This window comes from Ruminiclostridium josui JCM 17888 (genome assembly GCF_000526495.1).
Lineage (GTDB): Bacteria > Bacillota > Clostridia > Acetivibrionales > DSM-1351 > Ruminiclostridium > Ruminiclostridium josui.
The window spans coordinates 173,015-230,685 of record NZ_JAGE01000001.1 but is presented as its reverse complement, the minus strand read 5'-3'; the positions used below and the strand labels follow the sequence as shown (position 1 = coordinate 230,685).

The window sequence follows — 57,671 nt, the reverse complement described above, 5'->3', positions numbered from 1 at the left end:
TAAGGGATATAGGTTGTCAAATTTCTATAAAAAGGAATGATATTCAGGTAAACTCTGGAGCAAGGTTAGATGCAATTGAAGTAGTACGGACGCTGCCTTACCCTGGATTCCCAACGGATATGCAGGCACAGCTGATGGCATTGCTTTCAATATGTAAAGGTACCAGCATTGTAATAGAGACAATATTTGAAAGCAGGTACAAACATGTTGACGAACTCTTAAAGATGGGTGCAAATATCAGAATTGACAGTCGTGTGGCTGTTATAAAAGGGGTTGAAGGTCTTAACGGTGCGCAGGTTGCCGCAAGAGATTTACGCGGAGGTGCGGCTTTAATTCTTGCTGGGTTAGCAGCAAAAGGGGAAACTATAGTTTCAGGCCTTGAGCATATTGACAGAGGCTACTACAAAATAGAAGATAAACTGTCTTCTTTAGGTGCAAAAATTATAAGGGTATAAAGCAAATGAATAATAGTCAAAAGAAAAATTTAAAAACTACAAAAGATAAAAAGAAAAAAAAATACAGATTTAGAATAAGAAGGCTAAAAAAGTTATTAACATTTGTTTTGATTGTGACGGCAGTTGTTTTATTTGCCCGTTCTTCACTTTTTATTGTAGATAACATAAAGGTTACTGGAAATAAAAAATACCAGGCAAATGAAATAATTCTGCGTTCAGGTCTTGTTACAGGTCAGAATGTGTTTAAAATGCTTGGAGAGAAACCAAAGAATCTGCTTACTCTAAAATTTGGAGACAAGGAAAAAGCAGTTTCAATGTCTATGCCGTATATTAGCTCTATCAGTATAAGACCTTCCTTACCCAAGTCAATAAAAATAAAGGTGACGGAGAGAACGCCTTTTTGCATATTTGATAACAAAGGGACAAGCCTGTTGATTGATAAACAGGGCTATGCGTTGGAAGTTCTTACAAATCAAAACGAAATAAAGAAATATTTCAAAATAATAGGTAATTCGTTGGATAGCTTTAAACTTGGACAAGAGTTAAAATTTAAGAATAAAGATACACTAAATGACTTAATGAATTTTTGTAATGCACTTACTAAAAGTGATAAGGATTCTAAAATGAAACTGTACCAAAAGCTGACAGCAGTTAATTTGTCAGACCCTGGTGCAGTAACAGCTGTATTTGAAAACAGAGTTACCGTGAAGTTTGGTGACATGGATGATTTGGATTACAAAATAGGTTTCTTCAGACAGTTATTTGTTAATAATATTACTGCCAAGCAAAAGGGAACATTGGATTTCACAACAGGAAACCATCCATTCTTTGCTCCGGCTGAATAATTAAAATACATACACTGCGGCTCATGGAGGTTAATATGATACCGATATTAGGATTAATTCTGGGAATAATTGCAGGAATGCTTATACCAATAACAATACCATCAGAGTATTTTACATATGTAGCGGTTGCCATACTTGCTGCATTAGACTCTGTTTTTGGCGGAATAGTTGCCTCAATAAACAAAAAATTTGAGATGAGAATATTCCTTATCAGGATTTTTTGGTAATGCGTTACTTGCTGCCGGTCTTGCTTATATCGGGGACAAACTGGGTATACAAATTTACTTTGCAGCCATTTTTGCCTTCGGTAACAGACTTTTCTTAAACTTTGCTTTAATTAGAAGATATCTATTGAATAAAGTGTTTAAAAAAGATAATATAGTAAAAGAGGATATTTTAGATTAAAATGTTGCTTAAAGTACTAAAGATACACTTTTTAGGGGGTCAGTTCGGTGTCGAATATCATTGTAGGAATTGACATAGGTACTTCCAAAGTAAGTACGGTAATTGGAAAAATTAATAGCATGGGCGAGGTAGAGGTCTTAGGTAAAGGAACTGATCCTTGTACTGGAGTTAAAAAAGGAATCATTATAGATATTGAGGCGGTTTCGTCATCTATCAGAAATTCTGTAAAAATGGCTGAAGCTCAGGCAGAAATCAAAGTTGTAACTGCATACGTAAATATATCAGGACTTCATGTGGATATTAAAAATCACAAGAATTTTACTGTTGTTGTCAGCGATAATAAAGAAATTTCAAGAAACGATGTAGAAAAACTTCTTTACTCTGCAGGTACTATAGATATACCTGAAGGCAGTGAGATAATTGATGTTGTTCCCAGACAATACATAGTAGACGGTTATGACGGTATAACCGACCCTGTAGGTATGAAGGGAACAAAGCTTGAGGGAGATTTTGATGTAGTCATAGGAAAGGTAATATCAATACAGAATATTGTAAGAAGTATGGAAAAAGCAGGTCTAAAAGTTGATGGCATAATACCAGAAGGGTTTTCTGCAGGAGAATGCATTTTAGCTCCAGATGAAAAGGAAATGGGAGTTGTGCTTATTGATGTTGGAGGAGGTTCAACAGAGATAAGCGTTTTCAAAAATGAGATGCTGGTTATGAATAAGTGTATTCCTGTTGGAGGAGATCATATAACAAATGACTTATCTATAGCTCTTAAGATTACATATTCCGAAGCAGAAAAGATAAAGAGACAGCTTCAACTGGCTTCCACAACTCTTATTAAGTTTGATCAGGATATAACCGTAAACGATATCAGTGAGAGCTTTAAAAAGAATATTAAGGTTTCAGATATTATAGAAGTAATTGAAGCAAGAGTTTATGAGATATTTAGCATTTGCTCTGATCTGATTTCAAAAAACTGTCCCGGAAATTACGGTGCAGGAGTGGTACTTTCCGGTAACGGTATAGCTGCATTGGATGGAGCGGTACAGATTGCAAATGAACTATTTAATACGCCTGTACGGGTAGCATCGCCAAAAGTTAGAAGTTTATCTAGTCTGCAATATTGTACTGCTGCAGGTATAGTCAGTTATATAGGAAAACAGGAAAGAGAAGCAAGTACCACAAGTTCTATCAGTAAAAAAACTGATTTAAAGCCTGTAAAAAAAGCTAAGCAAAGTTCATTTGTAAAAAAGGCTTTAAATGCATTAAAAGAATTTTTTTATTAGGTAATAAAATCAAAACTTGCCTAATTTGTTTTTATAATATATAGTATTGTTATGTGTTTTTCTACGTTATATATGCAATAAGACAATTTATTCCGTTGAATTTAATAGATATACACATCCAGTTTTATTACAAATGCTAAAGGGGGATTTAAATTGCTAGATTTCGAGATTGACATGGACCATTTTGCCCAAATTAAAGTTGTTGGCTGCGGCGGCGGTGGTAACAATGCCGTTAACAGGATGATAGCAGCCGGATTAAGAGGCGTGGATTTTATAGCGATTAATACTGATAAGCAGGCATTATTTTTATCAAAAGCCAATACAAAGATTCAGATAGGTGATAAGCTTACTAAGGGCCTTGGTGCTGGAGCAAATCCTGAAATAGGAGAAAAAGCAGCTAATGAGAGCAGAGATGAGATTGCTCAAGCCATAAAGGGTGCCGACATGGTTTTTGTTACTGCCGGTATGGGCGGTGGAACTGGGACTGGTGCAGCTCCTGTTGTAGCTCAGCTTGCAAGAGAAATGGGTATTCTTACTGTAGCAGTTGTTACAAAACCTTTTATGTTTGAAAGCAGAACCCGTATGCAGCACGCTGAAAGAGGTATAGAAAACCTTAAAAATTCAGTTGATTCTTTGGTAACAATTCCAAATGATAGGCTCCTACAAGTTGTTGAGAAGAGAACAACAATGGTAGAGGCTTTTAAAATGGCTGATGATGTATTACGGCAGGGTGTACAGGGTATTTCTGATTTGATTGCAGTTCCCGGATTGGTAAATCTTGACTTTGCCGATGTAAAAACAATAATGCTTAGTTCAGGTTTGGCTCACATGGGTGTTGGAAGAGCATCCGGTGAAAGCAGGGCAGAAGATGCAGCAAAACAAGCAATTCAAAGTCCTCTGCTTGAAACATCAATTGAGGGAGCAAGGAGAGTTCTTGTAAATATTACAGGAGGACCTGATTTGGGACTGTTTGAAGTAAATACTGCTGCCGAACTGGTTCAGAAATCTGCTGACCCCGAAGCAAATATAATTTTTGGAGCTGTTATTGATGACAATCTCAAGGATGAACTTATGATAACAGTTATTGCAACTGGTTTTGAAACTAGTCCTATACTAAAGAAGACTGAGAAGCCTGCTGAAAAGGCAGTTAAAAATCCAGTGCAAGCAAATGCTTCAACACCTGTTGAAGGAGGAAGTTATGGTTCGACTTCCCAAGAGAAAAATTCTTCTGGTTCAATGTCTCTTGATAATGAACTTGATATACCCACTTTTCTTAGAAGAAACAGATTTAAATAATTACAATATAAATTCGATTAATTTATCGCATTTACAGCCCGTTGGAAGTTCCAACGGGCTTTTTGCATTTTCAGAGATTTTGAAAACCTATTTTGTCAAATGAAAATTCTTTTTCTACATTTCTTTTTGACAAACTTTTGTTAATTAACTATGTATAATGAACATAAAAACATAAAGGCTTGAATAATAATTTAATAGATATAATTTCCGTACAGGTCTTTTAGTAATTGTGAGGTATTAAAGTGGAAATTTATTTGGATGTTCTTATACTTGAAAATTTAGTTATTAACTATCTTATACTATATGTTACTGCAAAGTTTTCCAAATACAGAACTAGTACTTTGCGATTATTCTCTGGAGCAATAATAGGCGCCTTATATGTTGGCATAATAATTATTGAACCAGATATAAAGGTATTCTATACAACATTGGCAAAGATACTTTTATCATTTTTTATAATTGCTGTAACCTTTTCTCCCAGAAAGATTATGACATTTATTAAAACACTGGTAATTTTTTACATATCAACTTTTATATTTGCCGGTGCGGCCCTTGCTTTCTTGTTTTTTAACAATCAGGGAGGTTTTGTGAAAAACGGTATTGTTTATGTATTTGGACAATCAAAATGGAGTTTGATGTTTTTTTCACTTGTTACGGTGGGTATAATCATAAAAATATTTATGGAAGTAATTCAAAGTAAATTTACCAGAGAAAATCTACTAATACCTGTTAAGATTGCCTTTGATAACAGAAAGATAGGGTTTCCAGCTTTGGTGGATACAGGCAACTCGTTAAAGGATCCATTAACAAATAATCCTGTAATGGTTGTGGAGTTTAATGCTCTTGAAGAACTACTGCCCATAGAGATAAAGGATATATTTAAAAATTCAAAAGAAGATGATTTAAGCTGTGTAACTACAACAATTTCAACTTCGAAATGGTTTTCAAGATTCAGATTGATACCCTTTAGCTCACTGGGAAAGGAAAATGGAATGCTTATAGGGTTTAAACCTGATTTTATTGAAATTGGTGAGGAAGAAGAAAAAAGGGATGTAAAAAATGTGATTGTAGGTATATACAACAGGTCCCTGTCAAGGAATGAAAAGTACAAGGCACTGCTTGGCCCGGAACTGGTTGCGTAGGCTAAATTACTATATACATATTTGAAAGGGGACAGCTAAATGAATTTAGTATCCAGGTGTAAGATGTACTTACTAATTAAGTACGAAACGCTATTAAGGAAATTTAAGATTGGGAGCGTATTTCCAATACATTACATAGGAGGCAGTGAGGCCTTACCGCCTCCTCTTACCTTAGACGAGGAGACATACCTCCTTAATAAACTTGAGCAAAGTGATTATGGCGTTAAAAGTATTTTAATTGAGAGAAATCTCAGGCTAGTTGTTTATATTGCAAGAAAATTTGAAAACACGGGCGTAGGAGTAGAAGATTTGATTTCCATAGGTACTATAGGTTTGATAAAGGCTATAAATACCTTCAATCCTTCAAAAAACATTAAGCTTGCAACATATGCTTCAAGATGTATTGAAAATGAAATACTCATGTATTTGAGAAGAAATAACAGGGTTAAGGCAGAAATATCTATTGACGAACCTTTAAATATTGATTGGGATGGTAATGAACTATTACTGTCGGATATACTTGGAACTGATAATGATATGATTCATAGAAGTATTGAGGATGAGGTTGATAAGGAGCTTCTTGCTGCAGCTATGAAAAAATTATCAGTAAGGGAAAAGAAAATCATGGAACTCCGATTTGGTCTTTCAAACGGTGTTGAAAAAACCCAAAAAGAAGTAGCGGATATGTTGGGGATATCACAATCATATATTTCGAGACTTGAAAAAAGAATTATCAGCAGACTGAAAAAAGAGATTAGCAGGATGACCTAGAGAGAAGCCGTTGAGCCCGCAAAAGCAAGATTGTCAAGGGTTTCAAGAAAAATATTTTGAATGCTGATTCAGTATAAAATAGACCTTCATGGCAATAATGATATTGCACAGTTATTATTGCTCTGGAGGTTTTTTATATGCTTATCAATAAAGTTGAAATATGTGGTGTTAATACATCTAAACTTCCTGTTCTTACAAATGAACAGAAAAAAGTATTGTTTGAAAGAATGCATAATGGTGATAATTCTGCTAGAGATGAGTTTATAAAAGGAAATCTCAGGCTTGTTTTGAGCGTTATTCAGAGATTTAATAATAGAGGAGAATACGTAGATGATTTGTTTCAGGTAGGTTGTATAGGTTTAATAAAAGCTATAGATAATTTTGATGTAAGTCAAAATGTAAAGTTTTCAACTTATGCAGTCCCAATGATAATCGGTGAAATCAGAAGATATCTAAGAGATAATAACTCCATAAGAGTTAGCCGTTCTTTGCGAGATATTGCATATAAAGCATTACAGGCAAAGGAGAGACTAACTACAAAAAATTCAAAAGAGCCTACAATCGCAGAACTGGCTCAGGAACTTCAACTTCCCAAAGAGGATATTGTTTTTGCATTGGATGCGATTCAAGACCCCATATCGTTATTTGAGTCTGTTTACCATGACGGAGGAGATGCTATTTATGTAATGGATCAGGTCAGTGATGACAAAAATATTGACGAGAACTGGCTTGAAACAATTTCCTTGAAAGAAGCCATGCGAAAACTAAATGACAGGGAAAAACTGATTCTTAATCTCAGGTTTTTTGAAGGAAGAACTCAAATGGAAGTTGCAGATGAAATTGGAATTTCGCAGGCACAGGTATCAAGACTTGAAAAGACTGCATTAATGCATATGAAAAAATACATTTAATAAATATGAAGAGTTAAATATTTCATATCAAAAAAATTAGGACATATAATTATTAATATATGTCCTAATTTTTTTAAAATTGCGGAGGTCAATACATGAGAAGAGCAAGTAGTTTGAAGGATAAGGAAGTTATAAACGTTTCTGATGGTACACGTCTGGGAATGGTTTCAGATGTGGAAATAAACCTCAATGACGGAAGAATAGAGGGGATAGTAGTACCTATACCGGGTAAATGGTTTGGCATGTTTGGTATGTTTGGAAAGGACAATGAATACATAATTCCATGGGAAAATGTAATTAAGGTTGGTGACGAAATAATACTTGTTGAAACCAATGAAAATATTGTAAGAAAGTTTTTAGAATGATAGTTACTGTATGTATACAAATATTATCAAATAAGGTAAAATGGAATAAGCATAAAAACACTTGCTTTTACAACAGGAGGATATAAACAAATGAAGTGTCCATTTTGCGGTTTTATAGAAGATAAGGTTATTGATTCCAGACCCACAGATGAAGGCTCTGCTATCAGAAGAAGACGTGAATGTACAAAATGTAATAGAAGATTTACTACATATGAAAAGGTTGAAAGTCTACCTTTGATGGTAATTAAAAAGGATAAGTCAAGACAGCCTTTTGATAGAGATAAACTGATGAATGGACTCTTGAGAGCATGTGAGAAAAGGCCCGTCTCTATAAATGATTTGGAGAAAATGGTAGAAAGCATTGAATCACAACTGCATAACTCACTTCAAAGAGAAGTAACTACAGAAGATATAGGTGAAATGGTTATGGCAAAGCTTAAAACTATGGATGAAGTTGCTTATGTGAGATTTGCGTCTGTTTATAGGCAATTCAAGGATATAAATACTTTTATGGACGAGCTTAGAAAACTCCTTAGAGATTAAAATAAGGAATAGATTGTATAAAAATACAACCCATTCATTTTTGATGGATGGGTTTTTTTGACTTTATTATAGTTTTATGTTAAAATTTATTTGATAGAATGATATCATTTCTTGTAATTTTTAGTATTTTGTCTTTTTAAATTTCTTAAAGTTATATTCAAATTTGATTTACATCTAAATTTCAAAAAAATTATAATGAGAGGATCTTTTATATGGTCTCAAAAGTAAAAAGCTGTGCCCTTTTGGGTATTGACGGCTGTATTGTTGACGTTGAAACGGATATAAGCAATGGTATACCCAGTTTTGACGTAGTAGGACTTGGCGATATGGCTGTAAGAGAATCCAGGGAAAGAGTCAGAGCCGCTATTAAGAATAGCGGGATAGATTTTCCCGTAAGGAGGATAACAATAAATTTGGCTCCTGCAAGTCTGAGGAAGGGAGGAGCAATGTATGACGTTTCCATTGCAATAGGAATACTTGTAGCGTCGGGTATAATAAAAAATACCGATTTAACGTCATACATGTTTTTAGGAGAACTATCTCTGGATGGAAGTATAAAACCAGTGGATGGAATCATTTCAATGGTTTGCTGTGCAGCTGCAAATGACATAAAGAATGTAATTGTACCTGAATCAAATTCCGATGAAGCAGCAGTGTTCAAAAGTGTAAACATCTTACCTGTAAAAAATCTTGATGACATTATAAAACATCTCAATGGTGATAAAATTATCCCATCCTATCTTATAGATGTGGATAGTATATTTATGCATAATACAAAAGACAGCTTGGATTTTAGTGATGTAAAGGGACAAGCAAGTCTAAAGAGGGCAATGGAGGTAGCCGCATGTGGTTCCCATAATATGCTTATGATAGGTTCCCCTGGCAGCGGAAAAACTATGCTGGCAAAAAGGCTGCCATCAATACTGCCTGATATGACATTCGATGAAGCAGTTCAAATAACAAAAATACACAGTATTTCAGGTCTTTTGCCTAGAAATGCTTCTTTAGTTACCCACAGACCTTTTAGAAATCCCCATCACACTATATCAGCTGTAAGTCTTGTAGGAGGTGGGAAACAGTGCAAACCGGGAGAGGTTAGCCTTGCCCACTATGGAGTTCTCTTTTTGGACGAGTTTCCCGAATTTGAAAAAGATGCTATCGAGGTGCTTAGGCAACCTTTAGAGGATGGAGAGATAACCATATCTAGAGTCAACGGAAGTATAACATACCCTGCAAGAACAACTCTTATTTGTGCAGCTAACCCATGTAAATGCGGTTATTATCTGGAACAGTCAAATAAATGCAGTTGCACACCCAAAATGGTTCAACAATACCTTGGCAAACTAAGTCAGCCGTTGCTGGATAGGATTGATATACACGCAGAAATACATCCTGTCAGATACGATGAGTTAAATAATGAAGTCAAGGAAGAAACATCTGCCGTTATACGTGAAAGAGTAAATCGGGCAAGGAGGATTCAGAATGACAGATATAAGGGGCAAGGAATATATTCAAATTCTGAATTAACGCCAGCACTAATCAGAAAATACTGTGAACTTGATAGAAGTACGACAAGCCTTCTTAAGATGGCATTTGAAAGACTTGGGCTGAGTGCTCGTACTTATGACAGAATTTTAAAAGTAGCAAGAACTATTGCAGATATGGATGCAAGTGAGAAAATAAATTCTGAACATATTGCCGAAGCTATACAATATCGCAGTATGGACAGAATAAAACTATAAGGAGATTTTATGAGAGATATTGAGTATTGGATTTGGTTATCATCCTTGGAAGGATTAAGTTCAAAAAAAGCATTTAGCTTATTGGAAAAATATAAAAGCCCCGAAATTATATATGGTCTTTCAGAAAATGACCTTAAAAATACAAAAGGATTAACTGAGAAAAATATAAAAGAGCTTTTGAATTCAGACAAAAGGCATAGAGTTGGTGCAATATATGAAGTGATGATGAGAACTAATATAAAAATGGTAAATATTTTTGAAGAAGTTTATCCTCAAAAACTAAAAAATATATATGATCCGCCTATAGCTTTATATTATAAGGGAAAACTTGAATCTGACAGTTTTTCTATTGCAGTAGTTGGTTCAAGAAGGCCTACCGTATATGGTACGAAAACCGCCGGTAGGTTGTCATATGACCTTTCAATGAGAGGTGTAACAATAGTAAGTGGTCTAGCAAGAGGAATTGACAGCATTGCTCATAAAGGTTGTCTGGACGCAGGAGGAAGAACCATAGCAGTTCTTGGTTCTGGGCTGGATATTATTTATCCTCAGGAAAATATAGGACTTTTTAATGATATAATAGCCTCCAAAGGATTAGTGATATCTGAGTACCCTCCGGGAATGCCTCCGCTGCAACATAACTTTCCTGCGCGAAACAGAATAATAAGCGGAATTTCAGGCGGAGTCCTTGTCATTGAGGCAGCAAAAAGAAGTGGTTCTCTAATTACAGCAGGGTTTGCCTTGGAGCAGGGGAAAGAAGTCTTTGCAGTTCCGGGAAATATCGACTGTGCCTACAGTATGGGCACAAACCAATTAATTAAAGAAGGAGCCAAACTGGTATTGAATGCCTCTGATATTCTGGAAGAATTTGAATATAGCGGGGTACAGAATTTTACATTTTTCCATGAAGATACCTTAAGTAAAACCAGTAAAAAATATCTAAATTTATTTAAGGGACTGACAACCGATGAAATAAAAATTTTAAAGATAATTTTAAATGGAGTACATAATATAGATGAAATTATTGAAACAAGTAATATTTCTGCAAAAGATGCAAACAATATACTATTTATGCTTGAAATGAAAGGGATAATTAGTCAAAACCCCGGTAAAATATTTGAGGTTATAATATAATCTGATACATAAAAAAGAGGAATAATTTTGAGTATTTAATGTAGAATTACTATTGTGAGGTTGACAGATTGAAAAAACCAGTTTAAATTAGTAGTTGTTTAATAATACAATATACAGAAAATGGATATTCGACACGGAGGAATAAAATGGCTGATAACCTGGTTATTGTGGAGTCTCCCGGAAAAGTTAAATCAATAAGTAAATTTTTAGGTAAGGGATATAAGGTAGAGGCTTCTGTCGGACATGTTAGGGATTTACCAAAAAGTCAGATGGGTGTTGATATTGATAATGATTTTGAGCCAAAGTATATCACTATAAGAGGCAAGGGAGACGTAATATCAAAATTGAAAAAAGAAGCCAAGGCAGCTAAAAAAGTGTTTCTTGCAACTGACCCTGACCGTGAAGGTGAGGCGATATCCTGGCACTTGGCCAAAATATTAAATATTGATGAACAACAGAAGTGTAGAGTTTCTTTTAATGAAATAACACAAAATGCCGTAAAGAATGCTATAAAGCAGCCAAGGACAATAGATATGGGCCTTGTTGATGCACAGCAGGCAAGAAGAGTGCTGGACAGAATAGTGGGCTATAAGATAAGTCCTCTGCTTTGGAAAAAAGTAAAAAAAGGCTTGAGTGCAGGAAGAGTACAATCTGTAGCTACAAAAATGATTTGCGACAGGGAAGAGGAAATAGAAAATTTTGAATCACAGGAATATTGGTCAATAACAGCGAAGCTTGCGAAACCAAAAGCAAGCCCCAATTTTGAAGCAAGATTCTATGGTATTGGCAAGGAAAAAATTGAATTAGCAAATGAGGAACAAGTTAATTCTATTTTAGATGAAATAAATAAAAGCGAATATATTGTTCGAAAAGTTAAAGAACAGGAAAAGAAAAGGGCAGCTGCAGCACCTTTTATTACCAGTACTTTACAGCAGGAAGCTTCCAGAAAACTTGGATTTACAACCAAGAGAACCATGATGGTTGCTCAGCAGCTATATGAAGGTATTGAAATAAAGGGACGTGGTTCTGTGGGTTTAATAACCTACATGAGAACAGACTCAACAAGGATATCAGCAGACGCACAGAATGAGGCAAGAGAGTATATTAAAACAAAGTATGGACAGGATTATATCCCTGAAAATCCAAAGATATATAAAAACAAATCAGCTTCTCAGGATGCCCATGAAGCAATACGTCCGACATATATGGATATGGCACCTGAAGTAATAAAAGAATTTCTTAGTGCAGAACAATACAAGCTCTACAAGCTTATATGGGACAGATTTATATCAAGTCAGATGTCATCTGCCATATATGATACTGTATCAGCTGATATTAGTGCAGGGAAATATACCTTTAAAGCAAATGGCTCAAAAGTAAAATTCCCGGGCTTTATGGTATTGTACATTGAAGGAAATGATACAGAGGGTAAGGAAGATGATGAGGAGCAGGATGGAAAGGAAAATAACCTACCTCAGTTGAACGAAGGAGATATTCTTGAATTAAAAAAGAATACTCCAAAACAGCATTTTACACAACCTCCCGCTAGGTATACCGAAGCCACCCTTGTAAGAGCCTTAGAAGAAAAAGGGATAGGAAGACCTAGTACTTATGCCCCAACAATCACAACTATATTATCCCGTGGTTATGTTTTGAAAGAGAAGAAGTTATTGGTACCAACAGAACTAGGAAAAATTGTAAATGACATAATGAAAAAACATTTTGAGAACATTGTTGATACAGAATTTACTGCTCAGATGGAAAGCGAACTAGATGATGTTGAGGATGGTAATAAAGAATGGAAGGCCGTAATGAGGGAGTTTTATTCTTCATTTGCAGGAGTACTTAAAAAGGCTGAAGAATCAATAGGAGATGTTGAATTACCTGTAGAGGTATCGGATGTACAATGTGATAAGTGTGGAAGGTATATGGTTGTTAAGCATGGAAGGTTTGGCAAGTTCCTTGCTTGTCCGGGATTTCCAGAATGAAGAAATACAAAACCTATTGTAGAAGAAGCTGGAGTGGAGTGTCCTCTTTGCAAAGGAAAAGTACTCATCAAGAAGACTAAAAAAGGTAAAAAGTATATTGGTTGTGAGAGAAATCCGGAGTGTTCATTTATGAGTTGGGATATGCCTAGTCCGAATAAGGAAACATGTCCTTCTTGCGGAGCATTTATGCTGCAAAAGTCTTCCGGTAAAAAGAAGGTTCTTAAATGCAGCAACGAAAAGTGTGTAAGCAATATGGAAACATCAACACAAACTGGAAAATAAATTGAAATAGAACAATTTTCACATTGTATATTTGCATAAAAGTAATTATACTTATTATAGTTAATGTTAGTTAACCGAAGGTAATAAAAGTCTGCTTTCGGTTAATTTTATTTATTGACATAAATCAAAGGAGACTTTAGATGTGTAAGAAAGTAAATGTAATAGGAGCAGGACTTGCAGGATGTGAGGCGGCGTATCAGATAGCCAAAAGGGGTATTAATGTAACTCTTTATGAGATGAAGCCGGATAAAACTACTCCTGCTCACCATTCTGATAATTTTGCAGAGCTGGTGTGCAGTAACTCACTTCGGTCTGACCAAATGGAAAATGCAGTGGGCTTATTGAAAGAGGAACTTAGGATTATGGATTCTTTGATAATGAAAGCTGCTGACGAGACCAGAGTACCTGCTGGAGGAGCACTTGCTGTAGATAGAGAAGGATTTTCACAATATATAACTGAGGAAATAAAGAAGAATAGTAATATTGAAATAGTTAATAGAGAAATGGATACAGTACCTGATGAAAATATAACTATCATTGCAACAGGGCCTCTTACATCAGAACCAATGTTTAATTATATAAAAGGTATTACTGGTGAAGACTATCTTCACTTTTTTGACGCGGCAGCACCTATAGTTACTTATGATTCTATAAACATGGACAAGGCATTTAAAGCTGCAAGGTACGGAAAGGGCTCTGAAGATTATATAAATTGCCCAATGACCCGGGAAGAGTATGAAATCTTTTATGACGCCCTAGTAAATGCTGAAGCAGCTGAAGTAAAAGACTTTGAGAAGAATATGGTTTTTGAAGGCTGTATGCCTATAGAAAGTATGGCGCATAGGGGAAAAGATACTATGAGGTTCGGGCCTCTGAAACCGGTAGGGCTAATTGATGAAAGAACCAATATAAAGCCCTACGCTGTAGTACAGCTTAGACAGGACAATAAAAATGCAACTCTGTACAATATAGTTGGTTTTCAAACTCATTTAAAATGGCCTGAGCAGAAAAGGGTCTTCAGACTGATACCAGGACTGGAAAATGCAGAGTTTGTCAGATATGGAGTAATGCATAGAAATACCTATATCAACTCTCCTAAGCTTCTTGATAACACATATAGATTAAAGAGTAATGAAAATTTGTACTTTGCAGGGCAAATAACCGGAGTTGAAGGATATATAGAATCAACTTCATCAGGATTTGTAGCAGGAATAAATGCAGCTGCACAGTGTTTGGGAAAAGAAAGAATTATATTTCCGGCCAATACTGCAATTGGAGCATTAAGTAATTATATTTCTGATGTTAGTGTAAAAAATTTCCAACCGATGAATGTTAATTTTGGAATATTTAATGGAATAGATGATATAATTGTTTCTATAAGAGATAAGAAAAAACGTAATATGGAAATTGCAAAAAATTCTGTTAATTTTGTCAAAAAAGTAGAACTTTAAGTACATTATAATCTGGGGAATTAGTCCTAATATGCTATAATAATAAGCTTTATTTATTGTATTTTTAAATTTTATATGCTAGAATTTAGCTAATAAAAAAGTATTGGTTATATGCTATGAGTTGGGAGCGGGGTTATTATGATAGAAAAATTATACGCAAAGAACAATCTACTTGAAAAATCTATAAATGCCTCATGGGCCAGAAACGAGGTTATATCTCAAAACTTGGCTAATGTAGACACTCCGAATTATAAGAGAAAGGATGTTACTTTTGAGGAGTACCTGAATGAATCTCTTGACAGCAAAAGGCTTGAAGGGATTACAACTGATGAAAGGCATATACCTATAAAATCAAAGAATATTGATAAGATTAAGCCCGAAATTACTCAGGACAATTCAGATACCAGCATGCGTATTGATGGAAACAACGTAGATATAGACAGTGAAATGGCTTATCTAGCCAAGAATACCATTCAATATAATTCGCTGATCCAAATGATTAATAATAATTTTAGCAAGATTAAAAACGTAATTTCAGAGGGGAGACGCTGATTATGGGTATTTTTAGTGCATTGGATATAAGTGCTTCAGGGCTTACTGCACAAAGAGTACGAATGGATACCATTTCTCAGAATATTGCAAATGCAAATACTACAAGAACTGCTGAAGGTACTCCGTATAGAAGGAGAGAAGTAGTATTTGAAGAACGTTCTGATTCAAATTCATTTTCTCAAGTTTTAGAGAACGCATCAAACAAACTAAATGGTGGTAATGGAGTTAGGGTCAGCAGTATTGTGGAAGATCCTACGGAGTTCAAAAAGGTATACGATCCAGGGCATCCTGATGCTGATGCAGATGGATATGTTAACATGCCAAATGTAGATATTGTTACCGAAATGGTTAATATGATTTCAGCAACAAGATCCTATGAAGCTAATGTTACTTCGATAAATGCTACTAAATCTATGGCGTTGAAAGCGTTGGAGATTGGTAAATAATTATAGATATATAGATAAATAGATAACCGAAACACTTTAGTTTAAATTCTATGGTTGTAGTTGTAAATCAGGGGGGTTAAGGTATGGCAGTAGACAAGATTGGGGAAGTACAACGATTAATACCTGATAATTATAGTCTTAAAGGAATTAATGACGATAAAAATACACCTGAGGTAAGTTTTGGAGATTACTTGAAATCAGCACTTACAAAGGTGTCAGATCTAGAAAATCAATCTAATAAATTACAAGAAGATTTTGCTTTAGGCAAAACGGATAATATTCCCGAAGTTTTAATTGCTGGAGAAAAAGCTAATGTCGCTCTGCAGTTTACCATGCAAATAAGAAACAAGATTTTAGATGCATATTCTGAAATAATGAGGATGCAGATATAATCAGAAATTTATGTTAATTTTGCAGTATTATGTAAATTTATTTTTAGGTTTCTGTAAATGAAAACTAATGATGAAATAAATTAATGATGAGGTGGTAGTTTTGCCAGAAATTATAACTCGATTGCTTAAGCCGCTTCTTGACTTCTGGAAGGGATTAGATAAATCTCAAAAAACACGTATTTTTGTTATAACAGGCATTGTGGTAGTCTCTGTTGGGATAGGACTATTTTTAATTACAAGGCCTACTTATACTACAGTTATCCGTGATGCCAGTCCTGAAGATGTAGCTTCGATGCAGAAAATCTTGTCGGAGAAAGGAATTTCCTACAAGCTTACTGATGATAAATCGGGGATTATTGTAAACGAAAAAGACAGTGATGAAGCACATTTTGAATTAGTTTCTGCGGGATATCCTAAAAATGGACTTACTTTCGCTGATGCTCTCAGCAGTATAAAGATAAATACAACTGAAAGTGATAAAAAACACATCTGGCAGCAACTTGATGAATCAGATATAGCCAGACAGTTAAAACTTTTTCAAAATATTGAAGATGCAGATGTAACTATTGTAAGACCTGAAAAGACTCTTTTAATTGATGATAGCAATAGTAAGGATGCAAAGGCATCAGTTGTTATTACTCCTAAAGATGAAATAAGTGCCAAGCAGGCTGAAAGTATAGTAAAAATAGTTGCAAGTAGTGTTGAAGGGTTAGACCCTAAAAATGTAACTGTTGTAGACAATAAAGGAAATGTACTTAATACAGATAGTGATAGTGGGATAGATAAAACCTCTACTCAATATGACATGAAAAAGAAGTACAAAAATGACCTTGAAAAGAATTTAAGAGAAGTATTGGTTGATCAACTAGATAGTTTCGATACAGCAAAAGTAGTTGTAAATCCGGTTCTTGATTTTGATACCTTGACTCAGACCTCAAAGGAATTTTCAAATCCTAATGGTGCAGACTCAGGTGCTATTGTTAGTAGACAAGAGACAAAGGAAAATTTAAAAAACGGGGATACCGGAGGAACACCCGGTGTAAATTCAAACCCCGGCACAACGCCATCTTATCCGGCGGGTTCCGACGATTCTAAATCCTATAACAAATCAGATGTAACTGAGAATTTCCAATACAATGAAACAAATAAACAAAGTGAAAAGTCTTTAGGTGAACTTATTCCAGAAAGGTCTTCTGCTGCCATTACTTTATTATATGGTAACAGAGTTCCTGATGATTCAAAGCTTAATGACGAAATGATTACTCAAGTAAAGAATCTGGCTAGTATGGCAACAGGTATTCCAGTGGAAAACATTGCGGTATCTAAGCTGAAGATTCAAACGCCAGTAGTAGAAACACCTTCTACTGCAGATACATTAAAGAATCTTATTTCCAATTATGGTTTACTTGCATTATTGGTATTGATGGTTATAGCTTTTGTAATAATTGCTTTGCCAAAAAAATCAAAAGAGAAACTGGAGCCTGTTTTGGCAGTTGATGACGATACTGCAATGACTCCTTCAAAATTCGCATACAATGATATTAGACCTGATCCTGTCCCGGAAATTGATACGGAGGAAAGGTCGGAGGTTAAAAAGCAGATTGATAAGTTTGTTAAACAAAAGCCGGATGCTGTTGCACAGTTATTACGGAATTGGTTAACAGATGATTATGAATAGAAAAATGTATATGTGGGGTGAAAAGCTTGACTAAAGCAAGTGCAAAGACAGAATACAGTGGTAGGGAAAAAGCTGCGATGCTGCTGATTTCCCTTGGCCCTGAGAAGTCAGCTGAAATATTCAAGCATTTAAAAGAGGATGAGATAGAGCAGTTAACTTTGGAAATTGCCAACATTAGGGCTGTAACTCCTGATGAAAAGGAAAGAGTCCTTGAGGAGTTCTATCAAATATGTCTTGCACAGGAGTATATTGCCGAAGGTGGTATCGGATATGCAAAAGATATACTTGAGAAGGCTTTAGGCTCTCAAAAGGCTGTAGACATAATAAATAAACTTACAGTATCATTACAGGTTAGGCCTTTTGATTTTGTAAGAAAAACTGATCCGTCACAGTTGCTTAACTTTATTCAGGGGGAACATCCTCAGACAATAGCATTGATATTGGCATATTTAAAACCACATCAGGCTTCTGTAGTACTATCAGCCCTTCCACAGGACAAACAAGCAGATGTTGCGCGTAGAGTAGCTACTATGGACAGAACATCTCCTGACATAATAAAAGAAGTTGAAAGAATTCTTGAAAAAAAGCTTTCTTCTTTGGTTACAGAGGATTATACTGCTGCCGGTGGTGTTCAATCTATTGTTGATATCCTTAACACTGTTGATAGAGGAACAGAAAAATTCATTATGGAAACATTGGAAATCGAAGATACCGATCTTGCAGAAGAAATTAAGAGACGTATGTTCGTATTTGAAGATATTCTTACTCTTGACGGAAGATCAATTCAGAGATTCCTCAGAGAAGTTGATAATAACCAGTTGGCAGTTGCTCTTAAGGGTGCAACAGATGATGTACAGAAGCTTATATTTGCTAATATGTCAAAACGTCTAAGCGAAATGATTAGAGAAGATTTGGAATTTATGGGACCTGTAAGGCTCAAAGATGTTGAAGAAGCACAGCAGAAGATTGTTAATATTATTAGAAAGCTTGAGGATGCAGGCGAGATAGTTATTTCAAGAGGAGGAGGCGACGAAATAATTGTCTAATAAGATATATAAAAACAATCAAGTAAATGTTGGGGTTCCGTTTCAAATTAAATTTCCTGTAACATATCAGCCTCCCGTAAAGAATATAGGACCTAAAGCAGATTTGGAGCAGGATGAAGAAGAAGAGCAGGAACAAGTAGATTATAAAGCATTGGGCGAAGAAATTATTAATAAGGCCAAAGCAGAAGCAGATATGATAATAAAGGAAGCCTTGCTTGAAGCTAAGGATATTATAAAAAATGCATCTGTGGATGTAGAAAATCTTAAACAGCAGGTTTCTGAAGAAGCAAGGGCAGAGGGATATGAGACGGGATTGGCTCAAGCCAAACAGGAATATGAAGCACTTATTAAGGAAGCACAAGATATTAAGACCCAAGCTGGTATTGATTATAAGAAGATTTTAGATTCTCTAGAAGAGGATTCGGTAAATACAATTCTTGATATTGCAAAAAAAGTAATTAGCAAAGAACTGGAATGTAAGCAGAATATATTGCTCTTGGTTAAGGATGCTTTTGAAAAGTGTTCAAAAGATAGAAAGGCAATTCTTAAATTAAGCGAGCATGATTTTGATTTTGTTAATGAGAATAAAGATGAATTGGAATCAATGCTTGAAAGATCTGAAGAAATAGAAATTAAAAAAGACCTTTCATTAAAAGAAGGGGGCTGTATCATTGAGACTTCCTTCGGTAGCATAGATGCCAGTGTAGATACGAAATTGGAAAAAATAGAAAATGACTTTAAAGACATATTAAATGAATCAACAAATTAAGGTGCGTTGCAGCTTTCTTTATAGGAGGTCAAATGTCAGGCGTTAACCTAAAAAAATACAGTGAAGCATTAAAGTCAAAAGAATATATAGATTATATTGGTAAAGTTTCAAAGGTTGTAGGACTAACTATTGAATCGGATGGCCCGCAGGTGAGTATAGGGAATCTATGTAATATAAATATTCCTGGTGGCAATAAACTCAAAGCAGAGGTCGTAGGATTTAGGGATGAAAAGGTTTTGCTTATGCCCTTGGGTGAAATGGTGGGTATAGGGCCTGGAAGTACTGTTTCAGCCAATGGTGATACATTGAAGGTTGCAGTGGGACCTGAGTTAATAGGTAGAGTCTTGGATGGTCTGGGAAACCCCATAGACGATAAGGGAAGCTTGCAATCCAAACATTTTTATAAAACCGATAATAAGCCTCCAAACCCTTTAACAAGAAAAAGAATTTCAGAGCCTTTGCCTTTGGGAGTAAGAGCTATTGATGGACTTTTAACAATAGGTAAAGGGCAGAGAGTTGGTATTTTTGCCGGAAGTGGTGTTGGTAAGAGTACCTTGATGGGTATGGTTGCAAGAAATACAAAGGCTGATATAAATGTTATTGCCCTAATAGGAGAACGTGGTAGAGAAGTTAGGGAGTTTTTGGAAAGAGATTTAACAGAGGAAGGTCTTGCAAGATCAGTAGTAGTAGTTGCGACTTCAGATCAGCCTGCACTAATAAGGCTTAAAGGAGCCATGGTTGCCACTGCAATTGCTGAATACTTCAGAGATTGCGGTAAGGATGTACTACTTTTAATGGATTCATTAACAAGATATGCAATGGCACAAAGAGAAGTGGGACTTTCAATAGGGGAGCCTCCTGTGTCAAGGGGATATACACCATCTGTTTTCTCTGTATTCCCTAAGTTACTTGAGAGAGCTGGTACATCTGAGAAAGGCTCTATAACAGGATTGTACACTGTACTGGTAGATGGTGATGACCTTACAGAACCTGTCACAGATACTGCCAGAGGAATCCTTGATGGACATATAGTTCTGTCAAGAGCAATGGCAAACAAAAATCACTACCCTGCCATTGATGTTCTTGCAAGTGTCAGCAGGGTTATGAGTGATATTATTGATAAAGAGCATAAAAAATGTGCCAATGAAATAAAGAAAATAATGGCTGTTTATAGAGATGCAGAGGACTTAATTAATATAGGCGCATATGTAAAAGGAAGTAATGAGAGGATAGACTATGCAATTGAGAGCATTGATGATATAACTTCATTTCTTCAGCAGGAAACTGATGAAAAGGTAACTTTTGAGGATATACACTCACAAGTGCTTAGTTTACTGAAGTAGTAAAGGAGGCTGGGATTGATTGCAAAAGTTCGAATTTAGACTTGAATCAGTACGGAATCTTAAAATCCAAATGGAGGACAATGCTAAAAATAACCTGGCCTTAGCTTCAAGAGAGTTAGAGAAGCAAAAAGGATTTCTTAACAGTTTGAAAATGACCAGAGAATCTTCTATTAATGAACTTAATTCAAAGGTAGAGGAAGGAGTTTCCATAAGTCAAATAAAAGAATATAATAATTATTTGAACTTTTTGAAACAAAGAATAACCCAACAAAAAGAAAACGTAAACATTGCCCAGAATCAAGTCGATATAAAAAGAGAGAGTCTGGTCAAAGCAGTACAGGAAAGAAAAATACTGGATAAACTTAGAGAAAAGAAATATGGCGAGTTCTTGAAAGAACAGGCGAAAGCAGAACAACTAATAATTGACGAGCTTAACAGTTTTAAGTTCAAGGATGGTTCAGGAGAAGAAAATGCCGGAAAATATTAATATTACAGAACAAGATGAAAAAGTAGAGACACTTTTAAAAACGACAGATGTGTCAAAAATACCAGAGAAAAAGACTACTAGCACTCTTTTTTATATAATATCGATAATAACAGCTTTACTGCTAGTTGTTTTAATTATTGGAGGAGCACTGTTTATCGCTGTCAAATTTAATGTAAATGGTGTTGCAGACAGTATGGGAGACAGTATACGGGGAATACCTGTGCTAAATTGGGCTTTGCCGGAGAAACCTGACCCCGAGGACGAGAAGAATATGACTGAGGAGCAGGTAAGAAGCAAGTATAATGAGATTAAAGCTCAAAAAGAAGAATTGGAAAAGCAGGTTGAAGATTTAACAAAGCAGTTAGATAATACTAAAAATCAGGTAACTGCAAAGGATAGTAATACCTCATTGCTTCAGCAACAGATGAAGGCTCTAGAGACTGAAAAAAATAAATTACAAACCGAAAAGGACAGTCTTCAAAAGGATTACGATAAACTGTCAGAGGTTATTTCTAAAGGTGACACAACCGAATATAAGAACTATTTTAAGAAGGTTAACCCACAAAAGGCTGAAGAACTATATACAAGCATTTTACAAGAAGAAAAGATCAGTGCAGATGTAAAAAAATACTGTTCAATATATGAACAAATGGATGCCTCAGCAGTAGCTGCCATAATGGAACAGATGGGCAGCAGTAAAATGACACTGATAATTGATATTATGAAAAATCTCAAAAAGGACACTGCAGGTGAAATACTAACAGAAATGACTCCTACCTTTGCAGCAAAGGTGTCTGAACAATTGGCTAAGGAATACAAGGTTGGGGTTGCAGAAACAACTTCAAAAAAATAATTTTGGTAATAGGGTGAACGGAGAATTCCTACCCCATTACATAAATATAATAAGAAAAAGGAGGTGAGAAAATGATAACGACTAGTAGAGATTTACTAAAACTCAACTTGAATCAGAACAGCGGTAATGACATTTTGAATATAAAATCCAAAACGTCACAGAGTTCAGCTGGTACAGCTTTTAAATCAGTTCTTGATACCACTGTGAGCAATTATTCAAAACGTAATGATACCGCAGTAAACAACAATACAGTCCAGGACAATGACAGTAAATCAAAGTTTAAGTCATTTGCAGAAGTTCAGATGAGTAGAAAGCCTGTCTCCACAAAGTCAGTTGTACAAGCCGATTCCAATAAGGAATTATCAGATGTAAACACTGATGATGCTCAAGCAGTTGAAATGTATGATGAGCAGATTGTGGCTCTTGCACAAATGTTAGGGATTACCCCCGGACAATTGGCTGACCTGGCAAAACAACTTGGTTTCTCCTTGAAAGATCTCAAGGATATTGGTAAACTGGCTATTTTTATGCAAAAGGTATCAGATTTACTTGAGCTCAATGACAAGCAAAAGGACATTCTTCTAAAGCTGGCCACAGAAGTTACAAAACAGATAAAACCTGAGTCAGAAGTTGCTACTGAAAATAGTAATAACATTTCCTCTGGCAATGATAGTGATGACTTACAGGCAGGAAAAGTGTCTGTTGATTTGTCAAAGATGGCTTCAAATATTAAAGAGAAACTGGATACACTTATTGAAAATGGACAGAATAATCAGGGGCTAATCAGTGAGGAAGCAGCAAAAATAATTGCAGTAATGAAATCACAGTCGCAACCCGTAGAAACTGTTGTTTCTCAAAATATTGACACAGATGTTGTGGAGGAAATATCTCTTGAAGGTGACGGCAAAAAAGCTGATTCAAATAAAGTTGAAGCCGAAGCTAATGCAAAGGATATGTCCAGTGAGAATAATGATGAAAAATCAGAGTCAACCAAACCGCAGTTGGAACTGCAAATGCTGAATACTTCACCTCAAGCAGCAACAACAGATGAGCAGAATTTACAGCAAAACTTTCAGGTAGTTGGGGATATTAAAGCCGTTCTAAATAACAGTCAGGTAACTGCTGAAAAATCAGTTTTTTCAGTTCGGCAACCTATTAAAACCGTAGATGTTGTAAATCAGGTTATTGAGCAGGCTAAAGTGATTTTGGGGCAGGATAAATCAGAAATGGTTATTCAGCTAAAACCGGATCATTTAGGAAAGCTTGAACTAAAGGTTGTTACTGAGCAGGGTATTGTAGCTGCTAAATTTATAGCTGAAAGTCAGCAAGTAAAGGAAATTATTGAAACAAACATGCAGCTGCTGAAGGATTCACTGCAAAAACAAGGCATAGCAATAGACGGTGTAAGCGTTCAGATTGGACAGGATAATAGAAGTGAAAGCCGTAACCAGAGTTTGTCACAAGGCAAAAATAACGGTTCGCTAAACAGAATAAAACACGCTGAAGGTGGGACAGAGACAACTGTTGCCGGAGTAAGTCTTTTGGAGAATCTTCCAGAGAGGTTGGCACAGTATACAGATGAGCTCAATACAATTAACCTGACAGCATAGAAAGGAGGTACGATTATGGCACAAACCAGCGGAATAAATAACTCACTTACAATTGACCAGATAATTGAAAGTACCAAGAACAAGCAGGAAGCAGCCGCTAGAAAAACCGGTGGTGAACTTGGAAAAAATGATTTTCTTAATCTTCTGGTAACACAGTTAAGATACCAGGATCCATTGGAACCTGTAGACGACAAAGAGTTTATTGCCCAAATGGCTCAGTTCAGTTCTCTGGAGCAAATGCAGAATATGAACGGTTCTATGACTAAATCTCAGGCATTTACCCTGATAGGAAAAGTCGTTACGGCAACAACTACAGATGACAGAACACTTGAAGTTAGTTCTGTACAGGGTACTGTTACAAGCGTAAAAATGAAGGACGGAAAAACCTTTGTTGTAGTTAATAATAAGGATGTTGATGTAGATAGTATTATTCAGGTTGATGACGCACTTTACAATTCATATGAGAACCTGGCTGATTATTCAAATCTGATAGGTTTTAAAGTAAAAGGTGCGGTATACGATTCATCCAATGGCAATGTAATTTATCTCTCAGGAAATGTTAAGCAGATTCAGAGAGGACTTAATGAAGATTATGCGGTAATGGACGATGTAGATGTTGAAATTGCCGAAGTAACAGGCTCAACTGCTGTGGATCCGAATTATCTCAAGAACTATCTTGAAGAAAAGCTAAACGGAACAACCGAAGCAGATAAGCAGGTTAAGGTAACCATAAAGGATAGCGCTACAGGAGCAAAGGTACCTGTTACAGCGACACTGAAGAGCTACAGTATAGATGAAAACACAGGTAAGGTAACTGCAGTACTTGATAATATGTATATATCAGTGTACAGTGTATCAAATATACAGAAACCATAGGAAGATACATTGGGAGTAGCTAAGTGAAAGAAGGTGAGTTATGGTAATCAATAATAATTATTCAAACAGGATAATTAAACCGCCATTAACAACCGGGAAGGTTCAAACAGGGAATCCCAGAAATGTCAATAGTAATTCTGCAGGAGTTAACTTTGAGAATTTTCTTCAGCAGGCAATTGACAAGGGTTCCGGAGTTAAATTTTCAAAGCATGCTGAAATGAGAATGCAAGCCAGAAATATTGATCTTACCCAGACTCAAAAGGAAAAGATCAGTAATGCAGTTTCAAAAGCTCAGCTCAAAGGGATTAAGGACTCGCTGGTAATACTTGATGACATGGCATTTGTTGTTAATGTAAACAGCAAAACGGTTGTAACGGCAGTGAACAATAGTGAATTGAAAGAAAACGTATTTACAAACATTGATGGTGCAATTTTTGCATAGCACAATAAAACTCGGCTGGACCCTAACGGGAGGCTGAAAGAATGTTCCCGAACGACGGACGGAACAATAAGATACCTTAAATGAGGGGGTCAATAAATTATGATGAGATCTATGTTTTCTGGTGTTTCAGGACTAAAGGCACACCAGGCAAAAATGGACGTTATAGGTAATAACGTTGCAAATGTAAACACTTTAGGATTTAAAGCAGGAAGAGTAACCTTCCAGGAAATATTCAATCAGACATTGAGAGGTGCCGGAGCACCTGACGCTGCCACTGCAAGAGGAGGAACAAATCCTATGCAGATTGGTCTGGGTATTGCGGTTGGTTCAATTGATAACCAAATGACTGGCGGAAGTCCTCAAAGAACCGATAATCCTACTGATTTGTCTATTTCAGGAGATGGCTTCTTTATAGTAAAGGGCTCTGCTGCAGATACTTTTAAATTCACCAGGGCAGGGAATTTTGGCCTTGATAAGTTAGGAAATCTGGTGTCAGGGGATGGTATGAATGTATATGGATGGACTAAGTATGAAATATTAGGGGATGGTACGGTAAAGTTTGATACTGAGTCTGAAATAACTCCTATTAACCTTTACTCTGATATAACCAATGGTAACAAGAAGATTATAGCAGCTAAGGCTACTACTTATGCTGAATTTTCAGGAAACTTGAATTCAGCGTTACCTTTATTAGCAGATCCTGACGATGCAGATCCTCAATTTACAGTACCATTTACAATTTATGATTCATTGGGAAATGCACACGAACTTATGGTAAATTTCAAAAAGACAGGCAGTTTAACTGATATACCTGTGAAATTGCCGGATGGAACAGATGGAACGGAACCTGGTACAGAGTGGACATATACTATTAGTGACAGAGATGGCAATGTGGTATCAGCAGATGAAGGAAAACTAAAGTTTAATTCAAAAGGAAAACTTGTTGTAGGTGACGATGATGCACCTGAGCAAGCAATTCTTGAATTTGATCCAGGTGCCAATAGTGGTACTAATAAAATTAATATTACTCTTGATTTCAAAAAGTTAACTCAGTTTGCAGCTGATAGCTCCGTGAAACCATCTAATGTCAATGGATACACAACAGGAAACCTTGTTACTTTTAATATTGGTTCAGATGGTATGCTTACAGGTGTTTACAGCAACGGTCAGCAGCAGCCGCTGGGACTTATAGCACTTGCAGGATTTGATAATCCTGCCGGTTTGCAAAAGGTTGGAGGAAATCTGTTTATGCCTACAACTAACTCAGGTGACTTTACAAAAGGTGTACCGGCAGGTTCACAGGGAGTAGGTACATTGAGTCCAGGAACACTTGAAATGTCCAATGTAGACCTTTCAAGAGAGTTTACGGATATGATTATTACACAAAGAGGGTTCCAGGCAAACAGTAGAATAATAACTACCTCAGATGAAATGCTGCAGGAACTTGTAAACCTAAAGAGGTAACTTAATTAGTTAATTATTACTATAGACTAAGGCTTAAAGCCTAGTCTATAGTAATAAAATATCGGTTTTGGTCCTGTTTTGTAAATTTGTCGTTAATTGAAAAGTTAAATTCCACTGTAAATTTTAATTCCACAATGAAGAGTAAATTCCACTAAATCAAGTCTTTGAACTATATTCTTTGTGCCTGAAATATAGTATAATAAGCATACAGAAAATTGCTCTGAAGAAAAAATTGCATGGCAAACAGCCGACTGGAGGATTTTTTGTAAAACTAAATTCCACTCGGAATAGAGTTGATATTGAGGTTTCTATCCGCAGTTTTAACTCTTGGTTTGTGTTTCTATTTCAGCAGTTTTGGTTTTAGGATGATATCGTCGCAGGATATCTCTCTTAGTCCGAATGCATTTAATGCATGTTTTTCCAGTAGCAATTGAGCCAGTTCTAATGGGGTTCTACCATTTAGACTGGCTCTTGCTGTACTGTTAATATGATTTGCAAGTCTTGTTACATCCCATTGCGTCAGTTTATCAAAGGATGAGCCTTTGGGAAGAACAGAACGTATATATTCGTGGTTCTTTTCTATACCTGGTTTTTGCCACGAAGCCATAGGATCACAAAAAAATATGGATGTGCGTATGGTATTATCAATCCCACATTCCAGTCCTTCTGGGTTTGAAAATTCCGTACCTCTGTCTGTTAAAATAACTGGAAATGTGTTGTAGAAGCCGATAGGAGACATTTTTTCTTCCAGATGGTCAAATGTTTTTTTAACAGAAGTTGCTGTCTTATCTGGCAATAGATAAATTAACATCAATTTGCAGCTGCGAAAGAATAATGTAAGTAGTACTTTTCGGCTACCCTCACAACCGACTACTGTATCCATTTCAACAACATTCGTCTCTGGATGGGCTTCCATATATTTCATGAAATCATTATAAGTTCGTCCTTCAAAAATCCCTGTATCTTTGGCTTTTGGTCTGTCTTGTTTGCGAGGCTTATACTTTACTTTTCTGGGGAGATCAATGTTTTTCACAGATAACACACCAGATGCAATATAATTATAAATTGTTTTTTCAGAACATTTTATTTCGGGATGATTTTTAAGTATTTGGTACGGAGTCTGCCCCTGCAAAATTAAAGGTGTGACAATTGCATCCATCTGATTAAGTGAATCTTCAGATATATTGATTCCATTTCTAGATTCAACAAGGATAGTCTTATATTGACGATTAGCCTGAGTTGCTTTGTAGAAATATTTATCAAGCCTGCATCCAGCTTTTTTAGAACAACCGTTACAAACAAAAGGAGCCTTTAATACTTTACTGCATATTTCATTTTTAAACTGGTCACAATGGGTATTACAAGCATTACATGTTCTGCATTGCTTCTTACAAGCAACAGTACGTTTGCAGACATTTGTAAGGCCACATTTACCACGATGAACACAATGATTATGGGATACAAAATTGTTTCTAGAAGTAAGAGAACGGTGTTTCTTGACTTCCTTTGAAACAGTAGTAGGGTCTTTGCACAAATATTTCGCAATCACTTTAAAAGGTAAATTGTTGTCTAGTGATTTTTCAATAAAAATCCTATTATCAAGGGTGAGATGTTTTTGGTTTCCTGGTATTAAATTAGACATAATTAACTCCTTTCACTGCGGATTGGGAAACCAAAATTAATTATACATGAAGTAGTGGAATTTACGTAAGACTAAATTCTACTCTAACTTTTTAAAAGTGGAATTTACTTTTTCATTCAACATTTGTAAATTTGTTGAGATTTATCTATTGTGTTTTTGGAGCAAAAATATTATAATAAGATTAACCAAGTTAAACAAGATGTCATTTGTCTTAAACAGCGATTTAATAGAGTGTTTTGAGAGTACACCAGATACTGTTATAACACTTACAAACGGTAAAAAATATGTAGTTTGTGAGAGCGTTGATGAGATTGTTGAAAAGGTAACGAAATTTAAAGCTGGTATTTTGAAATACGCTAATAATAATTAGTCTTGAAGTTCTAGATAATAAGATAAACCTTAATAAATAATGAATTTATATTTAATATGCTAATGTAATTATTTGCTGGATACATAAGCTTAAAGGGGGAAATAAATTTGGAGGGAAAAAGCAGCTATTTTATTTTATTGGTGATTGTAGCTTTTCTATCGATTACACTTGCTTTCCTTGCAATAGGGTTTTTCTTTTTTGGAAACAACGATTCCGGATCAGATAAGGAAGTTGTTGTTGTAACCGATAAGGTACCGTCCGATAGTGATCTTGCTGTAAAGAAACTTTTTGAAAATAAAAACTTTAACCTTAAAAAGACCAATGACAAGCAAATTGCAGTTGTTTCGGTTACTGCCAGTCTTAAGTATTTTAAAGAAGTCGATGACATGAAGGAAGAAGAAGTAGCAGCCAAGATTGATTTCTATTCAGGTGAGATTAATGATGCCATAGGAACATACTTTAAGGGGCAGACTCTTGAAGATATAAGTCAGGTGGATGCTAGTAATAAAGCCTCTGATTATCTCACAAAAAAGATAAATGAAATACTTACAAAAAACGAAAAGAAGTCAAATCCTCTAGTTCACGCATTGGTATTCGACTACATGTTATATCAATAGGGGGGTGAGCTTGTGGGTGATATACTTTCTCAAAATGAGATTGATGAGCTGTTAAAGGCTTTAACAACAGGCGATATAGATGTTCAGCAAATTCAATCAACAAAAACTGAGAAGAAAGTTAAAATTCATGACTTTAAAAAACCGCCTAAGTTTGCAAATGATCATAAAAGAACATTGCAATTTATCAATGAAAACTATGCACGACTCGTTCAGTCGTTTTTATCGGGATATTTAAGATCATTGGTACAGGTAGATGTTTTGTCGGTGGATGCCTTGCAATACAGTGAATTCAGTAATTCTTTGGCTAACCCGATAATTCTTGCTATTGTTGATTTTACTCCATTAAATGGTTCTGTTATATTTGAAATGGACCCTAGCATTGCATATGCTCTTATTGATAGAATTCTTGGGGGCAGGGGTGCATCAATGGAACGTATACGTTCATTTACAGAAATAGAATTAGCTATTATAGAAAGGATTATCATTCAGATGCTCAATTTAATGAGAGAGCCTTGGGAGAGCATAATTGCCATAAAACCAAGACTTGAAAAAATTGAGACAAATGCACAGTTTGCACAGATAATCCATCCAAATGAAATGGTTGCTTTGATTACATTGAATGTTGTAGTAGGGGAAGTAAAGGGTATGATTAACATTTGTATTCCGCATATGACAGTTGAACCTATAATGCCTAAACTCAGTACAAAACTTTGGTTTACCAATGTTGAGAATGAAAAAGTTGAGCATAATAAATCTGATATTGAGTTTAAGATTGAACATACGTATGTTCCGGTTAGGGCAGTATTAGGAAGGACTTCCATAAGCATAAGCGAGTTTCTTGATTTGCAAAGCGGAGATGTTTTGCCTCTTGATACAAATGTTAATGGGGACCTTGAAATACTTGTAGGTGATTTACCTAAATTTAATGCTAAACCAGGTGTAAAGAAGAATAAAGTAGCAGTTAAAATTACTGAAGTTCTTAGAAGGGAGGAAGATTAATGGGGGATATGCTCACACAAGCAGAAATAGATGCACTATTGAATGGTACTTCCTCTTCAGAAGAACCAGACGATGCAACAGGCAGCAATAGTACAAATGATACTTTAACATCACAGGAAATTGATGCACTGGGTGAAATTGGTAATATAAGTATGGGTACTTCTGCAACAACTTTATTTACTTTATTATCCCAGAAGGTAACAATAACTACTCCAAATGTAACACTATCTACTTGGGAGGAGTTATCAAAGAGCTATTCTTCTCAGTATGTTGCTGTAAAAGTAGAATATACAGACGGATTGGTTGGTTCTAATCTTTTAATCTTAAAGCAGGATGATGTTAAAATCATTACTGATTTAATGATGGGAGGAGAAGGTGTTAAAATAGACGGTGATTTGACTGATCTTCATTTAAGTGCGATCAGTGAAGCCATGAATCAAATGATTGGCTCCTCAGCGACATCTATGTCGTCCATGTTTTCTAAGAGGATTGATATTTCACCACCAAAGGCTTATACAATAAGTTTTGATAGCAGTGATCCATATGGTGATTTTAAGCCAAACGAGCAATTGGTTAAAATAGCATTTAAAATGGTTGTTGGAAACTTAATTGATAGCGAAATAATGCAGTTACTTCCAATTAAGTTTGCCAAAGAACTTGTATCATCATTACTGAATTCAACAGAAGATAAAAAGGATGCTTCAATACCTGAACCTCAGAATACACCTGTTCCACCACAGCAAGCTCCTTCGTTCAGTAATCAGAATTCATATATTGAGCCACCTGTACAATCGGTAATGCAGCCACAAATGTCACAACCGATGATGCAGCAGCAAACGCCACAGCCAATGATGCAGCAGGCAATGCCAAACTTTGGTTTTGACGGAGGTTATCAGGAGCCTCAAAGGCAAAAGAGTCCTGTAAATGTTCAGCCTGTGCAGTTTCAGGCTTTTGATGATGGGCTTTCAGCAACAGAGAAAAAGAACATAAGTCTTATTATGGACTTACCTCTGCAAGTAACAGTTGAACTAGGACGAACTCAAAAATTGATTAAAGATATACTTGAGTTTGGAGCGGGTTCAGTAATTGAACTCGATAAACTGGCAGGTGACCCCGTAGACATATTAGTCAACGGAAAAGCTATTGCCAAAGGAGAAGTTGTTGTTATTGATGAAAGCTTTGGTGTAAGGATTACAGATATAATTCATCCATCAAAACGATTATAGTTATAAAATCAACAAATTGTTAAGGAGAGATTGGTTATGGGGAAGAGTATTTTAATTGTTGACGATGCAGCATTTATGAGGATGATGATTAAAGATATTTTATCAAAAAATGGTTATGAAATAGCTGCTGATGTTGACAATGGGTTAAAGGCAATCGAAAAATATAAGGAACTTACTCCTGATTTAGTAATAATGGATATCACTATGCCTGAAATGGATGGTGTAACAGCAGTTAGAGAGATTAAAAAAATACATAGTGATGCCAAAATTATTATGTGCTCAGCTATGGGACAGCAGGCTATGGTTATTGAGTCAATTCAAGCAGGTGCTAGGGATTTTATAGTTAAACCATTCCAAGCAGACCGTGTTGTTGAAGCAGTAAAAAAAGTTATTGGTTAATAAAAAAACAGGCTTTATATTGTGATATCCTGCTGAGTGCTGAGAAAGTTGTATGTTAAAGAAATTTGCTTCTATTGCCATACAACTTTTACTGATAACAGCAGGATATTTTATAATGGATGAGTTAGTCTGAATTAGAAAGCATGTAAGTTTTCATACAAAAATTACAAGAGGAGCTTAATGAATTATTATGACCGTGGTTAATGTTATACTGGCTTTTATAGTAGTTATGGTTCTATTGCTTCTGACTACAAGGTATTTGGCATATAAGTCCAAGAAAATACTTAAAGGAAATTACATGCAGATTATTGAGACACTTAACCTTGGTATCAATAACAGGATTCACCTTGTTAAAGTTGCTAATGAATTTTTTCTTGTAGCAGCTTCAAATAAAAATGTTGAATTTTTATCAAAGGTGAGTATCAATGATTATCAGGAGCAAGAAATAAAAAATCCAATTTCAGAGGTTGTTGATTTTAAATCAATACTGAAAAAGTATACTAACGGGTTAACTTTTGGTGCAAAGACTAAAGAAAAAGTTTCTGAACCTTCGCAACATGAAAATGAAAGCGAAAATAATGCGGTATTCAGGAGTAATTTAGAAAAGCTAAAAAACCTGTCAAATAGTATGAATAATCATCGGAGAGAAAATGGATAAAAAGAAGAAATTTAAAAGGTTAATAGTATTTACCGGAATTCTGGTTGTTATTTTTTGCTTAATGGGCGGACAGGCCCTTGCTGAACCAACAGTATCTGTTACTAAAGATGGTATAAATATAGGTGCATCCAGTGACCCTAAAGAGGTTTCTTCGAGTATACAGCTTTTATTAACATTAACGGTTCTGGCAATTGCTCCTTCAATATTAATTATGATGACAGGATTTACCAGAATAATAATTATTCTGTCATTTTTGAGAAATGCTCTTGGAACACAGCAGATGCCGCCTAATCAGGTATTAATAGGTTTAGCTTTATTTATTACACTGTTTGTTATGAGTCCCGTATTGTCTGATATCAATGACAATGCATTTCAGCCATATACCCAAGGGAAAATTACACAGCAGCAGGCAATAGATAAAAGCTCTCAAAGCATTAAAACCTGGATGGTTAAGCAGATATTCAGCAATAAAAGGGAAAAGGATTTAGAATTATTTATGACTCTTGGAGGTCAGAAGGACCCTGTAAAGGTTCAAGATGCTTCAAAACTGTCGCTTAAAGTAGTTGCTCCGGCCTTCTTAATTAGTGAACTTACAGTAGCATTTAAATTTGGATTTTTGATATTTCTTCCATTTTTAATAATTGATATGGTTGTTTCAAGTTCATTGATGGCAATGGGTATGATGATGCTTCCTCCAATTATGATTTCATTGCCTTTTAAGATATTACTTTTTGTGCTGGTGGACGGATGGTCTATGCTTACACAATCAATTATTACTAGTTTTGCCCGGTGAGAAACCGGGTGGACAAAGTTGGTTTGTATATTGAGTAATAGTTTTACGTTAGTGTATAGAGGGGTGGATTCTCAATGGACGAGAGCAGCATTATAAACATCGCACAAGAAGCTTTAAAAGTAATATTGTATGTATCCGCACCTATTCTGTTAATCAGTATGGTTGTCGGTTTGGTAATAAGTATTTTTCAGGCAACTACACAGATTCAGGAGCAGACTTTGACTTTTGTTCCGAAAATTTTATCGGTTGTAGCAGCCATAGCACTTTTTGGTTCATGGATGTTGAGAGTACTGATAGAATATACACAGAATATATTTATAAACATTAATCAGTTTATAAAATAATTTGGGAGTTGAGATCATTGCAGATACCTTTTGGTATATTGCTTAATAGTGTAGAACTATTTCTACTTATATTTGTAAGGATGACAGGGTTGTTTGTAACAGCTCCCATTTTTGGAAGAAGGAACATTCCTGTATACTATAAAGTTGGATTTGCCTTTATAACTGCTATTTTAGCGTCTAGTGTAATAAGGGTGGACCATGTAATTAATACTGATAATTTTTTGATTTTTGCTTTATATATATTAAAAGAATTTTTAGTAGGTATAGTAATTGGATTTGTAGCTTATGCGGTATTTACATGTATATATCTGGCGGGACAGATTATTGACATGCAGATTGGATTTGGAATGGTAAATGTATTTGATCCAATGTCAAATATACAAATTCCTATTACTGCAAATCTTTATTTTATATTGGCAATGATTATTTTTTTGGTTACTAATGGACACCATATGCTGATTAAGGCATTATATGAGAGTTTTCAGATTGTTCCATTAGGAAGCGGTGTAATCGGTCCTAAGCTTACAGATGATGTAATAGGCATTATAGCAGGAGTATTCAGTATGGGTTTTAAAATAGCCGCTCCTGTAGTAGCTGCAATATTTATTGCTGATGTAGTTTTGGGAATTATATCAAAGACTATACCTCAAATGAATGTATTTATACTCGGTATGCCTTTGAAAATATTTTTGGGTATACTTATTGTTATGGTAACAATACCTGCTTTTGTATATATAGTGACAGTTATTACAGATGACATGAATACACAGATATTCAAGTTCCTTGAGGATATGGGGAATTCCTTGAAAACATAAATATTTATTCGTTGCCAATTGGAGGATGGAATGAGAGACCCCATAACAAACAATATATTTGAAGCAGATTGTAAGCTAGAATTAAATTATCAGCTTTTTGCATCCGGTGGTGCAGAGGATAAAACCGAAAAAGCAACTCCAAAGAAGAAAAGTGATGCAAGGAAAAAGGGACAAGTATTTCAGAGTAGAGAAGTAACAGCATCGCTAATTCTTATTGTAATGGTTGTTACAATAAAGATATTTGGTGGTTCAATTTACGCACAGCTTACACAATATTTGAAGAAGACATTTAATGAGTATCTTACAGTCAATGATGCAATAGATTTTGATATACTTGCGAATCTATTCATTGATGTCTTAATGGTTTTGGCAAAAACGGTGCTTCCGCTACTTTTAGTGGCTTTCCTAACGGCCTTGATTGTTAATTATGCACAGGTCGGAATACTGTTTACCATGGAAACCCTGAAAATTAAGGGAGATAGAATAAATCCATTAAGCGGCTTTAAAAGAATTTTTTCTTTAAGGTCGGTAGTAGAATTATTAAAGTCAATTATTAAAATATTAATTGTAGGCTGGGTAGCATACTCATATCTCAAATCAAAAACCGAGCAGGTATTAACCCTGATTGATACTGATTTGATGAATATATTGATATTTATAGCTGATGCAGCATTTACCGTGGCTTTAAGAATATGTATGGCTATGGTGATTTTGGGATTTGCAGATTATCTATATCAAAGATATGATTATGAAAAGAACCTGAAAATGACTAAACAGGAAGTTAAAGAAGAATATAAACAGACAGAGGGAAATCCTGAGATTAAGTCTAAAATCAAGCAGAAACAACGTCAGATATCTATGAAAAGAATGATGCAGGATATTCCCAAGGCTGATGTGGTTATAACTAACCCTACCCACTTTGCCGTAGCGCTAAAGTATGATGCGGAAAAGGCGGCTGCACCATTTGTAGTGGCAAAGGGACAGGATTATATAGCACTTAGAATAAAACAGGTAGCCGCTGATAATAAGGTACAGATTGTTGAAAACAAGCCATTGGCTAGAACATTGTACAGTACAGTAGACATCGGACAGGCTATTCCGCCTGATTTATACCAAGCTGTTGCGGAAATACTTGCTTTTGTATACAACTTGAAAAACGGAGGTAAGGCAGGATAGCAGCGAAGTTTTTACTTAGGAAAAGGGGGACAAAAAGTGGCAAAAATTAACAATTTTTTTGTACCATTAGTTGTTGTACTTGCAATTTTAAATCTTATTTTGCCAATACCTACAGGAGTGTTGGACTTTTTGCTTGCAGTAAATATAGTACTTGCAGCTGTAATTATGCTTAATACAATATATCTTAAAACGGCACTTGACCTTTCAGTTTTTCCAACGTTGATAGTTGTTACAACCATATTTCGTTTATCACTGAATGTTACGGCCACAAAACTAATATTGGCAAAGGGTGAAGCAGGCCACGTTATCAGGGGTTTTGGTCAATTTGTAGGAGGAAATAACCTGGTTGTTGGCTTTGTTATATTCTTTATAATTATGATTGTAAACTTTTTAGTAATTACAAAAGGTTCTGAAAGAGTCGCAGAAGTTGCTGCCAGATTTACTTTGGATGCTATGCCTGGTAAACAGATGGCTATAGATGCCGACTTGAATACTGGTCTTATAAATGATGCAGAAGCAAAAGAACGCAGAAAAAAGATACAAAGAGAAGCAGATTTTTATGGTTCCATGGATGGTGCCAGTAAATTCGTAAAAAATGATGCCATTGCAGGTATTATTATTACGTTAATAAATATTACAGGCGGTATCATTATAGGTGTTGTTATGCTTGGTAAGGATATTAGTGAAGCTTTACAAGCATACACAATTTTGACTATAGGTGATGGTCTGGTAAGCCAGTTGCCTGCACTTATGCTGTCAACAGCTACAAGCTTTATTGTTACACGTGCAGGTGCAGATTCTGATCTTAACAAAGATGTTGTAAAGCAGTTATTCTATAATCCTAAAGTTCTTATTATAGCAGCACTACTAAGTATTGGTATGGCACCTTTTTTAACCCCAATACCTTTTCTAATTCTTGCTGCAGTCCTATTTTTCGTAGATTATAAAATTAAACAACTTCAACAAGAAGCTGATAAGGATGAGGAAGTACAGATTCAAGAAAGTGAAGTTGAGGAAATCAGAAAACCTGAGAACGTTGTAAGTCTTCTTCAGGTTGACCCTATAGAACTTGAGTTTGGATATGGCATTATCCCTCTGGCAGATGTAAATCAGGGAGGAGATTTGCTGGATAGAGTTGTATTAATCAGAAGACAATTGGCCCTTGAACTTGGTATGATAGTACCTGTTATCAGATTAAGAGATAACATTCAGATAGGACCAAATGAGTATATTATTAAAATAAAAGGTAATCAGGTTGCAAGGGGAGAATTATTGTTTGACTATTTCCTTGCAATGAATTCAGGGGATGTTGATGAAGAGCTTGAGGGTATAAAAACCATAGAGCCTGCATTTGGTTTGCCTGCAATATGGATTCAGGAAAATCAGAGGGATAAAGCTGAAATGCTGGGATATACTGTTGTTGATCCACCTTCAATTATTGCAACACATCTTACTGAGGTTATAAAGAAACATTCATTTGAGTTGCTTGGAAGGCAGGAAGTACAGGCATTGGTGGACAATATCAAGCAATCTTATCCTGCTATTGTTGATGAACTTGTTCCTAAGATTATGAGCATAGGTGAAATACAAAAAGTACTTGCAAACCTCTTAAAAGAAAATGTAACAATTCGAGATATGGTTACTATTATGGAAACCTTGGCGGATTATGCTCCTGCTACTCATGATGTTGACATGTTGACTGAGTATGTGCGTCAGGCTTTAGGAAGGTCAATATCACAGAAATTCCTTAACGGAAATACAAATGTAATTACACTGGATCCTAAGGTAGAGCAGATGATACTGGATTCTATACAAAAAACTGAGTTTGGATCATATCTTGCTCTTGACCCTGCTGTATCTAATACAATAATAAATAGTGTTTCAAAAAATGTTCAAAGATTAATACAACTGGGAAGTCAACCTATTATACTGGCTTCGCCTGTTGTAAGATTATATTTTAAACGTATGACAGAAAATGTAATTCCAGGTTTAGTGGTTTTATCTTATAATGAAGTTGATTCTGGGGTAGAAATACAATCAGTAGGAACAGTGACTGTTTAATGTAGATTAATAAGCGTAATCTGTTGCAAACAAATCCGGAGGTTAACGTATGAAAATAAAGCGCTATATGGGTAAAAATACACAGGAAGCTTTGCTGAAAGTTAAAATGGATCTTGGAAATGATGCCATTATTCTGAGTACAAAAAAGGTAAGACAAAAAGGCTTTAAAAAGTACTTTACCAGTCCTATGATGGAGGTAATGGCCGCGATAGATGATGATTCAGCAAAAGCGTCCAAAAAGGAGTTAGCAAGATCTGACAGCTCCTTGGCAAACGACATAAACCCTAAAAATATGCTATCACAAAAAGAGGAAAAAATAACTCAGCTAGAGAATAAAGTAACTAAAATAGAGACTTTATTAGACCGTATACTGGACATTATAAAACCGGAAAATAAAAGTGCTGATTTTGTTAAAAGCGATGAAACTGCAAAATTATCACAGGTATTCCAATTATTATATAATAACCTGTTGAAAAACGAAGTAGATCAGGATATTGCTCAAAAGATCATTGAAGAAGTTGCTGAGAAAAGTGATGCAAGAAATATTAATGATGCATCACTGGCTATGTTATCTGTTATATCTTCAATATTGGGAAAGGCAGAGCCTATCAACTTCAGGCAGGATGGCAAGCCTACGGTAATACTGTTTGTAGGCCCTACCGGCGTAGGAAAAACAACTACACTTGCTAAACTTGCTGCTTCATTTATGTTAACAAACAATAAAAATGTTGGGTTTATTACTGCCGATACTTATAGAATAGCTGCTGTTGACCAACTTAAGACTTATGCAGAAATACTTGGAATACCCATATCAATTGCCTATTCGACAGAGGAAATTAGCAGCCAAATAGAGAATTACAGTGATAAGGACGTAATACTTATAGACACTGCTGGATGCAGCTACCGAGATAAACAAAAGTTTGAGGAATTACAAAAAATCATAGAAGTTTGCAATGCAGATGAGGTATTTCTTGTATTGAGTGCAACTGTAAGCTCAAAAAATTGCAGAGATATAATTAAAAACTACGGATTTATACCAAATTACAGACTTATCTTTACAAAGCTTGATGAAACGCCTGTTTATGGTAGTATACTTAATACAAAATGCTATTCGGATAAACCTCTGGCGTATATAACTAATGGACAAAACGTACCCGATGATATAGAAGTGGTTAACACGGAAAAGATATCAAAAAATTTACTGGGGAGCATATCATAATATGATAGATCAAGCTGATAAGTTAAGGCAGATAGTTAATAATCTTAATAAAAAGGAAAACCTGCAGCAGCCTCAAAACTTAGCAGAGCAAAAACGTGCAAAGGTTATTACTGTAACCAGTGGAAAAGGTGGGGTAGGTAAAACAAATGTTACCGTAAACCTTGCAATAGCTCTTAGTCAAAGAGGCTACAGAGTTGTAATAATTGATGCTGACTTGGGTTTATCAAATATAGATGTTGTATTTGGAATTGTGCCTAAATACACAATGTTGGATTGTATTAAAAATGGAAAGGATTTAGTGGACATACTGTGTGATGGACCAGGAAATATAAAATTTATTTCCGGCGGTTCAGGTGTACAGGAACTAATTAACCTTGACAAAAGTTCTTTGGAAATTTTTATGGCAAATATGTCATTACTTGATCATATTGCTGATTATATTTTAATAGATACAGGTGCCGGTTTATCTGATACTGTTATGAATTTTGTAATGTCTGCCGACGAAGTAGTTCTTGTTGTAACACCGGAACCCACGTCTATTACCGATGCATATGCATTAGTAAAGACTGTATCAAATATAAAAAAAGACTGTGCAATAAATGTTTTGATAAACAGAGCTGAAAGTGAGCAAGAGGCTAAAAATGTGTACAATAACTTTGCAATGGTTTCTGAAAAGTTTTTAGGCATGAAACTTCATTCACTGGGTTATCTGCCATTTGATCAGATGTTAATAAAATCAGTAAAACTTCAAAAGCCGTATTTGTTAAGTTATCCTAAAAATTATACTAGTAAGTTATTTGTAGAACTTGCTGATACACTTATAAAAAACGACATGAATCAACAAAAAAATACACAATCTGGCATAAAAGGTTTCCTGAACCGCTTTGTTGGGTTGTTTACTCATTAATAAGAGAGTATACTATAATTAAGTGGGATTATTTTGGGATGTTTTATAAGTTTAACGGGGAAAAAATAAACATTTATATTTAAAGTATATAAAATTGGCTACAAAGACAGTATGAAAATAATAGGATAATAGTAAGTCAGCAATGAAACTTCGAATATAAAGCTGAGGTAACCAATGAGTTTAAAGTTAAAAAAGAACAATCCAATAAAGGTATTGATTGTAGATGACTCTGCATTTATGAGAAAAGTGCTGTCAGACATGCTTAACTCAGATGATTCTATTTCTGTGGTGGGTACTGCTGTTGATGGTAAAGATGCATTGGAAAAAATACATCATTTACATCCGGATGTGGTAACATTGGATGTAGATATGCCTGTAATGGACGGGATTAACTGTTTGAAGCAAATTATGCAGAGAGTTCCCAAACCTGTAATAATGTTTGGAAGCGAAACAGAGTATGGTACTGAAATGACCATAAGAGCACTGGATGAAGGTGCAGTTGATTTTGTTGTAAAGCCAAAGAATATATTTGAAATAAAAAATGATTCTAAGAGAAATGAAATAATAGAGAAAATTATTATTGCTAAAAACATTAAGCTAAAATCTATTCAAAAAAAGACGATAGATAGTGATAAAAGAGCAGCCTCAAAAGGCAGAAAGCCTGTGAAAAATATTATAGCAATTGGAAGTTCTACAGGTGGGCCAAAGGCATTGCAAACAGTTATACCATACTTGCCAGGAGATATGTCCATAGCGGTTCTGATAGTTCAGCACATGCCTCCTGGATTTACTAAGTCCCTGGCTGAAAGATTGGATAGTAAGAGTAACTTGATAGTCAAAGAAGCTACCCATAAAGAAAAAGTACTTGAGGGTTATGCATATATAGCACCTGGGGACTCACATATGAAGATTCAAACATCTGCAAATGGTGATATAATAATTAATTTGGATAAATCGCCTCCTGTTGGAGGACATAGACCATCAGTAGATGTTATGATGACTTCTCTGTCGGAAACAGGGTTACAAAATATAATCGGTGTTATTCTGACAGGTATGGGTGCTGATGGAAGTGCAGGAATTAAAAAATTAAAGGAAGTAAATAAAAGTTTTATAATAGCCCAAGATGAAGAAACAAGCGTAGTTTATGGAATGCCAAAAATGGCAGTACAAACCGGAGCAGTAGACAAAATAGTATCACTTGATAAAATTCCAAGTGAAATAATCCAATATTTGGGGGTGCGTTAAAATGGATATGAGTCAATATTTACAAATATTCATAGAGGAAGCAAAAGAACACGTTCAGAGTTTGAATGAGTGCCTTTTGCAAATAGAAAAGGATCCTGAAGATAAAGATGTGTTAAACGAGATTTTCAGGGTGGCACATACACTTAAAGGAATGGCAGGAACCATGGGGTATACTAAAATGACAAAATTAACCCATGACATGGAAAATGTTCTTCATGCTATTAGAAACGATGAAATCAAGGTTACTTCAGACCTTGTTGATGTGTTGTTTAAATGTCTTGATGCACTTGAAAATTATGTAAACAGTGTAGTTAATACCGGCGGAGAGGGCGATAAGGAATATAAAAATGTAATAGATGCCCTTAATGAGATACTGGCCAATAAGGGTACAGTTAAAACTCCTGAGAAAACAAGATCAGCAGAAAAGCCTGCACAGCCTGTTAATGAGGATAAATATTTAACTGCACAGATGCAACTTGATGAGTTTGAGAAAAATGCAGTAAACAAGGCAAAAGATATGGGCATCAATGCTTTAAAGATTACTCTTGTGCTTAATAGCGGGTGTCTGTTGAAATCAGCAAGAGCATTTATATTATTCCAAACATTGGAAAGATATGGTGAAATTATAAAGTCACAGCCTTCAGTACAAGATATTGAGGATGAAAAATTTGATAATGAATTCACAGTAATTGTAGTATCAAAAGAAAATGAACAGCTTTTTGAAAAGGAATTGAATTCCATAGCAGAAGTTGATGAAGTCGTTATATCTACTCTTGATAAGTTTGATACTGACAGTTCTTCTGCAGCTTCAGAAGCAGACAAACCTGTTGTTGAGGCAAAAGCCAGTGAAACTGTGCAGGAGACTCAAAAACATGTAACTGAGCATCAAGAATCTCCAAAGCCAAGTGCTAATAATGCTCCTAAAAAAACACAGAGAACAGTCAGAGTTGATATTGACAGACTTGATGTTTTAATGAATCTTGTTGGAGAACTTATAATAACAAAAACGAGACTTGAAGGAACTGATATAACCGAAAAGCCTCAGGAATATCATGAAACTCTTGAATATCTTGAAAGGATAACTACTAATCTCAATGACGCTGTTATGAAGGTTAGAATGGTTCCTGTTGAGACCGTATTTAACCGTTTCCCTAGAATGATAAGAGATATCGCAAAGGATTTGGGTAAAGAAATAGAATTGAAGATGTCGGGTGAGGAAACAGAACTTGACAGGACTGTTATTGATGAAATCGGAGATCCTCTTATCCACTTGCTCAGAAATTCCTGTGACCACGGTCTGGAATCTACCGAAAAAAGAAAAGAACTTGGTAAGCCTGAGGTAGGAAGAATTAACCTCACAGCATACCAGTCAGGAAATAACGTATTAATTGAGGTTGAAGATGACGGTGCAGGAATAAATATAGAAAAGATAAAAAATAAAGCTGTAGAAAACGGTATAATAACTAGAGAAGCTGCTAATTCAATGACTCAACAAGATGCAATAGAGCTTTTATTTAGACCAAGCTTCAGTACTGCTGACAAGATTACAGGATTGTCAGGAAGAGGTGTGGGTCTTGATGTGGTTAAAACCAAAATTGAGCAGCTTGGAGGAACAGTTGAAGTTGAAACACAAAGCGGTAAGGGAAGTAAATTTATTATAAAATTACCGTTGACATTGGCAATATATCAAGCATTATTGGTAAATGTAGGCGGAGAAAAATATGCTATACCATTAGGCTCAATTTATCAGATATATAATTGGTCTGCAGAAGATGTAAAAACTGTTCAGGGACAAGAGGTTATATTGCTTCGTAACATGGTTGTACCTATTACAAGGCTTGCTGATTCTCTTGAGGTTCCAAACAGGGAGGAACAAGCTAACCAGAAACAGTTAAAAATAGTAATTGTTAGAAAAGGTGAAAAGCTGACAGGACTTGTTGTAGACAGTGTTATAGGACAGCAGGAAATAGTTATTAAATCTTTGGGTAAACTCCTGACTGGAATCAAGTATTTGGCTGGGGCTACAATACTTGGTGACGGAAATGTGGCATTAATAGTTGATGTAAATTCCATTACTTAACTTATGAACTAGTGCGGATTAAATATAGGATTCCAAATAAAATAAATAATGGCACAGACAGTAAGTATGCGATTATATTATATAGCTACTTTTGTCTGTGACGGAAATGGAGATAAATATGGCTGACGTACAACTTCAAGAATTTGAATCAAAACAGTTTATTGTATTTAGTCTCGGAGAAGAGCGTTTTGGTATTGACTCACTTAAAATTACAACTATAGACAGAATGAAAACAATAACAAGGGTCCCTAAAACGCCACCTTATATTAAAGGGGTTATAAATTTAAGAGGGGATATAATCCCTGTAATGGATTTAAGACTAAAATTTAATCTTCCTGTAGCAGAAGAGACGGAAGAAACGCGTATAATAATTTTAAAGCTTGAAGAAGTTTCAATAGGTGTTATAGTTGATCAAGTACTTCAAACGATACAACTTACTGGAGATTCTATTGAGAGTGCTGCAAGTTTAATGAACAGTACTATAGCAGATTATATATTAGGAATTGGCAAGGTTGATGGAGAAATTGTGACTCTTCTGAATTTCGATAAGCTTGTTAAAATATAATTGATTAAAAATAAAAATAGGGGTATGAGTGATGTCAATTAGTTTTGATGAATTAAATAATATTCAGATGGATGTGCTTAGAGAGATTGGAAATATCGGCGCAGGAAATGCAGTAACTTCTTTGGCTAAAATGATAGACAAAAAAGTGGATATGGCTGTACCAGAAGTTAAAATAATGGGATTTGATAAGGTTAGTCAGATTCTTGGTGGTGAAGAAATACTTGTTGTTGGAATCTTGCTTAATGTAACCGGTGATTTAACCGGTAATATGATGTTTATTTTGGACATTAATGCTGCCAGAAAACTGGTAAATATATTACTAGGTTCCAATGATGAAACTAATCTAGATTTTAACGAGTTGGAGTTATCTGCATTAAAGGAAATCGGTAACATACTAACGGCATCATATCTATCAGCATTGGCTGGCTTGACAAACTTAAAAATATTGCCTTCTGTACCGGAACTTGCTATAGACATGGCAGGTGCAATACTAAGCGTACCGGCAATTGAGTTTGGAAAGGTCGGCGATTCAGTATTATATATAGAGACTGAGTTTAGTGAAGGCATTACAAAGGTTTTTGGAGACTTTCTACTGATACCTGATGTTGAATCATACGAGGTACTATTAAGAGCATTGGGAGTTATAGAATAATGGATATTGAAATTATAAAGGTTGGTATGGCTGACCTTAATTCATCGCGTCATCCTTGTATGTTAACTACACTAGGTCTTGGTTCATGTGTGGGGGTTGCCCTGTATGATTCTACATCAAAAGTAGCCGGATTAGCACACGTTATGCTGCCTAGCAGTGAACAAGCAAAAAATAACAGTAACATTGCCAAGTTTGCTGATACGGCTATAGTAAAATTAGTAGATGACATGATAAAACTTGGTGCAAGGAAAGACAGAATAGTAGCAAAACTAGCCGGTGGAGCCCAAATGTTTGTATTTAATCAAAGCTCAGATTTAATGAGAATAGGATACAGAAATGTGGTTGCATCAAAGGAAAAACTTAAACTATTAAATATACCCGTTATATCTGAGGATACGGGAGGAAATTACGGACGTACCATAGAACTGTACTCTGACGATGGAAGACTAATGATAAAGACAATCGGTTTTGGAATAAAACAAATATAGAGCAATATAGCAACATATGATTTTTGTTTTACGACTGAGGTGTAAGAATGGAGACAATCATGAAAATACCGTTTCTATTTGCATTATTTGCAGCTTTTATAGCAGGATTAATTGGTATTAGCACTAATAAAACCATGAATCAGACTTGTATATATATGATAATTGCAATGGTAGTTTTTTATCTTATAGGTGCTTTGCTAAAAGCTACTATTACTGGCATTATAGAAGAGCAAAACAAGCTGAAGGAACAGGAAGAAAAAGAAAAGCAGGAAATGGAAGAGCAGGGAAAATTAAGAATAGAAAAAGAGAAGGAAGAAAAATTGGCCAAAGAACAACATTTAGGTAACAACCTGGATTTAGTCGCAGACAGCGACTTAGACGATGGCTTTACTCCACTAGATTTATCACAGGCAGTGAGGACTAAAATGAAAGAATAACTTTAGTGATAATTATAGTAAGATACTAATTGGAGGACAACATGTTTAGCGAAAATGTTAATCATCTATGGAAACAATATATTGAAACTAAAGATGCCGCTGCAAAAGAAAAGTTAATAATACAATACGCATATCTTATAAAATATGTTGCAGGAAGGCTAAGTATATATTTTGGTTCAAATGTGGAATTTGATGATTTGGTTGGATACGGTGCATTCGGGCTTATTGATGCAATAGAAAAATATGATCTCGCTAAGGGTGTTAAATTTGAAACATATGCCTCTTTAAGAATAAGAGGTTCAATTATAGATAGTATACGTGATATGGACTGGGTTCCCAGATCGCTTAGGCAAAAAAACAAGGAACTGGAAAAAGTATATGCTGAAATAGAAAATGAAAAAGGCCATACTGCAACCGACAAGGAAGTTGCTGAAAAAATGGGGTTGGGTATGGACGATTTTTATAAATTATTAAATGACGTAAATGTGTCTTCAATGATGTCTCTTGATGAGTTTATGGAGCAAAATTATGAAAGAGGACTTGAAATATTTAGTGAAAGTACTGAAGATAAACCGGAAGCTTCCTTGGAATTTAATGAAATGAAGCAGCTTCTTGCTGATTCTATAGACAAGTTACCAGAAAAAGAAAAAGCGGTAATTACATTCTATTATTTTGAGGAACTGACTTTAAAGGAAATAAGTGCTATAATGAATGTAACGGAATCAAGAATTTCCCAATTGCATACAAAAGCACTACTTAGAATGAAAGGGAAGCTGTTTAGGCATAAGATAATGCTTGAATCGTAAAGGAGAAAATATGGTAGAACAAAAAGATTTGAAAATTTTAGTAACGGTTTCACCAGACGAGCTAAAAGCTTATATAACTCTTTACAACACCGGAGACAATTCAGCAATTACAAAAGAAGATATTATTAGCGCTCTTGAAAGTCAGAGAGTAGTTTTTGGAATCAAGGAAGATATTATAGAATATCTTGTTGAAAGCCCAATGTACAACGAAGCATTTTGTGTAGCGGAAGGTATTGCACCTCAAAATGGTAAAAACGGTATGGTTACATACCATTTTAACACTGATGTTAGCAAAACTCCTACTTTAATGGAGGACGGCAGGATAAATTATAGGGAGTTGAATTTGATTCAGTCGGTTCAGGAGGGGCAGGTACTATGCTCTTTGGTTCCCCCTATAAAAGGTGTAGAAGGTAAAACTGTTAAAGGTAGAGTTTTACCCGCTGTAAACGGTAAACCTGCGGTTCTTCCAAGGGGAAAGAATGTTGCAATATCTGAGGATGGACAAACCCTTATTGCAACAACTGCAGGAGAGGTTGAATATCTGGACGCTACGAAAGTAAGCGTTTATACAAACCATGAAGTTCCCGCTGATGTAGATAATTCAACAGGAAATGTTAATTTTGTAGGAAGTGTTATTATAAAGGGTAATGTTTTATCAGGATTCTCTGTAGAAGCCGGCGGAAATGTTGAAGTATTTGGGGTTGTTGAAGGTGCAACAATTAAAGCCGGAGGGAATATTATATTACGACGGGGAATGCAGGGGATGGGTAAAGGAACACTCATTGCCGGCGGTGATATAGTAGCAAGATACATAGAATACAGTAACATAGAAGCAAGTAATAATATTCAGGCCGAAGCCATAATGCACAGTAATGTAAAATGCGGAAACAAGCTTGAGCTAACTGGAAACAAGGGACTTCTGGTGGGAGGTACCTGTAAGGTTGGTAACATTGTAGTTGCTAAGGTTATAGGCTCACATATGGCTACAACTACAGACGTTGAAGTAGGTGTGGATCCTTCTGTAAGGGAAAGATATAAAAATGCAAGAGAAGAATTGATTTCAATGGAAAATGATATAAAAAAGGCAGACCAAGCAATTACAATATTACGCAAGATGGAAAGTGCGGGTGCATTGACTCCGGATAAGCAGGAGATTTTAACAAAGAGTGTTCGGACAAAAGTGTATTTATCATCAAAGATTGAGGAAGTAAAACATGAAGTAGCACTTCTGGATGAAAAGTTACAACAGGAAGGCAATGGCAAGATTCGTGCATTAAATTATATTTATCCCGGAGTAAAGGTTTCCATTGGAACATGTATGATGTATGTGAAGGAACCTCTTCAATACTGTACCTTGTACAGAGATGGTGCAGATGTACGTGTTGGGCCTATTGACAAGTAATAAGAGATCAGTTAATGCTCTTTCCATATGCTTATTACAATTATTACCAAGGATTGTTTAGTTAAATAAATCCGGCATGGGGGGCGGTTTTTTTGTCAATAAAACCTATAGACTTTCAGATGGTAGTTCCAAAGACATCTGAAATATCAAAGATTTATAACGACGACGTTAATAAAAATCAAGCAATTCAGCAGCAGCAGCAAACAGCCAATCAGACGAAAATAGACAATAATCTGAAACAGGTTGTTAGCAGAGAAAATGTGAAAAACGATCGTATTAAAGAAAAACAAGAAAAAAATAATTCAAGGCAGAATGAAAAGAAAAAGAAAAGGCAAAATAAGGATGATGACAGACCCACAATAGACATTAGGGTCTGATAAAAACAAAGGATAAGTTCTAGAGGTGGATATGGGAGCATTTTACGTTACTATAATATTCTTGGGAGTTATTTTGGTAGCAGTAGCTCTTTTTCTGATTTTAATGGATAGGGCTAACGGTAAAGACTTTTTTAAAGAATTTGATCGCAAAAAAGATGAGATGTTCAGTTTAATTCAGGATTCAGAAGAAATGATACATGAACTTAACAGAATGTCTGATTATGTTGTAACAGTGATTTCTGAAAAGAATCAGGAATTTTTCAAAAAAGTTAAAGAAATGGATAACCAAGACAAAGCAGAAGAAAAGTCTGTTAGCAAAATTCAAGAGCAAACACAAATTGAGGAGCCGGTTGTTTTAGACCAGGAGCTTTCAACTGAAGTGGATAAAATTAATCAGCAAATCAATCAGGATATTCAAAAGTTATCAAATATCCAGAGCTACAAGAATATGCAAAGCGGTAAAAAACAGCAAAACGATTCAACCAATGAAATAGTTGATACAAAAGAAGAAAATGAGAAGCCTTCAAAATTGGTACTTAACAGCAGAAGAAAGCAAGTACTGCAATTAATTGAGCAGGGCTTAAGTAATGATGAAATTGCAGAGAAAATGAAGATAGGAAAAGGTGAAATTGGACTTATACGTGGTTTAAGCGGCAGTAAATAGTGTAATTTTACAATTTTGAAGTGATATTTGCATAGTAGGAGTATACAGATGAGAAAAGTGCACGAGAAAAGTATTTTGTTGGGAATCGGCATCGGAATGATTATAACCGCAATAGTTGGTATGATTTATTCCAGCGGGACAGAAACACAAAAGGAATTAACCAAGGAAGAGATAATCAGCCGTGCTAAGACCTATGGCTTGATAGAACCTGTTAGAATACTAGATAAAGATAATTCTGAAGCCACAGATAGTACAGCTGCTGATACAACAAGTGAAAAGTCACCGGGAGTAAGTACTGTTTCTCCGGCTTCAAATGAGGCTGCAGAAAAAACAAGCACTGCAAATAAGGACAACACAAGTACAGATACTAATGAACGAAATATCGTTATTAATATAGAAGATGGTCATACATCAAGCGATGTAATGAAACAACTTCTTAATAAAGGAATCATAGCAAACGAAAAAGATTTTACCAATACTATTCATACTTACAAGGCAACCAGAAAAATTATTTCGGGAACATATAAGTTTAAGAAAAATGAAGATGTAGAATACCTTGTAAAGAAAATATGCGGTATTAAATAACACGTTAAAAATTATTAGTTTTTTGTATTTTAGTATTGCGTTATTTTATTTTCTGTGTTAATATATACAAGCAGCAGATGTTATGTATGCCGAAGTGGTGAAATTGGCAGACGCACTGGACTCAAAATCCAGCGGTAGCGATACCATGTCGGTTCGAGTCCGACCTTCGGCACCATATGAGAGATACCAAGCGGTTAAGACGTTTGGTATTTTTTTGTTGTTTATAATAGTGGTTCTATGTCAATATTGGGGTAGATTAGTAAACTGGAATTTTCATTTACAGAGCCAATTGCTTCAAAGGTGATTGGCTTTCTATTTACTTGCACAATTATACTTTATGTCTTCAACCCCTCTTACAATTCTGCATCAAATACCTAGAATCAAAAAGCTACAATGTATTCTTAGAGATGGAATGTACTCCCATAAAACTATCTTATCGACTAATTAGTAACAATAATTACTTTTTATTGAATGAATAAGAAAATTAACAAATTTATGATATAATTTGTTCCGAAACCTTGTCACTTTTAGTGGTAGCAAAACCTTTTTATCACTATCCCTAAAAGACTGTATAAGGTTTCGTTTTATATAAATACATACTTGGCTACAAATTTTATTTAGGAGGATTACTATGGAGTATTTACAACCGTTTGATGAAATTTTATTTTCATGGAAAAAATGTATCGATTCGGGTCTATCAACTAAAGCCACACCAACTGGTATTGATATGAACTCCAATTACCTACAGCAAATATTAAATGACAGTAAGGAGTTTATATTAATTTTTAAAAGATGTATTAAAAATATTAGAGACATGATTAATGATGACTTTCTTTTTTTATATTAACTAATGGAGAAGGTATTTTATTAAGCATGAAAATGAGCAAAGGGATGAAAAAGGATGCTGATAAATTTTTGATACAGCCTGGAATGTCGTTTCAAGAAGGTATAAGTGGTACAAATGCGGTTAATCTAGCTATAAGTTTGGAAAAGTCTGTTTATATATTACCCCATCATCATTACTGTGATTTTTTGAGAAAATGGTATTGCTATTCTACTCCAATAAACTATAAAGGAAAATTATCGGGGTGTTTGGCACTTTTTATTGCCGGACATCCAATAAAAACTGAACTGATAGCCATTACTGAATTAATAGCGTATCAGATTGCAACTGAACTTAGAAATATTTCAAAAGAATCCCCATGTTGCCAACCAAATATTAAGTTGAATGACCGTCAGATAACTTTATTAAAGCTGCTTGCCATGGGGCTGACCGACAAGGCAATAGCCATGGAAATGAATCTTAATATTGGTACAATAAGCTATCATAAAACTAATATGTATAAAATATTGGAAGCAGAATGTAGCACTCAGGCTGTGGTTAAAGCTCTTAAATTTAATATAATCTCCATAGACCAAATCGAACTTTGAACACTTAAGTGCATAATCCATTTCTTATTTATTGATTTTCCATAAAAAACGTTTTACTCACATGGACGATAATATTGGGCGTTCTTTATTACCACTGTTGTTTTTAATAGTATATGGATAAAGTGCATGATACTGTTATAAAACATAGTATGTTTTAATAAAGAAAAAAGATATAAACATATACATTGAAAGCGATAAATCTTTTACAAGAACACGCAGGTCTGCCATTAAAAAATACAATCCCAGGGGTAGACTTGTGTGTCTACCCTAATGGGAGTCAATAAGGTGAGTAAATTTATGCTGAATCCAAAAAACCTGAATATACAAGTAATAGCTGAAAAAGTTATCATATTCCTTATATACTTTGTCATTTTTGAAAGTCTAATAACAAAATATGTTTTTGACAACGTATTATTTAAATACATCTCGGAAGCAGTTATATACGGTTTAGCTGGGTATTTTATTGTACTCCGTATTAAAGAAAACAAAAGGTTTAGAGTACTTAAACATGAAGTATTTCTGATAATGCTTCCCATTTACTTGTTTATGACTACAATAATCATTAACAGATTTGATATGGTAGTATTTATTATTAGTATTAGAACATTATATAGATACATTGTTTTGTACTTTATTGTGACCAACATTGAATTTACAGAAGACAGTACTAAAAGAATTATAAAGCATATTAAATTCAGCGGTATAATCGTATTGGCTATTGGTACGTTGCAAATACTATTACCACGATTTATGAATCCCTTTTTGACACCCAAAGCTTACCAATTGGGAGATATGGTCAGAGAGGGCAGTATTATGGTTTTTGATGGTAAGGCTATTTTTTCACTACTCGAGAGATATGACAGGTATGGAATATTCTTAATTATTTTTATTTCAGTACTACTGATGGGGGGATATAAAAAGAGAAGCAATATAGTGATAATGATATTGGCTGTAATCAATATGATATATACTTATTCCAGACAGGCGTGGGTAGGTTTAGGGGTAGTAGTGCTGGTAGGGCTAATCCTTAAAAAAAGGTTTTTTGTAATTTTTTTTACGTCGAGTACTTCAGCATTAGGCCTGGCGGCAATGTTGACAAGAGACAATATGGTACAAGATATCTATTTCGGCTCCCCAATGCAAAGGGTTTTGCAGATTTTTAGCGATTCTTACATAAAAACTAGTGTTGAGACAGCTCGGCTCAGGATATTTGTAGATATCTTACCAAAGTTCTTGCACGAATTTAACTTATATACAATTTTCGGCCTTGGAATTGGAAATTTTGCAGCCTTGGCAAACAGTATGACCAATAATGAACTTTATATGAGGTATTTTTTGCTATTTAATGTAGAGTATTCAGGAATATATCATATAAGTGATGTGTATTGGATTGAACTGCTAATGGAGTTGGGACTAGTTGGTATAGCTATTTTTCTCATTTACTTTGTAAGTGCTTTTAAGTATTACCATAACTTCTATACGCAGAAAATAAGCAACTTTTCAAAAGAATTAAATCTCTTAGCATTGAGATTGATTGCGGGGACTGTTGTTATTAATTTTTTTGGCCCTAATATGTTGATTACGAGTTATTCTGTTAATGTCAATCAAAATTTAGGCCACTTACCGGAGTAAAATCAGGCCACCATTTCATAAAAAATCAGTCATTATTTGCCTGCTTGGAAAGAGCCTGCTTAAACCTGTAGCTTTCACCATTGATGTTCAGTATGTGTGCATTATGGGTCAGGCGGTCAAGCAGGGCAGCTGTCATTTGTTCATCGCCTAACACCTCCGTCCATTTTGGAAATTCTAAGTTTGTAGTTATGATCAGGCTGCCTCTCTCATATCGGGAGGAGCAGAACTGGAACAATAATTCAGCTCCGACTTTATTGAAGGGCACATAGCCCAATTCGTCAAGGATCACTAATTGCGGCGCCAGCCATTGCTTTTCTAACTTGTTAAGACGATATTCCTGCTGTGCTGCAAGCAATTCATTTATCAAACCAGCTGCCGTATAGAATTTGACCTTCATACCCTGCCGACAAGCCTCGTAACCGAGCGCAGTTGCAATATGGGTTTTCCCTACTCCGGAGTTGCCTATCAAAATGACATTTTCTCTTCTTCGGATATATTCTCCCTGCATGAGTTTCAATACCCGTGGTTTGTTCAAAGAAGGTATGGCAAGGAAGTCAAAGCTTTCAATCGTTTTGATTACGGGGAAGCCCGCTTGTCGTATCCCTCTCTGAATCCGGTTGTTCTCCCGCTGGTGTACTTCCTGCTCCAGCACACACAGCAGATATTCTTCATAATCCAGATTGTTGTCTGCGGCTTCTCTTGCCAGGGATTCATAGGTTTTTGCCACCTGAGGCATTTTTAGCTTCTTCAAGTAAGTTTCAATAAGCATTTTATTGACCGGCATTATTGCCCACCTCCTGACATGAGAGCGCTGTATTTGCTGAGATCAGGAGGTATTACAACAACCTCGGGGATGCCCTGAAGCTTGTCTTTGCTGACAGGAGCCGTCTTAGGATTGCCTGAGACCAGCAGCTGTCCTAATATGTTAAATAAACCGTCATAACTGTATACATTGTATGCCATAGCTATTTCAATAGCTTCTGTCACCAGTGCCGTAGGGTAATCCCTGTGCAGCATAAGTATCTTTACGAATTCCCTGTTGCCTCTCGGACTTCTTGCATTTAAGCTTCGACGATACTGCTCATAAACGGGTGCCAGCATCTGAGGTTTATATACTTTTGTGTTGCCCAGGGCGCGTGATTTTTGCAGCAGCAGTTCCAGATAGTGATCAAGCTTTATCTGCTCCTGGTATCGTCCGTATATCCTTGGATGGCTTGCTATCATTGTCCCTTTGTATAGTATTTTTACTTCATCTGCTGTAGCTTTAACAGTGACTTTCTCTCCCACATATATCGTGGGAACAGAGTATCGGTTAGTTTCAAACTGTACCATAGAATAGCGGTTGACCTTTGCTTCTTTATACCTCGCGCCATCAAACCTTACTGTCGGTAATGGCCTCAAAGCAGCCCTTTCCGCCTCCCATTTCGGATTACTTTCCAAAATCTTTATGCATTCGTTGTGCAGATATTCATTCAACTCCTCAAAGGAATCAACCTCAGGGTAGGGTACGAAGAACCTTCGCACAGCCTCTTTGCCTGCATTCTCCACACCGCCTTTATCGCTTCCCTTTGCTGGCCGGCAGAATGAAGATTCATAAAGGTAATGGGTACGTAAGGCGATAAATTGCTCCTGTTCTTCTCTGTTGCTGCCTTCGAGTATCTTCTTCACTGCCGTTTTTAGATTGTCATATGCTATCTTGTATGGTACACCGTTCATAAACTCAAAGCATTTGATATGCCCATCAAAAAATGCTTCCTGTTTCTCAAAAGGGTATGCTCTTACGTAGAATCCGCCTGATCCTCTCAACTTCATTACAAACAAATGTGCCTTGGTTTCTTTGCCTTTCAGATAAAAGTATGCTTCTGTCCAGTCCACTTCTGCATAGGCCCCCAGTTCGAACTCCAATGGCAGGAAAGCTTCCTTTTGCTTTCTGTATTCCTTCCTCAGGTAATCCATTACAGTATTGTATCCGCCCAAGAAGCCTTCTTTTTTAAGTGTCTCAAATATTTTAGTCCCTGTGTGACGCTGCTTACGATGCCTTGTTTTATCGTCTTCTATTATTTGCTTGATCATTGGTATGTATGGGCCTAATACCGGATGGCTACGTTCTTTTGTCAACTTATATTTCGGCGGTTTTGGTTCATCCATGGAAATATATTTTGAGATCGTATCCCTGTGCATTCCAGTTCTGCGGCTTATTTCCCTGATACTTAGGTCTTCCATGAAGTACATTTTTCTGATATCCTCTAATTGTGCCATCTTAATCATATCCTTTCCTCCTGTACGATGATGCTGTCAACATAATCATACAGGAAATTTGATTAAGGTGGCCTAATTTTTTACCGGTATGTGGTACAATTTTAGAGTAGCACTAACATTCCTTTTTTCTATGGTTACTGCTGGGGCTTGTTGTAAATATGAATAATTTGGAGAGATGTCGGGGAAATGTGAAATGAATGGTATGACAGTAAAAAAGATATTAAAGATGTTTTATATTACAGCTTTAATATTTGTTTTAACAACGATATTTATATTGTCTAACCAAGATGGTATAAAATCGAATAGTATAACTTCAAGTATTAGCGGAAAATTTAGCAGTCTCATAAAGCAAACCTTTAATAGCAAGTACATTAAATTGACTAGAAAAGATGGCAGAATTACGGCATTCTACTCTACATATGGCCTATTGTGGTGGAAAATAGGAGATTCTATAGACTTGAATCTGGCAAGAAAAATATACATGGGATTGGCAGTGACTTCTCATAATACTGAGGCATTATGTGGTGCTGTTTTTTCAGATGTAAAAGTAACTAGTAGAAGAAATAGTATTCGGTTTTTAAATTATGAAAGTAAGGATATTGGAAAGGTTAAGTTAAAAGGGTCAACGAGTTTTTTGCAAGGTGAATTTATAGTTAAAGGATCTGGTAAGGATATATGGAGAGGAGAAGATGAATTTCAATTTGCGTATATTCCCGTTGAAGACGATTGTACAATAACCACAAGGGTAGTTTCAATGGATAATACACATGAGTGGGCGAAAGCAGGCATCATCATGAGAGATAGCTTACAGCCGAAAAGTAGTTATGCGGGCGTTCTGATGACGCCGGGAGGGCATACTTCTTTTCAATGGAGAAATCAAAACGAACTCGGACAAAAATTAGAATATAGCCAGAGTTTGTTATTAAACTATTTGCTTAGAAAAATCTTACACTTCACAGAATATTTTATTTTAACCCTGCTCGTGTACGGCACAATAACAATAGTATTTAAAAACTCATGCAAAAAGGTTTTTTTGACAGGAGCTTTTTGTATCTTATATGCAGTTTCAGATGAAATTCATCAGATTTTTATCCCCAATAGAAATTCTTCTGTTTATGATGTTTTAATTGATAGTTTAGGAGTACTTATAGGAACTTTCATGGTTTACCTTTATAGAAAAAGAAAGAATAGCAAATTCAAAAACAAAAAATCCGAACAAGACACTGTGTGATACCATGGTGTCTTGTTTCTATTAGTATAAACTGTGGAATCCAACAGTGTAAGTTCAACCTGGTTTATATTACAGTATATATTGTTACAAAATTTTACATTATATTTTAAAAATAGAAAAAATTCTAAATTGTACATGGGAGCAAAAAGAGGCATGAGAATATTAATGGTAAACAAATTTCTGTATCCCAGAGGCGGAAGCGAAACATATATGTTTGAGCTTGCCGACAATCTTGTTAAAAGGGGAACAAGATCTGTTACTTTGGCATGTATGATCAACAGAACATAGTCAATATGCCAAAAGATATGCTTGTGGGTAATATGGATTTCAGGAGAAAATCAATTAAGAATCTAAGTTATCCTTTTAGAATTATATATTCTATTGAGGCAAGAAAAAAAATAGGCGTACTCATAAAAGAATTTAAGCCTCACATTGTGCATTTAAATAATTATAATTTTCAAATTACTCCGTCCATTATATATGAAATAAAGAAATACAGAATACCCATAGTACAGACTTTGCATGACTATGCCATTTTATGTCCTGCGCACACCTTATACAATTCACGAAAAGGAGAGGTTTGTGAGAAATGCAAAGGATATAAATATGTCAATTGTATTAGGTTAAAATGTATACACAATTCATTGATGAAAAGTATTATAGGGGCAATGGAAGGATACTTGTACCACTGGAAAAAAACATATGATTATATCAGCACTTTTATTTGTCCTAGTGGTTTTATTGCTGCAAAAGTTGCTCAATTTGGGATTGCACCACATAAGCTTAAGGTTCTGCATAATTTTACTACTGGAAATGAGTTTGATGGTGGGTACAAAAAGCAAGATTATGTATTATACTTCGGGAGAATCTCAGAGGAAAAAGGTATCAGAAGCTTGTTGAAAGCAGTGTCAGAGCTGAAGCATATCAGATTTGTTTTTGCAGGAAGCGGTCCCATGGATATGGATATAAAAGGATATGACAATATTATATATGTAGGCTTTAAAACTGGACAGGAACTAAAAATACTCATAAAGGAGAGCCTTTTTACAGTTTATCCTTCTGAGTATTACGATAACTGTCCCATGTCCATATTGGAGTCACAGACGCTGGGCACGCCGGTTATTGCTTCAAATATTGGGGGGATACCTGAACTTGTAAAGGATAATTATTCAGGTCTCTTATTTGAAGCTGGGAACACAAAAGATTTAACAGTAAAGATAGATACATTATATCAAAACAGAGAGCTAATAAATTTATTTTCTGAAAGATGCAGAGAAATAATAAATATGTATTCAAAGGAAGCTTATTGCGATGAAATCACCAATATATATAATGAAAGCTTAGCCGGCTGCGGTGGTAATTAAAGGAGAGTATTATGGAAGCATTGATTGCGGTAACTTACAGGTGCAATGCAAAGTGTTATATGTGTAATACATGGAAATATCCGAGCCGTAGTGAGGATGAAATTACTCCGAGAGATATAGATAAGTTACCCTCGGGATTAAAGTTTGTAAATATAACAGGTGGAGAACCTTTTACCCATGAGTATATCGAAGAAATAATATCGGTAGCTTCAAGGAAAACTAGGAGGCTGGTAATCAGTACAAATGGATTTTTTACAGACAAAATTGTAGATATAGCCAAAAAATATCCAAGTATAGGAGTAAGGGTGAGCATTGAAGGTTTGCCGGCTTCCAACGATAGGTTGAGGGGGATACAGGACGGTTTCGACCATGGTTTGAGAACCCTTTTACGGCTTCATGAGTTGGGTCTTAAAGATATAGGCTTTGGAATTACCATATCCGACAGAAATGCAAAAGACTTGAATGAGCTTTATACTCTTTCCGAGAAGTTAGGGATGGAATTTGCAACTGCTACAGTACACAACAATTTTTATTTTCACAAATATGATAACAGAATAGAGAACAAGGATGAAGTGATAACTGAGTTAAGAAAATTGGAGAAAAGAATGCTAGCCAGCAAGAAACCAAAAAGCTGGTTTAGGGCCTTT

The 57,671-nt window shown here is 35.5% G+C and carries 58 protein-coding genes, 1 tRNA gene and 3 pseudogenes (2 of these 62 running past the window's edge); 59 read left to right on the top strand and 3 right to left on the bottom strand.

Annotated features, from left to right (window positions below):
• The 27 genes and pseudogenes from murA to K412_RS0100985 all read left to right on the top strand — a co-directional run.
• A pseudogene (murA, locus tag K412_RS20265) lies at nt 1-455 on the top strand (UDP-N-acetylglucosamine 1-carboxyvinyltransferase) (its annotated part extends 478 nt beyond the left edge of the window); the annotation flags it as partial.
• A 5-nt stretch (nt 456-460) separates the two neighbouring features.
• A complete protein-coding gene (locus tag K412_RS0101110) occupies nt 461-1,300 on the top strand; it encodes a cell division protein FtsQ/DivIB (RefSeq protein WP_024831394.1) in 840 nt (279 codons plus the stop codon).
• A gap of 35 nt (nt 1,301-1,335) precedes the next feature.
• A pseudogene (locus tag K412_RS20260) lies at nt 1,336-1,705 on the top strand (small basic family protein).
• 47 nt (nt 1,706-1,752) lie between these two features.
• Entirely contained in the window at nt 1,753-2,997 is a 1,245-nt protein-coding gene (ftsA, locus tag K412_RS0101100; RefSeq protein WP_024831393.1) for a cell division protein FtsA, read from the top strand.
• A gap of 153 nt (nt 2,998-3,150) precedes the next feature.
• Nucleotides 3,151-4,293 (top strand): cell division protein FtsZ, encoded by a 1,143-nt coding sequence (ftsZ, locus tag K412_RS0101095; RefSeq protein ID WP_024831392.1) that lies wholly within the window; start codon nt 3,151-3,153, stop codon nt 4,291-4,293.
• A 242-nt stretch (nt 4,294-4,535) separates the two neighbouring features.
• Complete coding sequence (gene spoIIGA / locus K412_RS0101090; RefSeq protein ID WP_024831391.1) at nt 4,536-5,435, top strand: sigma-E processing peptidase SpoIIGA; 900 nt, start codon at nt 4,536-4,538, stop codon at nt 5,433-5,435.
• Between the two features lie 39 nt (nt 5,436-5,474).
• Nucleotides 5,475-6,206, top strand: a complete 732-nt coding sequence (sigE, locus tag K412_RS0101085; RefSeq protein ID WP_024831390.1) for an RNA polymerase sporulation sigma factor SigE — start codon at nt 5,475-5,477, stop codon at nt 6,204-6,206.
• Between the two features lie 137 nt (nt 6,207-6,343).
• Nucleotides 6,344-7,117 carry an RNA polymerase sporulation sigma factor SigG gene (gene sigG / locus K412_RS0101080; protein WP_024831389.1) on the top strand — a complete coding sequence of 258 codons (774 nt, stop codon included), beginning with the start codon at nt 6,344-6,346 and terminating at the stop codon, nt 7,115-7,117.
• Nucleotides 7,118-7,212: 95 nt separating this feature from the next.
• Nucleotides 7,213-7,482, top strand: a complete 270-nt coding sequence (locus tag K412_RS0101075) for a YlmC/YmxH family sporulation protein (protein ID WP_024831388.1) — start codon at nt 7,213-7,215, stop codon at nt 7,480-7,482.
• Nucleotides 7,483-7,572: 90 nt separating this feature from the next.
• A complete protein-coding gene (gene nrdR / locus K412_RS0101070) occupies nt 7,573-8,025 on the top strand; it encodes a transcriptional regulator NrdR (RefSeq protein WP_024831387.1) in 453 nt (150 codons plus the stop codon).
• A 212-nt stretch (nt 8,026-8,237) separates the two neighbouring features.
• Nucleotides 8,238-9,767 carry a YifB family Mg chelatase-like AAA ATPase gene (locus K412_RS0101065; RefSeq protein WP_024831386.1) on the top strand — a complete coding sequence of 510 codons (1,530 nt, stop codon included), beginning with the start codon at nt 8,238-8,240 and terminating at the stop codon, nt 9,765-9,767.
• Between the two features lie 9 nt (nt 9,768-9,776).
• Nucleotides 9,777-10,901, top strand: a complete 1,125-nt coding sequence (gene dprA, locus K412_RS0101060; protein WP_024831385.1) for a DNA-processing protein DprA — start codon at nt 9,777-9,779, stop codon at nt 10,899-10,901.
• 146 nt (nt 10,902-11,047) lie between these two features.
• Nucleotides 11,048-13,171 (top strand): annotated as a pseudogene (topA, locus tag K412_RS20255) (type I DNA topoisomerase).
• Between the two features lie 140 nt (nt 13,172-13,311).
• A complete protein-coding gene (gene trmFO, locus K412_RS0101050; RefSeq protein WP_024831384.1) occupies nt 13,312-14,622 on the top strand; it encodes a methylenetetrahydrofolate--tRNA-(uracil(54)-C(5))-methyltransferase (FADH(2)-oxidizing) TrmFO in 1,311 nt (436 codons plus the stop codon).
• 138 nt (nt 14,623-14,760) lie between these two features.
• A complete protein-coding gene (flgB, locus tag K412_RS0101045) occupies nt 14,761-15,174 on the top strand; it encodes a flagellar basal body rod protein FlgB (protein ID WP_024831383.1) in 414 nt (137 codons plus the stop codon).
• A gap of 2 nt (nt 15,175-15,176) precedes the next feature.
• Entirely contained in the window at nt 15,177-15,620 is a 444-nt protein-coding gene (flgC, locus tag K412_RS0101040) for a flagellar basal body rod protein FlgC (RefSeq protein ID WP_024831382.1), read from the top strand.
• 83 nt (nt 15,621-15,703) lie between these two features.
• A complete protein-coding gene (gene fliE / locus K412_RS0101035; protein ID WP_024831381.1) occupies nt 15,704-16,012 on the top strand; it encodes a flagellar hook-basal body complex protein FliE in 309 nt (102 codons plus the stop codon).
• 100 nt (nt 16,013-16,112) lie between these two features.
• Nucleotides 16,113-17,690 carry a flagellar basal-body MS-ring/collar protein FliF gene (fliF, locus tag K412_RS0101030; RefSeq protein WP_024831380.1) on the top strand — a complete coding sequence of 526 codons (1,578 nt, stop codon included), beginning with the start codon at nt 16,113-16,115 and terminating at the stop codon, nt 17,688-17,690.
• A gap of 17 nt (nt 17,691-17,707) precedes the next feature.
• Entirely contained in the window at nt 17,708-18,736 is a 1,029-nt protein-coding gene (gene fliG, locus K412_RS0101025; protein ID WP_024831379.1) for a flagellar motor switch protein FliG, read from the top strand.
• Nucleotides 18,729-19,505: a FliH/SctL family protein gene (locus K412_RS0101020; protein WP_024831378.1), complete on the top strand. Its 777-nt coding sequence runs from the start codon at nt 18,729-18,731 to the stop codon at nt 19,503-19,505. Before fliG ends, K412_RS0101020 begins: the two co-directional genes overlap by 8 nt.
• A 32-nt stretch (nt 19,506-19,537) precedes the next feature.
• Nucleotides 19,538-20,848, top strand: coding sequence for a flagellar protein export ATPase FliI (fliI, locus tag K412_RS0101015; RefSeq protein ID WP_024831377.1), 1,311 nt, complete (start codon nt 19,538-19,540; stop codon nt 20,846-20,848).
• Nucleotides 20,849-20,867: 19 nt separating this feature from the next.
• A complete protein-coding gene (gene fliJ, locus K412_RS0101010; protein ID WP_024831376.1) occupies nt 20,868-21,335 on the top strand; it encodes a flagellar export protein FliJ in 468 nt (155 codons plus the stop codon).
• Nucleotides 21,319-22,188, top strand: a complete 870-nt coding sequence (locus K412_RS0101005; protein ID WP_024831375.1) for a MotE family protein — start codon at nt 21,319-21,321, stop codon at nt 22,186-22,188. Before fliJ ends, K412_RS0101005 begins: the two co-directional genes overlap by 17 nt.
• A 71-nt stretch (nt 22,189-22,259) precedes the next feature.
• Nucleotides 22,260-23,798 carry a flagellar hook-length control protein FliK gene (locus K412_RS0101000; protein ID WP_024831374.1) on the top strand — a complete coding sequence of 513 codons (1,539 nt, stop codon included), beginning with the start codon at nt 22,260-22,262 and terminating at the stop codon, nt 23,796-23,798.
• A gap of 15 nt (nt 23,799-23,813) precedes the next feature.
• Nucleotides 23,814-24,674 carry a flagellar hook capping FlgD N-terminal domain-containing protein gene (locus K412_RS0100995; protein ID WP_024831373.1) on the top strand — a complete coding sequence of 287 codons (861 nt, stop codon included), beginning with the start codon at nt 23,814-23,816 and terminating at the stop codon, nt 24,672-24,674.
• A 40-nt stretch (nt 24,675-24,714) separates the two neighbouring features.
• A complete protein-coding gene (locus tag K412_RS0100990) occupies nt 24,715-25,116 on the top strand; it encodes a TIGR02530 family flagellar biosynthesis protein (RefSeq protein ID WP_024831372.1) in 402 nt (133 codons plus the stop codon).
• A gap of 99 nt (nt 25,117-25,215) precedes the next feature.
• A complete protein-coding gene (locus tag K412_RS0100985) occupies nt 25,216-26,580 on the top strand; it encodes a flagellar hook protein FlgE (protein ID WP_024831371.1) in 1,365 nt (454 codons plus the stop codon).
• A gap of 340 nt (nt 26,581-26,920) precedes the next feature.
• On the opposite strand, the gene K412_RS0100980 is transcribed toward K412_RS0100985, so the two are convergent.
• Complete coding sequence (locus K412_RS0100980) at nt 26,921-28,222, bottom strand: IS30 family transposase (protein WP_024831370.1); 1,302 nt, start codon at nt 28,220-28,222, stop codon at nt 26,921-26,923.
• A gap of 172 nt (nt 28,223-28,394) precedes the next feature.
• On the opposite strand from K412_RS0100980, the gene K412_RS0100975 reads away from it, so the two are divergent.
• From K412_RS0100975 to K412_RS0100840, 28 genes are all read left to right on the top strand, one after another.
• Complete coding sequence (locus K412_RS0100975; protein WP_024831369.1) at nt 28,395-28,592, top strand: flagellar FlbD family protein; 198 nt, start codon at nt 28,395-28,397, stop codon at nt 28,590-28,592.
• A gap of 107 nt (nt 28,593-28,699) precedes the next feature.
• On the top strand, nt 28,700-29,209 hold the full coding sequence (locus K412_RS0100970) for a flagellar basal body-associated FliL family protein (protein ID WP_024831368.1): 510 nt from the start codon (nt 28,700-28,702) through the stop codon (nt 29,207-29,209).
• Between the two features lie 12 nt (nt 29,210-29,221).
• Nucleotides 29,222-30,208 carry a flagellar motor switch protein FliM gene (gene fliM, locus K412_RS0100965; protein WP_024831367.1) on the top strand — a complete coding sequence of 329 codons (987 nt, stop codon included), beginning with the start codon at nt 29,222-29,224 and terminating at the stop codon, nt 30,206-30,208.
• Entirely contained in the window at nt 30,208-31,434 is a 1,227-nt protein-coding gene (gene fliY / locus K412_RS0100960) for a flagellar motor switch phosphatase FliY (protein WP_024831366.1), read from the top strand. The genes fliM and fliY overlap by 1 nt, the downstream gene beginning before the upstream one ends.
• 36 nt (nt 31,435-31,470) lie before the next feature.
• Nucleotides 31,471-31,833 (top strand): response regulator, encoded by a 363-nt coding sequence (locus K412_RS0100955; RefSeq protein ID WP_004621994.1) that lies wholly within the window; start codon nt 31,471-31,473, stop codon nt 31,831-31,833.
• Between the two features lie 190 nt (nt 31,834-32,023).
• Nucleotides 32,024-32,491: a flagellar biosynthetic protein FliO gene (locus tag K412_RS0100950; protein WP_034847032.1), complete on the top strand. Its 468-nt coding sequence runs from the start codon at nt 32,024-32,026 to the stop codon at nt 32,489-32,491.
• On the top strand, nt 32,484-33,284 hold the full coding sequence (gene fliP, locus K412_RS0100945) for a flagellar type III secretion system pore protein FliP (protein WP_024831364.1): 801 nt from the start codon (nt 32,484-32,486) through the stop codon (nt 33,282-33,284). Before K412_RS0100950 ends, fliP begins: the two co-directional genes overlap by 8 nt.
• Before the next feature lie 74 nt (nt 33,285-33,358).
• Nucleotides 33,359-33,628: a flagellar biosynthesis protein FliQ gene (gene fliQ, locus K412_RS0100940; RefSeq protein WP_014313932.1), complete on the top strand. Its 270-nt coding sequence runs from the start codon at nt 33,359-33,361 to the stop codon at nt 33,626-33,628.
• 17 nt (nt 33,629-33,645) lie between these two features.
• Entirely contained in the window at nt 33,646-34,443 is a 798-nt protein-coding gene (gene fliR / locus K412_RS0100935) for a flagellar biosynthetic protein FliR (protein WP_024831363.1), read from the top strand.
• Between the two features lie 30 nt (nt 34,444-34,473).
• Nucleotides 34,474-35,619 carry a flagellar biosynthesis protein FlhB gene (gene flhB / locus K412_RS0100930; protein ID WP_024831362.1) on the top strand — a complete coding sequence of 382 codons (1,146 nt, stop codon included), beginning with the start codon at nt 34,474-34,476 and terminating at the stop codon, nt 35,617-35,619.
• A 36-nt stretch (nt 35,620-35,655) separates the two neighbouring features.
• Nucleotides 35,656-37,680: a flagellar biosynthesis protein FlhA gene (gene flhA / locus K412_RS0100925; protein ID WP_024831361.1), complete on the top strand. Its 2,025-nt coding sequence runs from the start codon at nt 35,656-35,658 to the stop codon at nt 37,678-37,680.
• A gap of 49 nt (nt 37,681-37,729) precedes the next feature.
• Complete coding sequence (gene flhF / locus K412_RS0100920; protein WP_024831360.1) at nt 37,730-38,899, top strand: flagellar biosynthesis GTPase FlhF; 1,170 nt, start codon at nt 37,730-37,732, stop codon at nt 38,897-38,899.
• Nucleotide 38,900: 1 nt separating this feature from the next.
• Nucleotides 38,901-39,806 carry a MinD/ParA family protein gene (locus tag K412_RS0100915; RefSeq protein WP_024831359.1) on the top strand — a complete coding sequence of 302 codons (906 nt, stop codon included), beginning with the start codon at nt 38,901-38,903 and terminating at the stop codon, nt 39,804-39,806.
• 174 nt (nt 39,807-39,980) lie between these two features.
• Nucleotides 39,981-41,051 carry a protein-glutamate methylesterase/protein-glutamine glutaminase gene (locus K412_RS0100910; protein WP_024831358.1) on the top strand — a complete coding sequence of 357 codons (1,071 nt, stop codon included), beginning with the start codon at nt 39,981-39,983 and terminating at the stop codon, nt 41,049-41,051.
• Nucleotide 41,052: 1 nt separating this feature from the next.
• Entirely contained in the window at nt 41,053-43,131 is a 2,079-nt protein-coding gene (locus K412_RS0100905) for a chemotaxis protein CheA (protein ID WP_024831357.1), read from the top strand.
• A gap of 118 nt (nt 43,132-43,249) precedes the next feature.
• Nucleotides 43,250-43,696: a chemotaxis protein CheW gene (locus tag K412_RS0100900; protein WP_024831356.1), complete on the top strand. Its 447-nt coding sequence runs from the start codon at nt 43,250-43,252 to the stop codon at nt 43,694-43,696.
• 31 nt (nt 43,697-43,727) lie between these two features.
• A complete protein-coding gene (locus K412_RS0100895; RefSeq protein ID WP_024831355.1) occupies nt 43,728-44,348 on the top strand; it encodes a chemotaxis protein CheC in 621 nt (206 codons plus the stop codon).
• Nucleotides 44,348-44,836: a chemotaxis protein CheD gene (locus K412_RS0100890; RefSeq protein WP_024831354.1), complete on the top strand. Its 489-nt coding sequence runs from the start codon at nt 44,348-44,350 to the stop codon at nt 44,834-44,836. Before K412_RS0100895 ends, K412_RS0100890 begins: the two co-directional genes overlap by 1 nt.
• Nucleotides 44,837-44,883: 47 nt before the next feature.
• Nucleotides 44,884-45,273 carry a hypothetical protein gene (locus tag K412_RS0100885; RefSeq protein WP_024831353.1) on the top strand — a complete coding sequence of 130 codons (390 nt, stop codon included), beginning with the start codon at nt 44,884-44,886 and terminating at the stop codon, nt 45,271-45,273.
• Between the two features lie 41 nt (nt 45,274-45,314).
• Nucleotides 45,315-46,079 carry a FliA/WhiG family RNA polymerase sigma factor gene (locus K412_RS0100880; RefSeq protein WP_024831352.1) on the top strand — a complete coding sequence of 255 codons (765 nt, stop codon included), beginning with the start codon at nt 45,315-45,317 and terminating at the stop codon, nt 46,077-46,079.
• Nucleotides 46,080-46,089: 10 nt separating this feature from the next.
• On the top strand, nt 46,090-47,481 hold the full coding sequence (locus K412_RS0100875; RefSeq protein ID WP_024831351.1) for a DUF342 domain-containing protein: 1,392 nt from the start codon (nt 46,090-46,092) through the stop codon (nt 47,479-47,481).
• A gap of 92 nt (nt 47,482-47,573) precedes the next feature.
• The gene (locus tag K412_RS0100870) at nt 47,574-47,858 is read left to right on the top strand and encodes a hypothetical protein (protein ID WP_024831350.1); all 285 of its coding nucleotides are present in this window, start codon (nt 47,574-47,576) and stop codon (nt 47,856-47,858) included.
• A gap of 31 nt (nt 47,859-47,889) precedes the next feature.
• On the top strand, nt 47,890-48,522 hold the full coding sequence (locus K412_RS0100865; protein WP_024831349.1) for a DUF6115 domain-containing protein: 633 nt from the start codon (nt 47,890-47,892) through the stop codon (nt 48,520-48,522).
• 48 nt (nt 48,523-48,570) lie between these two features.
• The gene (locus tag K412_RS0100860) at nt 48,571-49,107 is read left to right on the top strand and encodes an ABC transporter substrate-binding protein (RefSeq protein ID WP_024831348.1); all 537 of its coding nucleotides are present in this window, start codon (nt 48,571-48,573) and stop codon (nt 49,105-49,107) included.
• A gap of 88 nt (nt 49,108-49,195) precedes the next feature.
• A tRNA-Leu gene (locus K412_RS0100855) sits at nt 49,196-49,282 on the top strand.
• Nucleotides 49,283-49,738: 456 nt separating this feature from the next.
• On the top strand, nt 49,739-49,954 hold the full coding sequence (locus tag K412_RS0100850) for a hypothetical protein (protein WP_024831347.1): 216 nt from the start codon (nt 49,739-49,741) through the stop codon (nt 49,952-49,954).
• 26 nt (nt 49,955-49,980) lie between these two features.
• A complete protein-coding gene (locus tag K412_RS0100845) occupies nt 49,981-50,538 on the top strand; it encodes a helix-turn-helix domain-containing protein (RefSeq protein ID WP_051461006.1) in 558 nt (185 codons plus the stop codon).
• 285 nt (nt 50,539-50,823) lie between these two features.
• On the top strand, nt 50,824-52,170 hold the full coding sequence (locus K412_RS0100840) for an O-antigen ligase family protein (protein ID WP_034847028.1): 1,347 nt from the start codon (nt 50,824-50,826) through the stop codon (nt 52,168-52,170).
• A gap of 25 nt (nt 52,171-52,195) precedes the next feature.
• On the opposite strand, the gene istB is transcribed toward K412_RS0100840, so the two are convergent.
• On the bottom strand, nt 52,196-52,954 hold the full coding sequence (istB, locus tag K412_RS0100835; protein WP_024831344.1) for an IS21-like element ISCth9 family helper ATPase IstB: 759 nt from the start codon (nt 52,952-52,954) through the stop codon (nt 52,196-52,198).
• Complete coding sequence (gene istA, locus K412_RS0100830; protein ID WP_024831343.1) at nt 52,954-54,438, bottom strand: IS21 family transposase; 1,485 nt, start codon at nt 54,436-54,438, stop codon at nt 52,954-52,956. The genes istB and istA overlap by 1 nt, the downstream gene beginning before the upstream one ends.
• Before the next feature lie 184 nt (nt 54,439-54,622).
• Between istA and K412_RS21275 the strand changes: the two genes are divergently transcribed.
• From K412_RS21275 to K412_RS0100815, 4 genes are all read left to right on the top strand, one after another.
• Nucleotides 54,623-55,660, top strand: a complete 1,038-nt coding sequence (locus tag K412_RS21275; RefSeq protein ID WP_024831342.1) for a VanZ family protein — start codon at nt 54,623-54,625, stop codon at nt 55,658-55,660.
• 153 nt (nt 55,661-55,813) lie between these two features.
• Nucleotides 55,814-55,948, top strand: a complete 135-nt coding sequence (locus K412_RS22865) for a hypothetical protein (protein WP_278244528.1) — start codon at nt 55,814-55,816, stop codon at nt 55,946-55,948.
• A gap of 5 nt (nt 55,949-55,953) precedes the next feature.
• On the top strand, nt 55,954-57,024 hold the full coding sequence (locus K412_RS20245) for a glycosyltransferase family 4 protein (protein ID WP_159413150.1): 1,071 nt from the start codon (nt 55,954-55,956) through the stop codon (nt 57,022-57,024).
• A gap of 11 nt (nt 57,025-57,035) precedes the next feature.
• Nucleotides 57,036-57,671, top strand: the 5' portion of a protein-coding gene (locus K412_RS0100815) for a radical SAM protein (protein WP_024831341.1). 321 nt of this gene lie beyond the right edge of the window; the window shows 636 of its 957 coding nt (coding positions 1-636); it begins with the start codon at nt 57,036-57,038; its stop codon lies beyond the right edge, outside the window.

Excerpts from the sequence above, each read along its gene's own strand:
- K412_RS0101110 (WP_024831394.1), top strand. The coding sequence starts at position 461 with ATGAATAATAGTCAAAAGAAAAATTTAAAAACTACAAAAGATAAAAAG.
- K412_RS0100850 (WP_024831347.1), top strand. The coding sequence starts at position 49,739 with ATGGAGTATTTACAACCGTTTGATGAAATTTTATTTTCATGGAAAAAA.
- K412_RS0100885 (WP_024831353.1), top strand. The coding sequence starts at position 44,884 with ATGGAGACAATCATGAAAATACCGTTTCTATTTGCATTATTTGCAGCT.
- K412_RS0100900 (WP_024831356.1), top strand. The coding sequence starts at position 43,250 with ATGGCTGACGTACAACTTCAAGAATTTGAATCAAAACAGTTTATTGTA.
- trmFO (WP_024831384.1), top strand. The coding sequence starts at position 13,312 with ATGTGTAAGAAAGTAAATGTAATAGGAGCAGGACTTGCAGGATGTGAG.
- K412_RS0100985 (WP_024831371.1), top strand. The coding sequence starts at position 25,216 with ATGATGAGATCTATGTTTTCTGGTGTTTCAGGACTAAAGGCACACCAG.
- flhF (WP_024831360.1), top strand. The coding sequence starts at position 37,730 with ATGAAAATAAAGCGCTATATGGGTAAAAATACACAGGAAGCTTTGCTG.
- K412_RS0101065 (WP_024831386.1), top strand. The coding sequence starts at position 8,238 with ATGGTCTCAAAAGTAAAAAGCTGTGCCCTTTTGGGTATTGACGGCTGT.
- fliI (WP_024831377.1), top strand. The coding sequence starts at position 19,538 with ATGTCAGGCGTTAACCTAAAAAAATACAGTGAAGCATTAAAGTCAAAA.
- dprA (WP_024831385.1), top strand. The coding sequence starts at position 9,777 with ATGAGAGATATTGAGTATTGGATTTGGTTATCATCCTTGGAAGGATTA.
- sigG (WP_024831389.1), top strand. The coding sequence starts at position 6,344 with ATGCTTATCAATAAAGTTGAAATATGTGGTGTTAATACATCTAAACTT.
- K412_RS0100895 (WP_024831355.1), top strand. The coding sequence starts at position 43,728 with ATGTCAATTAGTTTTGATGAATTAAATAATATTCAGATGGATGTGCTT.
- flgB (WP_024831383.1), top strand. The coding sequence starts at position 14,761 with ATGATAGAAAAATTATACGCAAAGAACAATCTACTTGAAAAATCTATA.
- K412_RS21275 (WP_024831342.1), top strand. The coding sequence starts at position 54,623 with ATGAATGGTATGACAGTAAAAAAGATATTAAAGATGTTTTATATTACA.
- sigE (WP_024831390.1), top strand. The coding sequence starts at position 5,475 with ATGAATTTAGTATCCAGGTGTAAGATGTACTTACTAATTAAGTACGAA.
- K412_RS0100845 (WP_051461006.1), top strand. The coding sequence starts at position 49,981 with ATGAAAATGAGCAAAGGGATGAAAAAGGATGCTGATAAATTTTTGATA.
- K412_RS0100980 (WP_024831370.1), bottom strand. The coding sequence starts at position 28,222 with ATGTCTAATTTAATACCAGGAAACCAAAAACATCTCACCCTTGATAAT.
- K412_RS0101005 (WP_024831375.1), top strand. The coding sequence starts at position 21,319 with ATGCCGGAAAATATTAATATTACAGAACAAGATGAAAAAGTAGAGACA.
- fliE (WP_024831381.1), top strand. The coding sequence starts at position 15,704 with ATGGCAGTAGACAAGATTGGGGAAGTACAACGATTAATACCTGATAAT.
- K412_RS0100875 (WP_024831351.1), top strand. The coding sequence starts at position 46,090 with ATGGTAGAACAAAAAGATTTGAAAATTTTAGTAACGGTTTCACCAGAC.
- K412_RS20245 (WP_159413150.1), top strand. The coding sequence starts at position 55,954 with ATGCCAAAAGATATGCTTGTGGGTAATATGGATTTCAGGAGAAAATCA.
- istB (WP_024831344.1), bottom strand. The coding sequence starts at position 52,954 with ATGCCGGTCAATAAAATGCTTATTGAAACTTACTTGAAGAAGCTAAAA.
- K412_RS0100905 (WP_024831357.1), top strand. The coding sequence starts at position 41,053 with ATGGATATGAGTCAATATTTACAAATATTCATAGAGGAAGCAAAAGAA.
- K412_RS0100865 (WP_024831349.1), top strand. The coding sequence starts at position 47,890 with ATGGGAGCATTTTACGTTACTATAATATTCTTGGGAGTTATTTTGGTA.
- K412_RS0100910 (WP_024831358.1), top strand. The coding sequence starts at position 39,981 with ATGAGTTTAAAGTTAAAAAAGAACAATCCAATAAAGGTATTGATTGTA.
- flgC (WP_024831382.1), top strand. The coding sequence starts at position 15,177 with ATGGGTATTTTTAGTGCATTGGATATAAGTGCTTCAGGGCTTACTGCA.
- K412_RS0100995 (WP_024831373.1), top strand. The coding sequence starts at position 23,814 with ATGGCACAAACCAGCGGAATAAATAACTCACTTACAATTGACCAGATA.
- K412_RS0100990 (WP_024831372.1), top strand. The coding sequence starts at position 24,715 with ATGGTAATCAATAATAATTATTCAAACAGGATAATTAAACCGCCATTA.
- K412_RS0100950 (WP_034847032.1), top strand. The coding sequence starts at position 32,024 with ATGACCGTGGTTAATGTTATACTGGCTTTTATAGTAGTTATGGTTCTA.
- K412_RS0100890 (WP_024831354.1), top strand. The coding sequence starts at position 44,348 with ATGGATATTGAAATTATAAAGGTTGGTATGGCTGACCTTAATTCATCG.
- fliP (WP_024831364.1), top strand. The coding sequence starts at position 32,484 with ATGGATAAAAAGAAGAAATTTAAAAGGTTAATAGTATTTACCGGAATT.
- flhB (WP_024831362.1), top strand. The coding sequence starts at position 34,474 with ATGAGAGACCCCATAACAAACAATATATTTGAAGCAGATTGTAAGCTA.
- K412_RS0100915 (WP_024831359.1), top strand. The coding sequence starts at position 38,901 with ATGATAGATCAAGCTGATAAGTTAAGGCAGATAGTTAATAATCTTAAT.
- K412_RS0100860 (WP_024831348.1), top strand. The coding sequence starts at position 48,571 with ATGAGAAAAGTGCACGAGAAAAGTATTTTGTTGGGAATCGGCATCGGA.
- K412_RS0100955 (WP_004621994.1), top strand. The coding sequence starts at position 31,471 with ATGGGGAAGAGTATTTTAATTGTTGACGATGCAGCATTTATGAGGATG.
- K412_RS0101075 (WP_024831388.1), top strand. The coding sequence starts at position 7,213 with ATGAGAAGAGCAAGTAGTTTGAAGGATAAGGAAGTTATAAACGTTTCT.
- istA (WP_024831343.1), bottom strand. The coding sequence starts at position 54,438 with ATGATTAAGATGGCACAATTAGAGGATATCAGAAAAATGTACTTCATG.
- K412_RS0101000 (WP_024831374.1), top strand. The coding sequence starts at position 22,260 with ATGATAACGACTAGTAGAGATTTACTAAAACTCAACTTGAATCAGAAC.
- nrdR (WP_024831387.1), top strand. The coding sequence starts at position 7,573 with ATGAAGTGTCCATTTTGCGGTTTTATAGAAGATAAGGTTATTGATTCC.
- fliY (WP_024831366.1), top strand. The coding sequence starts at position 30,208 with ATGGGGGATATGCTCACACAAGCAGAAATAGATGCACTATTGAATGGT.
- fliQ (WP_014313932.1), top strand. The coding sequence starts at position 33,359 with ATGGACGAGAGCAGCATTATAAACATCGCACAAGAAGCTTTAAAAGTA.
- K412_RS0100880 (WP_024831352.1), top strand. The coding sequence starts at position 45,315 with ATGTTTAGCGAAAATGTTAATCATCTATGGAAACAATATATTGAAACT.
- K412_RS22865 (WP_278244528.1), top strand. The coding sequence starts at position 55,814 with ATGAGAATATTAATGGTAAACAAATTTCTGTATCCCAGAGGCGGAAGC.